General features: G+C 63.4%; 57 protein-coding genes (2 of these 57 running past the window's edge). 24 read left to right on the forward strand and 33 right to left on the reverse strand.

Features of this window, described 5'->3' with window-relative positions; translation table 11 throughout:
* The 4 genes from pip to NKH95_RS04815 all read left to right on the forward strand — a co-directional run.
* Positions 1-284: the final stretch of a prolyl aminopeptidase gene (gene pip / locus NKH95_RS04800; protein WP_023812900.1), read on the forward strand. It extends 676 nt beyond the left edge of the window; 284 of the gene's 960 nt are visible here — the last part of the coding sequence; its start codon lies beyond the left edge, outside the window; its stop codon occupies positions 282-284.
* A 197-nt stretch (positions 285-481) separates the two neighbouring features.
* Positions 482-2,098, forward strand: coding sequence for a citramalate synthase (gene cimA / locus NKH95_RS04805; protein ID WP_352609793.1), 1,617 nt, complete (start codon positions 482-484; stop codon positions 2,096-2,098).
* Between the two features lie 83 nt (positions 2,099-2,181).
* Positions 2,182-3,108, forward strand: coding sequence for an EamA family transporter RarD (gene rarD / locus NKH95_RS04810; protein WP_023812902.1), 927 nt, complete (start codon positions 2,182-2,184; stop codon positions 3,106-3,108).
* A 9-nt stretch (positions 3,109-3,117) separates the two neighbouring features.
* Complete coding sequence (locus NKH95_RS04815) at positions 3,118-3,804, forward strand: glutathione S-transferase family protein (protein ID WP_023812903.1); 687 nt, start codon at positions 3,118-3,120, stop codon at positions 3,802-3,804.
* A 16-nt stretch (positions 3,805-3,820) separates the two neighbouring features.
* On the opposite strand, the gene NKH95_RS04820 is transcribed toward NKH95_RS04815, so the two are convergent.
* Together NKH95_RS04820 and NKH95_RS04825 are read right to left on the reverse strand one after the other, a co-directional pair.
* Entirely contained in the window at positions 3,821-4,819 is a 999-nt protein-coding gene (locus tag NKH95_RS04820; RefSeq protein ID WP_352630852.1) for a transporter, read from the reverse strand.
* A 179-nt stretch (positions 4,820-4,998) separates the two neighbouring features.
* A complete protein-coding gene (locus NKH95_RS04825) occupies positions 4,999-5,289 on the reverse strand; it encodes a muconolactone Delta-isomerase family protein (protein WP_128303053.1) in 291 nt (96 codons plus the stop codon).
* 108 nt (positions 5,290-5,397) lie between these two features.
* Here NKH95_RS04825 and NKH95_RS04830 point away from each other — a divergent pair, with 108 nt between their 5' ends.
* On the forward strand, positions 5,398-6,282 hold the full coding sequence (locus NKH95_RS04830) for a LysR substrate-binding domain-containing protein (RefSeq protein WP_023812906.1): 885 nt from the start codon (positions 5,398-5,400) through the stop codon (positions 6,280-6,282).
* Between the two features lie 137 nt (positions 6,283-6,419).
* Here NKH95_RS04830 and NKH95_RS04835 read toward each other — a convergent pair whose 3' ends face one another.
* The gene (locus tag NKH95_RS04835) at positions 6,420-7,031 is read right to left on the reverse strand and encodes an LOG family protein (protein WP_023812907.1); all 612 of its coding nucleotides are present in this window, start codon (positions 7,029-7,031) and stop codon (positions 6,420-6,422) included.
* A gap of 143 nt (positions 7,032-7,174) precedes the next feature.
* Here NKH95_RS04835 and NKH95_RS04840 point away from each other — a divergent pair, with 143 nt between their 5' ends.
* Positions 7,175-8,659, forward strand: coding sequence for a LysM peptidoglycan-binding domain-containing protein (locus NKH95_RS04840; protein WP_128303054.1), 1,485 nt, complete (start codon positions 7,175-7,177; stop codon positions 8,657-8,659).
* Between the two features lie 24 nt (positions 8,660-8,683).
* Here the strand turns inward: NKH95_RS04840 and NKH95_RS04845 are convergent, their stop codons facing one another.
* Positions 8,684-9,478, reverse strand: a complete 795-nt coding sequence (locus NKH95_RS04845; protein ID WP_023813729.1) for an NAD(P)H-dependent oxidoreductase — start codon at positions 9,476-9,478, stop codon at positions 8,684-8,686.
* 95 nt (positions 9,479-9,573) lie between these two features.
* Here NKH95_RS04845 and NKH95_RS04850 point away from each other — a divergent pair, with 95 nt between their 5' ends.
* The 6 genes from NKH95_RS04850 (at position 9,574) to NKH95_RS04875 (ending at position 15,136) form a co-directional block, all read left to right on the forward strand.
* Complete coding sequence (locus NKH95_RS04850; RefSeq protein ID WP_031213735.1) at positions 9,574-10,506, forward strand: LysR family transcriptional regulator; 933 nt, start codon at positions 9,574-9,576, stop codon at positions 10,504-10,506.
* Between the two features lie 67 nt (positions 10,507-10,573).
* A complete protein-coding gene (locus NKH95_RS04855) occupies positions 10,574-10,906 on the forward strand; it encodes an ArsR/SmtB family transcription factor (RefSeq protein WP_031213736.1) in 333 nt (110 codons plus the stop codon).
* A gap of 76 nt (positions 10,907-10,982) precedes the next feature.
* Positions 10,983-12,863 (forward strand): ABCB family ABC transporter ATP-binding protein/permease, encoded by a 1,881-nt coding sequence (locus NKH95_RS04860; RefSeq protein ID WP_023813732.1) that lies wholly within the window; start codon positions 10,983-10,985, stop codon positions 12,861-12,863.
* A 121-nt stretch (positions 12,864-12,984) separates the two neighbouring features.
* Positions 12,985-13,332 carry an antibiotic biosynthesis monooxygenase family protein gene (locus NKH95_RS04865; RefSeq protein WP_023813733.1) on the forward strand — a complete coding sequence of 116 codons (348 nt, stop codon included), beginning with the start codon at positions 12,985-12,987 and terminating at the stop codon, positions 13,330-13,332.
* 283 nt (positions 13,333-13,615) lie between these two features.
* The gene (locus NKH95_RS04870) at positions 13,616-14,314 is read left to right on the forward strand and encodes a phosphatidylserine decarboxylase (RefSeq protein ID WP_352442157.1); all 699 of its coding nucleotides are present in this window, start codon (positions 13,616-13,618) and stop codon (positions 14,312-14,314) included.
* Positions 14,315-14,317: 3 nt separating this feature from the next.
* Entirely contained in the window at positions 14,318-15,136 is an 819-nt protein-coding gene (locus tag NKH95_RS04875; RefSeq protein ID WP_502895160.1) for a CDP-alcohol phosphatidyltransferase family protein, read from the forward strand.
* A gap of 234 nt (positions 15,137-15,370) precedes the next feature.
* On the opposite strand, the gene NKH95_RS04880 is transcribed toward NKH95_RS04875, so the two are convergent.
* The gene (locus tag NKH95_RS04880; protein ID WP_352609786.1) at positions 15,371-17,593 is read right to left on the reverse strand and encodes an AMP-binding protein; all 2,223 of its coding nucleotides are present in this window, start codon (positions 17,591-17,593) and stop codon (positions 15,371-15,373) included.
* A 123-nt stretch (positions 17,594-17,716) separates the two neighbouring features.
* Complete coding sequence (locus tag NKH95_RS04885) at positions 17,717-18,124, reverse strand: tautomerase family protein (RefSeq protein ID WP_352609784.1); 408 nt, start codon at positions 18,122-18,124, stop codon at positions 17,717-17,719.
* Positions 18,125-18,237: 113 nt separating this feature from the next.
* Here NKH95_RS04885 and NKH95_RS04890 point away from each other — a divergent pair, with 113 nt between their 5' ends.
* Complete coding sequence (locus tag NKH95_RS04890; protein ID WP_352773967.1) at positions 18,238-19,095, forward strand: LysR substrate-binding domain-containing protein; 858 nt, start codon at positions 18,238-18,240, stop codon at positions 19,093-19,095.
* A 133-nt stretch (positions 19,096-19,228) separates the two neighbouring features.
* Here NKH95_RS04890 and NKH95_RS04895 read toward each other — a convergent pair whose 3' ends face one another.
* The 3 genes from NKH95_RS04895 to NKH95_RS04905 form a co-directional block, all read right to left on the reverse strand.
* Positions 19,229-20,155: a DMT family transporter gene (locus tag NKH95_RS04895; RefSeq protein ID WP_352677475.1), complete on the reverse strand. Its 927-nt coding sequence runs from the start codon at positions 20,153-20,155 to the stop codon at positions 19,229-19,231.
* Between the two features lie 60 nt (positions 20,156-20,215).
* Positions 20,216-21,103, reverse strand: a complete 888-nt coding sequence (locus NKH95_RS04900) for a DMT family transporter (RefSeq protein WP_128303058.1) — start codon at positions 21,101-21,103, stop codon at positions 20,216-20,218.
* A 178-nt stretch (positions 21,104-21,281) separates the two neighbouring features.
* Positions 21,282-22,799: a S10 family peptidase gene (locus NKH95_RS04905; RefSeq protein WP_128303059.1), complete on the reverse strand. Its 1,518-nt coding sequence runs from the start codon at positions 22,797-22,799 to the stop codon at positions 21,282-21,284.
* Between the two features lie 153 nt (positions 22,800-22,952).
* On the opposite strand from NKH95_RS04905, the gene NKH95_RS04910 reads away from it, so the two are divergent.
* Positions 22,953-23,654 carry a helix-turn-helix transcriptional regulator gene (locus NKH95_RS04910; protein WP_352753442.1) on the forward strand — a complete coding sequence of 234 codons (702 nt, stop codon included), beginning with the start codon at positions 22,953-22,955 and terminating at the stop codon, positions 23,652-23,654.
* 21 nt (positions 23,655-23,675) lie between these two features.
* Here the strand turns inward: NKH95_RS04910 and NKH95_RS04915 are convergent, their stop codons facing one another.
* Together NKH95_RS04915 and aguA are read right to left on the reverse strand one after the other, a co-directional pair.
* A complete protein-coding gene (locus NKH95_RS04915; protein WP_352550560.1) occupies positions 23,676-24,770 on the reverse strand; it encodes a polyamine ABC transporter substrate-binding protein in 1,095 nt (364 codons plus the stop codon).
* Positions 24,771-24,814: 44 nt separating this feature from the next.
* Positions 24,815-25,921, reverse strand: coding sequence for an agmatine deiminase (aguA, locus tag NKH95_RS04920; RefSeq protein WP_352891138.1), 1,107 nt, complete (start codon positions 25,919-25,921; stop codon positions 24,815-24,817).
* A 202-nt stretch (positions 25,922-26,123) separates the two neighbouring features.
* Between aguA and NKH95_RS04925 the strand changes: the two genes are divergently transcribed.
* Positions 26,124-26,630, forward strand: coding sequence for an OsmC family protein (locus NKH95_RS04925; RefSeq protein WP_352753438.1), 507 nt, complete (start codon positions 26,124-26,126; stop codon positions 26,628-26,630).
* Positions 26,631-26,633: 3 nt separating this feature from the next.
* On the opposite strand, the gene NKH95_RS04930 is transcribed toward NKH95_RS04925, so the two are convergent.
* From NKH95_RS04930 to rpsF, 16 genes are all read right to left on the reverse strand, one after another.
* Positions 26,634-26,855, reverse strand: a complete 222-nt coding sequence (locus NKH95_RS04930; protein WP_013532531.1) for a hypothetical protein — start codon at positions 26,853-26,855, stop codon at positions 26,634-26,636.
* Positions 26,856-27,022: 167 nt separating this feature from the next.
* On the reverse strand, positions 27,023-27,652 hold the full coding sequence (locus tag NKH95_RS04935; protein WP_128303064.1) for a hypothetical protein: 630 nt from the start codon (positions 27,650-27,652) through the stop codon (positions 27,023-27,025).
* A 135-nt stretch (positions 27,653-27,787) separates the two neighbouring features.
* A complete protein-coding gene (locus NKH95_RS04940; RefSeq protein ID WP_352442166.1) occupies positions 27,788-28,528 on the reverse strand; it encodes an SDR family NAD(P)-dependent oxidoreductase in 741 nt (246 codons plus the stop codon).
* Positions 28,529-28,572: 44 nt separating this feature from the next.
* Positions 28,573-30,042, reverse strand: a complete 1,470-nt coding sequence (gene purF, locus NKH95_RS04945) for an amidophosphoribosyltransferase (RefSeq protein ID WP_013532528.1) — start codon at positions 30,040-30,042, stop codon at positions 28,573-28,575.
* Between the two features lie 104 nt (positions 30,043-30,146).
* On the reverse strand, positions 30,147-30,806 hold the full coding sequence (locus NKH95_RS04950; protein ID WP_352442167.1) for a CvpA family protein: 660 nt from the start codon (positions 30,804-30,806) through the stop codon (positions 30,147-30,149).
* A gap of 63 nt (positions 30,807-30,869) precedes the next feature.
* Entirely contained in the window at positions 30,870-32,273 is a 1,404-nt protein-coding gene (gene radA, locus NKH95_RS04955) for a DNA repair protein RadA (RefSeq protein ID WP_023813748.1), read from the reverse strand.
* A 231-nt stretch (positions 32,274-32,504) separates the two neighbouring features.
* Positions 32,505-33,995 carry a replicative DNA helicase gene (locus tag NKH95_RS04960; RefSeq protein ID WP_127261333.1) on the reverse strand — a complete coding sequence of 497 codons (1,491 nt, stop codon included), beginning with the start codon at positions 33,993-33,995 and terminating at the stop codon, positions 32,505-32,507.
* A gap of 226 nt (positions 33,996-34,221) precedes the next feature.
* On the reverse strand, positions 34,222-35,451 hold the full coding sequence (locus NKH95_RS04965; protein WP_352722766.1) for an RNA polymerase sigma factor: 1,230 nt from the start codon (positions 35,449-35,451) through the stop codon (positions 34,222-34,224).
* A complete protein-coding gene (locus tag NKH95_RS04970) occupies positions 35,448-35,813 on the reverse strand; it encodes a YciI family protein (RefSeq protein WP_128303068.1) in 366 nt (121 codons plus the stop codon). Before NKH95_RS04970 ends, NKH95_RS04965 begins: the two co-directional genes overlap by 4 nt.
* 40 nt (positions 35,814-35,853) lie before the next feature.
* Positions 35,854-36,567: a DUF1428 domain-containing protein gene (locus NKH95_RS04975; RefSeq protein WP_352722765.1), complete on the reverse strand. Its 714-nt coding sequence runs from the start codon at positions 36,565-36,567 to the stop codon at positions 35,854-35,856.
* 140 nt (positions 36,568-36,707) lie between these two features.
* Positions 36,708-37,679: a small ribosomal subunit Rsm22 family protein gene (locus tag NKH95_RS04980; RefSeq protein ID WP_023813754.1), complete on the reverse strand. Its 972-nt coding sequence runs from the start codon at positions 37,677-37,679 to the stop codon at positions 36,708-36,710.
* A 1-nt stretch (position 37,680) separates the two neighbouring features.
* Positions 37,681-38,004 carry a YnfA family protein gene (locus NKH95_RS04985; protein ID WP_023813755.1) on the reverse strand — a complete coding sequence of 108 codons (324 nt, stop codon included), beginning with the start codon at positions 38,002-38,004 and terminating at the stop codon, positions 37,681-37,683.
* A gap of 67 nt (positions 38,005-38,071) precedes the next feature.
* A complete protein-coding gene (locus NKH95_RS04990) occupies positions 38,072-39,376 on the reverse strand; it encodes a cyclopropane fatty acid synthase (protein WP_023813756.1) in 1,305 nt (434 codons plus the stop codon).
* 301 nt (positions 39,377-39,677) lie between these two features.
* Entirely contained in the window at positions 39,678-40,262 is a 585-nt protein-coding gene (rplI, locus tag NKH95_RS04995) for a 50S ribosomal protein L9 (protein ID WP_127289263.1), read from the reverse strand.
* Positions 40,263-40,483: 221 nt separating this feature from the next.
* Positions 40,484-40,732 (reverse strand): 30S ribosomal protein S18, encoded by a 249-nt coding sequence (gene rpsR / locus NKH95_RS05000; RefSeq protein ID WP_006203718.1) that lies wholly within the window; start codon positions 40,730-40,732, stop codon positions 40,484-40,486.
* The gene (rpsF, locus tag NKH95_RS05005) at positions 40,732-41,232 is read right to left on the reverse strand and encodes a 30S ribosomal protein S6 (RefSeq protein ID WP_013532520.1); all 501 of its coding nucleotides are present in this window, start codon (positions 41,230-41,232) and stop codon (positions 40,732-40,734) included. Before rpsF ends, rpsR begins: the two co-directional genes overlap by 1 nt.
* Positions 41,233-41,685: 453 nt before the next feature.
* On the opposite strand from rpsF, the gene NKH95_RS05010 reads away from it, so the two are divergent.
* Complete coding sequence (locus tag NKH95_RS05010; RefSeq protein WP_352442173.1) at positions 41,686-43,344, forward strand: pilus assembly protein TadG-related protein; 1,659 nt, start codon at positions 41,686-41,688, stop codon at positions 43,342-43,344.
* 8 nt (positions 43,345-43,352) lie between these two features.
* Here the strand turns inward: NKH95_RS05010 and NKH95_RS05015 are convergent, their stop codons facing one another.
* Entirely contained in the window at positions 43,353-45,284 is a 1,932-nt protein-coding gene (locus NKH95_RS05015) for an LTA synthase family protein (RefSeq protein WP_352442174.1), read from the reverse strand.
* Between the two features lie 276 nt (positions 45,285-45,560).
* Between NKH95_RS05015 and fabD the strand changes: the two genes are divergently transcribed.
* The 5 genes from fabD to fabF all read left to right on the forward strand — a co-directional run bounded on the left by fabD (position 45,561) and on the right by fabF (position 49,309).
* Positions 45,561-46,502, forward strand: coding sequence for an ACP S-malonyltransferase (gene fabD / locus NKH95_RS05020; RefSeq protein ID WP_352631896.1), 942 nt, complete (start codon positions 45,561-45,563; stop codon positions 46,500-46,502).
* A gap of 60 nt (positions 46,503-46,562) precedes the next feature.
* Positions 46,563-46,787, forward strand: coding sequence for a type II toxin-antitoxin system RelB family antitoxin (relB, locus tag NKH95_RS05025; protein WP_352631894.1), 225 nt, complete (start codon positions 46,563-46,565; stop codon positions 46,785-46,787).
* Positions 46,788-46,827: 40 nt separating this feature from the next.
* Positions 46,828-47,565 (forward strand): 3-oxoacyl-[acyl-carrier-protein] reductase, encoded by a 738-nt coding sequence (fabG, locus tag NKH95_RS05030; RefSeq protein WP_023813762.1) that lies wholly within the window; start codon positions 46,828-46,830, stop codon positions 47,563-47,565.
* Between the two features lie 210 nt (positions 47,566-47,775).
* Positions 47,776-48,012: an acyl carrier protein gene (locus NKH95_RS05035; protein ID WP_006203723.1), complete on the forward strand. Its 237-nt coding sequence runs from the start codon at positions 47,776-47,778 to the stop codon at positions 48,010-48,012.
* 34 nt (positions 48,013-48,046) lie between these two features.
* Positions 48,047-49,309, forward strand: a complete 1,263-nt coding sequence (gene fabF, locus NKH95_RS05040; RefSeq protein ID WP_352609745.1) for a beta-ketoacyl-ACP synthase II — start codon at positions 48,047-48,049, stop codon at positions 49,307-49,309.
* On the opposite strand, the gene NKH95_RS05045 is transcribed toward fabF, so the two are convergent.
* Positions 49,297-49,569 carry a hypothetical protein gene (locus NKH95_RS05045; protein ID WP_352442176.1) on the reverse strand — a complete coding sequence of 91 codons (273 nt, stop codon included), beginning with the start codon at positions 49,567-49,569 and terminating at the stop codon, positions 49,297-49,299. The two genes, fabF and NKH95_RS05045, sit on opposite strands and share 13 nt — an antisense overlap.
* On the opposite strand from NKH95_RS05045, the gene mltG reads away from it, so the two are divergent.
* From mltG to gmk, 3 genes are all read left to right on the forward strand, one after another.
* A complete protein-coding gene (gene mltG, locus NKH95_RS05050; protein WP_352442177.1) occupies positions 49,568-50,620 on the forward strand; it encodes an endolytic transglycosylase MltG in 1,053 nt (350 codons plus the stop codon). The two genes, NKH95_RS05045 and mltG, sit on opposite strands and share 2 nt — an antisense overlap.
* 157 nt (positions 50,621-50,777) lie before the next feature.
* Positions 50,778-51,668: a YicC/YloC family endoribonuclease gene (locus NKH95_RS05055; RefSeq protein ID WP_352442178.1), complete on the forward strand. Its 891-nt coding sequence runs from the start codon at positions 50,778-50,780 to the stop codon at positions 51,666-51,668.
* 3 nt (positions 51,669-51,671) lie between these two features.
* On the forward strand, positions 51,672-52,328 hold the full coding sequence (gene gmk / locus NKH95_RS05060; protein WP_013532512.1) for a guanylate kinase: 657 nt from the start codon (positions 51,672-51,674) through the stop codon (positions 52,326-52,328).
* A gap of 50 nt (positions 52,329-52,378) precedes the next feature.
* On the opposite strand, the gene rsmA is transcribed toward gmk, so the two are convergent.
* The 4 genes from rsmA to NKH95_RS05080 all read right to left on the reverse strand — a co-directional run.
* Entirely contained in the window at positions 52,379-53,218 is an 840-nt protein-coding gene (gene rsmA / locus NKH95_RS05065; RefSeq protein ID WP_352609739.1) for a 16S rRNA (adenine(1518)-N(6)/adenine(1519)-N(6))-dimethyltransferase RsmA, read from the reverse strand.
* Positions 53,219-53,228: 10 nt separating this feature from the next.
* A complete protein-coding gene (gene pdxA / locus NKH95_RS05070; RefSeq protein ID WP_502895161.1) occupies positions 53,229-54,245 on the reverse strand; it encodes a 4-hydroxythreonine-4-phosphate dehydrogenase PdxA in 1,017 nt (338 codons plus the stop codon).
* Positions 54,246-54,258: 13 nt separating this feature from the next.
* A complete protein-coding gene (locus NKH95_RS05075) occupies positions 54,259-55,188 on the reverse strand; it encodes a peptidylprolyl isomerase (RefSeq protein WP_023813768.1) in 930 nt (309 codons plus the stop codon).
* A gap of 99 nt (positions 55,189-55,287) precedes the next feature.
* On the reverse strand, positions 55,288-55,554 hold the 3' end of the coding sequence (locus NKH95_RS05080; RefSeq protein ID WP_023813769.1) for an LPS-assembly protein LptD. 2,172 nt of this gene lie beyond the right edge of the window; only the last 267 of its 2,439 coding nucleotides appear in the window; its start codon lies off the right edge, out of view — the gene reads right to left on this strand; the stop codon is at positions 55,288-55,290.

The following is a 55,554-nucleotide window of genomic DNA, read 5'->3' on the forward strand; positions in this document are numbered from 1 at the left end:
ATGCCATTGCCTTCGCCCGCATCGAAAACCACTATTTCGTCCATGCCGGCTGGCTTGAGGAAGGGCAGCTGCTGCGCGACGCGCACAAGCTGAGCGACATTCCCGGCACCATCGTCCATGGCCGCTACGACATGCCGTGCCCGGCGCGCTATGCCTGGGCGCTGCACAAGGCCTGGCCGAAGGCGGATTTCCATCTGATCGAGGGCGCCGGTCATGCTTATTCGGAGCCGGGGATTCTGGATCAACTGATCCGGGCGACGGATCGGTTTGCAGGGAAGATATAGTCGATGCACGGCGATCCTTCACACCCCCCTCTGTCCTACCGGACATCTCCCCCGCAAGGGGGGAGATTGGATGTCGCCTTCGCTTTCGCCAATCGCCGACGATGCAGGACCAGCGCTATCGTCAAAGCTGCCGATCTCCCCCCTTGCGGGGGAGATGGCCGGCAGGCCACAGGGGGGTGCTCAAGCACCTTGCTGTCATGAAAAAGGAAAGACTGTTCCTCTTCGACACCACCTTGCGCGATGGCCAGCAGACGCCGGGCATAGACTTTTCCGTCGAGGACAAGATCGCTATCGCGAAACTGCTCGACGCTTTCGGCCTCGATTATGTCGAAGGTGGCTATCCCGGCGCCAACCCGACCGACACAGCCTTCTTCCAGGAGAAACGTACGTCGCGCGCCAAATTCGTCGCCTTCGGCATGACCAAACGGGCTGGGGTGTCAGCTTCCAACGATCCCGGCCTTGCGTCACTCGTGCAATCCAAGTCGGATGCCATCTGCTTCGTCGCCAAGAGTTGGGACTACCATGTCCGTGTCGCGCTCGGCTGCACCAATGAGGAGAACCTCGACGCCATCAAGGCCTCCGTCGAGGCGGCGATCGCCGCCGGCAAGGAGGCGTTGGTCGATTGCGAGCATTTTTTCGACGGCTTCAAGGCCAATCCCGATTATGCGCTGGCCTGCGCCAGGACCGCCTGTGATGCCGGCGCGCGCTGGGTGGTGCTGTGCGACACCAATGGTGGCACGCAACCCTCGGAAGTCCGCGCCATCGTCGAGAAGGTTATTTCATCAGGTATTTCAGGCGATTATCTCGGCATCCATGCTCATGACGACACCGGCCAGGCAGTGGCGAATTCCCTCGCCGCTGTCGAGGCCGGCGTGCGCCAGATCCAGGGCACGCTCAACGGCATCGGCGAGCGCTGCGGCAACGCCAATTTGATCTCGATCGTACCAACGCTGGCGTTGAAACCGGCCTTCGCCGATCGTTTCGAGACGGGCATTTCGGCTGAGGCGCTGACCGGCATTTCGCGCCTGTCCCGCGCCTTCGACGAACTCCTGAACCGCGCCCCGGAAGCGCAAGCGCCCTATGTCGGGGCCTCTGCTTTCGCCACCAAGGCGGGCATCCATGCCTCCGCGCTGGCCAAGGAGCCGGCGACCTATGAGCATGTGCCCCCGGAAACGGTCGGCAACCGCCGCCGCGTCATGGTTTCGGACCAGGGCGGCAAGGCCAATTTCCTCGCCGAGTTGAAGCGGCGCGGCATCGACGTGCCGAAAGATGATCACCGGCTCGACGCGCTGATATCAGTGGTCAAGGAGCGCGAGGCCGAGGGCTACGCCTATGAGGGCGCCGATGCCAGCTTCGAGCTCCTGGCACGCAAGATGCTGCACGGCCTACCGGAGTTCTTCAACGTCACCTCGTTCCGCTGCATGGTCGAGCGCCGCTTCGACGCCAACGGCCAGCTGAAGACGGTCTCCGAAGCGATCGTCAAGGTGGTGGTCGACGGCGAGGAGAAGATGTCGGTGGCCGAGGGGCATGGCCCGGTCAACGCACTCGACATCGCGCTGCGCAAGGACCTTGGCAAGTTCCAGAGCGAGATCGCCGACATGGAACTGGCCGACTTCAAGGTGCGTATCCTCAATGGCGGCACCGAGGCGATCACCCGCGTTCTGATCGAATCGCATGACGGCACCGGCGCGCGCTGGTGGACGGTCGGCGTTTCCGAAAACATCATCGACGCCTCGTTCCAAGCGCTGATGGATTCCATCGTCTACAAGCTGATGAAGAACCGCGAGATGGCCGGACTGGTGGCCGCCGAATAGGGTTGAACCATCAGCGAAAGTCCATTGATCCATCAGAACTTTGCGATGGTCTTGCCAAGGTGGCTGGGCCATAGCGTTGGCCCATGGCCACTGAAACAATCACCCTGGATGCGGATTCCAAGGCCCGTCGCGGCTTCCTGCTGGCACTGGGGGCCTATCTGCTATGGGGGCTGCTGCCTTTTTACATGAAGGCGGTCGCTCATCTGCCGCTCGCCGAAGTCATTGCCCATCGCATCGTCTGGTCGGTGCCGATCGCCGCCGCCGTCCTGATCTGGGCCGGCCGCACGGCGGATTTCAAGGCGGCACTGCGTTCGCCGCGCACCATCGCCATGGCCGCGCTGACGGCTGCGCTGATTTCGGTCAACTGGGGCATCTATGTCTGGGCGATTGCCGTCGACCGCACTGTCGAGACCGCGCTCGGCTACTACATCAATCCACTGGTCAGCGTCGTTGTCGGCGCGCTGCTGCTTGCCGAGCGCCTCGACCGGCTGCAGATCGCGGCGGTGGTGCTGGCGGCCGTCGCGGTCGCGGTGCTGACCATCGAGGGCGGCAAGCTGCCCTGGGTGTCGCTGGCGTTGGCTTTTTCCTTCGCCGCCTACGGCTTCTTCCGCAAGACGCTGCCGATCGGACCGAGCCAGGGATTTTTGCTCGAAGTGCTTCTGCTGTCGGTGCCGGCACTTGGCTACATCGTTTATCTCATCGCGACCGGGCAGGACCACATCGTATCCAGCAGCGGTGCCGATAGGGCGCTGCTGATCGGCTGCGGTCCAGTCACGTCGATACCGCTGCTGCTGTTCGCCTTCGGCGCCAAGCTGCTGCGCCTGTCAACCATCGGCATCATGCAATATATCGCGCCGACCATGGTGTTCCTGATCGCCGTTCTGATCTTCGACGAGCCTTTCGGCACCACCCAGGCGATTGCGTTCGCGCTGATCTGGGCGGCCTTGGCGGTCTATTCCTGGTCGATGTTGACGACAGCGCGCCGCGCCGCGCCGCAGCCCGCACGGTAAGGAGTTTCGATGTACCTGCTGCATATCGCCAACAAGAACTATTCCTCATGGTCGCTGCGGCCCTGGGTGTTGATGCGCGCGCTGGATATCCCATTCGAGGAGCGGCTGACGCCATTCCCGACCGCATCGAGCTGGGAACTCTACCGGTCGTTTTCGCCCAGCGGCCGGGTGCCGTGCCTGATCGAGGACGGCTGGGCGGTCTGGGATTCGCTGGCCATCGTCGAATATCTGGCCGAACGCCACCATGGCGTGTGGCCCGTCGAAGCCAAGGCGCGCGCCTGGGCACGCTCGGCCGCCGCCGAGATGCATTCGAGCTTCACCGCATTGCGCGGGGCATGCCCGATGAGTTGCGGCGTGCGGGTAAAGCCGTTCCCGATGTCCGATGGGCTGAAGCAGGACCTTTTCCGCCTCGGTGACCTCTGGAATGATGGTCTTGCCCGTTTCGGCGGGCCGTTTCTGGCCGGCGCTCATTTCACCGCCGTCGACGCTTTCTTTGCTCCGGTGGCGTTCCGCGCCCAGTCCTATGGGCTCCCCTTCGAGGGTGCGGCTGCGGCTTATCCGGCGCAATTGCTTGCTCTACCGGCGATGCGCGAATGGTATGCGGCTGGCCTTGCCGAAATCTGGCGCGAGTCCGATCACGAAGCGGAAGTGGCCGCCGCCGGCACAGTCATCGAGGATCTTCGCGCCACGGCGTGATAGCCGCCGGCGGGTGCTACATCTGTCCGAGCCGCCTGACAAAGAGATAGGTCGCTCCCGCGATTACCATCGCTACCGCCGTCACCACCCAGAAGCCCATTGGCGTGTCGACCAGCGGCAGGCCGCCGACATTCATGCCGAACAGGCCGGAGATGATGGTCATCGGCAACAGCACCGCCGTCATCACCGACAGTACGTACAGCAGCCGGTTCGACTGCGTTGTCAGCTTGGCCATCAGCTCGTCTTGCAAAAGCCGGGCGCGGGCCTGCAACTGCTCGCCGTCATAGTGCAGCGTCTGCGCACGATGCGACAGCCGCGCCGCCATGTCGTTGATGGAATCCGGCAGGTCGTTGCGGTGCGAATGGTCGAGATGGCGAAACAGATTGGTCAGCGTCGCCATCTGCCGGTGGATCACCACCAGGTGCCGGCGCGCGTCGACCAGCGCCTGCCGCTCATTGTGCCATGCGTCGCAGACGATGCGATCCTCGATGCCGTCGAGACTGTCGCCAAGTGCCGCAAGTTCGGCCACCATGCCGTCGAACGACTGGCCGACGACCGCCTCGATCAGCGCGGCCGGCGAGCGGAATTTGCGCGATCCGTTCTCGATCGCCTTGCGGATGTTATCGACAGACTGCAGCGGCTGCTTGCGGGCGCCGACCAGCATGGTGTCGTTGAGGGCGAAGCGGAAATGGCCAAGTCCGCCCGCTTCCGCCGAATAGTCATGGCGCAGATCCGGCAGGTCGCCATAGAGCCAGTCGTCCTCGAGGTCGATGTGGCAGCCATGGCTGGCGGACAGGAAAGCTTCACGCACCGGTGCCGGCAAAGCCTGATCGGTGCCGATCTCATGGCGAGCGCGCATGTCGGAAAGCTGGTAGCTGCGCCATGTCCAGTGCGCGGCGGCGGCGTCCCTGGTTCGCACGCCCTCAGCGGTGAAGTGATAGATGAAGAACAATCCGTGCTCGTCGGGCAGGTAGGGCGACAGGTCGGTGCCTTCCGGGGCGACAGTGATATCCATGGGGGCGGTGCCAGATGCATGTTCCGAAGATGGCACCGCACGGCGGCTGCCTGGCCTTGATTTCTAGCACGAGCGAACCCGGTTCCGTGTGACGGTTTCTTGACAGCCGATCACGGTCTGTCGATCACCTACGTCAATCCGGTGGTGACGGCCTTCGCCACCCCCGGATTGTGTCCCTGTCAGTGCTTCGGGCCGAAGCCGGGGTAGGGCTTTAGGGATACGATTGCGGCAATGTCCATCATGCCGGCCTTGACCAACGGCAAGGTGGCGAGGTGGGCGCGAACCTCTGCATCATCGGCTGCCTCGAACATCATGCCGCTGCCCGGGATGTCGCCTCGGTTCCACATCTGGCGTACCGCGCCTTCGGCATAGAGCGTGCGCCGCTGTTCGGCTTCGCCGGGTAGAAGCGGAGCGAAATCGGCATCGGCAAATTTTTCGGTGTTGCGGGTGAGAAGGGCAAAGAACTGCATGGCGGTCTCCTTTGGTTGGAATGGCCGAATTATCGCTCCCGCCGGTCAGACTGTCCAAGACTGGTTAGGCTAAAGTTGAGACCTGGGGGGACTGGAGCCCGGAGAAAAATGTTCGATCTGCGTCAGCTCCGCTATTTCGTCACCGTCGCCGAAACCGGCAATGTCGGGCGCGCCGCCGAAATGCTGCATATTTCTCAGTCGCCACTCAGCCGGCAGATCATCCAGCTCGAGGAGCAACTCGGCGTCGCTTTGTTCGAACGGGCAAAGCAGCGGGTCCACCTCAACGCCGAGGGCCGCGCCTTCCTCGTCGAAGCCCGCGCGCTGCTGTCCAATGCGCGACGTTTGGAGCAGTTCGGCCGCAACCTGGCCAGCGGCGCCGTCGGCCGGCTCGCCATCGGCTATGTCGAAGGCGCCGTTCATGCCGGGCTTGTCGCTGGGATGCTGCGCCAGTTCCGTCGCGACCGGCCGGATTTCCACCTGCAGCTGAGAAGCCTGCGTTCGGCGGCGCAGTTGGAAGGGCTACGGCAGCGGTCGCTGGATCTGGGCTTTGTCTACTCGCCGCCAGCCGATGATGACCCGGATGTCGCCGCGATAGCGCTGCGGCATGAGCCGCTGGTGCTGGCGATCCCCGAAGATGATCCGCTTGCTGAAGTGCCAGAGATTGGGCCCGACCACCTTGACGGTCGCACCTGGATCACCGTCGTGCGCCAGCCGGACGACACCAATCGCGGCCAGTTCCTTGCCGCCTGCGCCAAGGCCGGCTTTCTGCCCGACATCGCCTATGAGACGGCGGACCCGCTGACCTCGCTCGGCCTTGTCAGCGCCGGTCTCGGCCTTGCGACGGTGCAAGCCAGCCTGCGTGTCGCTGCGCCGCCGCGGATCGTATTTCGCGACCTGCCGTGGTTCGACCGCACGGTCTCCATCTATCTCGCCTGGCGGCGTCATGACCGACGGGCGGTGATTGCCGATTTGCGGCAGGCAGCTGAGGAATAGGGGAATAGGGGAATAGGGGAATAGGGGAATAGGGGAATAGGGGAATAGGGGAATAGGGGAATAGGGGAATAGGGGAATAGGGGGCGCCGTTCCCAGGCACTTCACATATTCCCCTACTGCCTTACTCCCGTATTCCCCTACATCTTGTCTATCACCGACTGCACGCCCTCGGTCGGGGCGTCTACGGAGGATCCAGCCACCATGATGGCGGCGACGATCGCTTCGGGGTCGTCGACAACCAGCGGCTTGACCCGTTGCGCGGTGTGGATGAAGCCCTCAGCGGCCATGTGATCGAGCAGCGTCAGCATCGGATCCCAGAATCCTCCGACATTGCCGAAGACGATCGGTTTGCGATGATGGCCAAGCTGCGCCCAGGTCATCACCTCGACGATCTCCTCGACCGTGCCGATGCCCCCCGGCAGCGCCACAAAGGCGTCGGATTTCTCGAACATCTTGTGTTTGCGCTCGTGCATGTTGTCGGTGATCAGCAACTCGTCGAGCCGGTCAAGCGCGGTTTCGGTTGCCTCCCTGTTGATCAGGAAGCGCGGAATGATGCCCGTCACCTTGCCGCCGGCGCGCAAAGCGCCTTCGGCGACAGCGCCCATGATGCCTTTGGTGCCGCCGCCATAGACCAGCCGCATTCCTGCTTTGGCAATCGAGCGTCCGAGCAGGTTTCCGGCCTTGATATAGATTTCATCACGGCCCGGAGACGAGCCGCAATAGACGCAGACGGATCGAATCGTGTTCATGCCGATGATTGGTGATTGGGTCTGAAAGCGTGGTCAAGCCCCAAGGGTCAACAAGCCCGGGCTTTTTCTTGTCGGCCCGTTTTTCTTGTCGGCATTGGCAAAACAAGCTAGACCGGCGTTAGGTGGCTAAGGGGTAGGGAAATATGGCAATTAATCCACTGAAGGCGTTCCTGTTCGCGGCGGGTGGGACCGTTGCTGCCGCGGGAACCGCCTATGTATCGGGCGCACTCGACCCGTATCTCAATCCCACGCCGCCGGCGCAAGTGGCGGCGCAGACGTCGCCCGCAGCGCCAAAATCGGCCGATCCCGGCACCGAAGCGCGGCTGCCCGCCGCGGAGGTCCCCGCGGCTCCCGCCGCGGTGCCCCAGGCAACGGCACCGGCCGCGGCGGCGCCGGCTGCGGCCGGTCCCGTCGCACCGTCCTTTGACGTCGTGCGCGTCGAGGGCAATGGCTCGATCGTCGTTGCCGGCAATGCAGCGCCCAACGCAAAGGTCGAGATCCTCAACGGCACGACCGTGCTTGGCTCGACGGTTGCCGGTCCCGATGGCGCATTTGTCATCGTGCTGGACGATCCGCTGAAGCCCGGCGACTATACAATCGCACTGCGCGCGACCACGGGCGATGTCGTCACCCCTTCGGTGCAGACCGCTGTCGTTTCGGTTCCCAAGGATGCCGCCGGCCAGGTGCTGGCAATGGTCGAGGAGCCGGGCAAACCGGCCGAACTGCTCACCGTTCCGGCGCCCGAAACAAAGCCGGCTGCTCCGGCCGCCGCGCCGGCTGCTCCCGCAGCCGAAGCGCCCGCAACTGCTCCGGCACCAGCCGCCCCGGCACCTGCCGTCGTAGAAGCAGCACCGGCTCCTGCCGTGGTAGAAGCAGCACCGGCTCCTGCAGCGCCGGCGACGCCGCCCGCTGCAGGCGTGACCGAGCCCAAGATCGTCGTCGAGGCGGTCGAGATCGACGGCAGCAAGATCTTTGTCGCCGGTCTCGCCGATGCCGGCCGCAAGGTGCGCGCCTATGCCAACGATATCCTGCTCGGTGATGCGCAAACTTCGACGGACGGTCATTTCCTGGTCGAGGCGACGCGCGACATTCCGGTCGGCAGCTACACAATTCGTGTCGACGGCCTCGATACCGACGGTGTGACAGTTGTGGCCCGCGCAGCCGTGCCGTTCGAGCGCGAGCCCGGCGAAGCGGTCGCCGCCGTGGCACCCTCGGCGCCGAAGCCCGTTCAGCCCAAGCCGGCCGCACCTGCCGCCGCCGAGGCGCCGGCCGCGGCCGGGACGGCCCCGGCCACGACGCCTGCTCCCGCCACCGAGGCTCCGGCCGTTGTGGCGGAGGCGACGCCGCCAAGCGATGTGCCCGAGACCGTGGCGCCCAAGCTCGAACACGCCGACGGCGCCGTCATCATCCGCCGCAACGATACGCTGTGGCGGATCTCGCGGCGCGTCTACGGCCATGGCGTACGCTTCTCGACCATCTACCTCGCCAACCAGGACCAGATCAGTGATCCCGACCGCATCTGGCCGGGGCAGGTGTTCAAGGTCCCGGAAAAGTCGAAGGAAGGCGAGGCAGCCGACCTCAAGACGATGGGCGAGCAGGCAACGACAGCGCCGGCCAAGACCAACTAGATCCAAGGCCGTCCAGGTCGAAATCTACTGGTGTGCTGAGCCGCTCAGGTGCAGTTTGAATCCGATCATGTTCGGATCCCCCAGGTCGGGGCGTAGTTTCATGCTCGGAATCAAATAGTCGCCGCCATTCTGCCGGCGATAGGGGATGGGTTGCGTGGTCGCGAGCGTTCTCATCCTCTCGCGCAGGCGCTCGGCGGTGGGTTCGAAGTCGGCTTCACCGAAGCGGTCGACGCTGTAGACGACGAATGGCGGAAGGACGTCGTAGCCCGGGTAGTAGAGGATCCCGTGGTTGATCGGGAACAGCAGATCATCAATTGGTCCGTTGACGCCGCGAGGGGCATAGTGCTCCTCCCAGCCGCCGGCGGTCACGATCAACATTGCGCGCTTGCCCATCAAGGTTCCCTCGCCGTAGCGGTCGCCCCATCGTTTGTCGCTATGTTCGCCCACGCCGTAAGCGAAGCCGTAGGCAAAGACCCTGTCGACCCAGCCCTTGAGGATCGCCGGCATGGCAAACCACCAGAGCGGAAATTGGAGAATCAGGGCATCCGCCCATAGCAGCTTTGCGATCTCGGCCTTGACGTCCTCTGTCAGCGCGTCGGCCTCGAAAGACTTTTTTGACGCTGCGGCAGGCATCAGCCGCGCGCCCGGCGCCAAAACCGGAAAGTCGGCCCGATCAACCGCTGATTTCCAACCCTGGGCGTAGAGGTCCGTCACCCGCACTTCGTGGCCTTGTGCCTCGAGTTCTCTGATGGCGACGTCGCGGAGCGCGCCGTTGAGCGAGCGGGATTCGGGATGTGCGAAGACAAGTAGGATTTTCATGCGGGGGACTCCGGGGATTGAAAAACTGGTCCCTTAGCTAGGCAATATCGACGCAATCCGCTATATATTCGTAATGCATAAGATTGTGCCGAATAGTGGATAAATCGGACATCACCCTCGAACGCATGCGCACCTTCGTTCGCGTCGCGGAACGGGGCAATCTGTCCTTGGTTGCCGGTGAACTGGGTATCGGACAATCGACGGTCACGCGGCATCTGCAGGAACTCGAAGAGGCAGTGGGTGCGCCTTTGCTCAGCAGGACCACCCGGCGGGTCACGCTGACCGACGAGGGCAGCCGCTACTATGCCAACAGCGTCCAGATCCTGCGCCTTGTCGAGCAGGCCGGCGACGAAGCGCGGGGCGCACGTGGCGCGCCGGCCGGCACCGTCCGGATATCCTGTACTGCCGCTTTCGGGGTCTTGCACACCAGCCGACTCATCTTCGACTTTCAGGACCGATATCCCGACATCGGCGTTGACCTCAGCCTCAGCGATGAGCGTGTCGACCTCGTCAGGGAAGGTGTCGACATCGCGCTTCGGTTGGGGCCGCTCACCGACAGCTCATTGAGGCTGCGGGCCCTCGGCCTGTCACGGCGCCTGCTCGTGGCATCGCCGGATTATCTGGCGCAGCGAGGCAGACCGGCTATCCCGTCGGATCTGTCTGGACATGAGGGTATCCGGATGTCGAACGTGGCGGGGAGTGAAACTCTTGCCTTGCAGGGCGCCGGAGGCGAGCGCCATATGGTGCCTTTCGCGGGGCGCCTGCGTGTCGACCATGGGCTTGCCGCGCGCGAGGCTTTGCTCGCGGGTCGAGGGGTCGCACCGGCTCACCGATGGCTTGTCGACGATCTTTTGGCGGCGGGCCTGCTCGAGACGATACTGGATGATTATTCACTGCCGTCCGCCCCTTTGAACATGCTGATCGTCCCGGAGCGCGCGGGCGTTGCAAGGGTCCGCCTGATGGTCGACTTCCTGGCTGAGCGGATTGCCGGCATCCCGGGGATCGAGAAGTCCAGTCCAAAGCGTTAGCCGCTATCTGCTCTGCCCAGAAGAGTAGCTTGCAGCAGCGTCGACCATCGTTTATCGCCGATGGACGATGAGCGAATCCCTAGCTGAAATAGGTATGCCTGGCTGCGCCCCGGACAGCCGAGCCGTTGCCACCCGGCTGGCAGCACTTTCGCACCCGGCTCGGATCGAAATCCTGAAATACCTGTCCGCAAGCAACTCCTGCTGCTGCCGCGAGGTTGTCGACCGTTTCGATCTGGCGCAGTCCACTGTGTCACAACATTTGAAGATACTGGTCGAAGCCGGGCTGGTCCGGTTCGAACCCGACCGTCAGCGCTCGCGCTACGAGGTCGATCGTGCCGCACTTGCCGATGTTTCCGCGTCGGTGGCCGCGCTCGTCAATTCCTGCTGCTCCGGCCGCTAGACCATGATCCCGAAAAGTGGAGCCCGGTTCTCGGACGAGATCATGGTCAAAAAGACATAAGAAGAAGGCACAAGAAATGGCCGAAAAAACCGTCTCCGACTCCTCGACCTTCAAGACGCTGCTCAATTTGTGGCCCTATATGTGGCCGGCGGATCGCGCCGATCTGAGAGCCCGGGTCACATGGGCGACGCTTCTGTTGGTCGTCGCCAAGCTGACGCTGGTCGCCGGTCCCTATTTTTTCAAATGGGCGACCGACGCGCTGGCCGGCGACGCCAAATCGGTGCCGCCGCTGCCGAGTTTTCTGCTGGCGCCGGTCATGCTGGTCGTTGCCTACAATGTCGTGCGCCTGGTGCAACTTGGCTTCAATCAATTGCGCGACGCCTTGTTTGCCCGTGTCGGCCAATACGCGGTGCGCCAGCTCGCCTTCCGCACCTTCGTCCACATGCACCAACTGTCGCTGCGCTTCCATCTCGAGCGCCGCACCGGCGGCCTGTCGCGCATCATCGAGCGCGGCACCAAGGGTATCGAGACGATCGTGCGCTTCATCATGCTCAACACGGCGCCGACCATCCTCGAATTCGCGCTGACCACCGGCATCTTCGCCTACACCTATGGCTGGAAATACGTAGTCGTCGTCGCGGTCACCGTCTGGGTCTATGTCTGGTTCACGGTCCGCGCCAGCGACTGGCGCATCTCGATCCGCCGCGACATGAACGACAGCGACACCGATGCCAACACCAAGGCAATCGACTCGTTGCTCAATTACGAGACGGTGAAATATTTCAACAATGAGGGCATGGAAGCCGAGCGCTTCGACCGCTCGATGGCACGCTACGAGGTCGCAGCGACCCGGATCTGGACCTCGCTCGGCTGGCTGAACTTCGGCCAAGGCATCATCTTTGGCCTCGGCACCGTCATCGTCATGTGCATGTCGGCGCTGGAAGTGCAGGCCGGCACGCAGACGGTCGGCGACTTCGTCTTCATCAATGCCATGCTGATGCAGCTGTCGGTGCCGCTCAATTTCATCGGCTTCATCTACCGCGAAATCCGCCAGGGGCTGACCGACATCGAGCAGATGTTCGACCTTCTGGATGTGCCGCAGGAGATCGTCGACAAGCCGGACGCGAAGCCACTTACTGTCAGCGCCGGCAAGGTCGAGTTCCGCGACGTGCATTTTTCCTATGACCCCAACCGCAAGATCCTGAAGGGCATCAGCTTCGAGGTGCCGGCCGGCAAGACCGTGGCCATTGTCGGGCCCTCGGGCGCCGGCAAGTCGACCATCTCGCGGCTTCTGTTCCGCTTCTACGACGTCCAGTCCGGCCAGGTGCTGATCGACGGCCAGGATATCAGGGACGTGACGCAGGAGAGCCTGCGCGGAGCGATCGGCATGGTGCCGCAGGACACCGTACTGTTCAACGACACCATCGCCTACAACATCCGCTATGGCCGCATCGGCGCCAGCGAGGAGGATATGCAGAAGGCCGCCGAACTCGCCCAGATCGGCCCGTTCATCGAGCGATTGCCTGACGGTTACAAGTCGATGGTCGGCGAACGCGGGCTAAAACTTTCGGGCGGCGAGAAGCAGCGCGTGGCGATCGCCCGCACCATCCTGAAGGCGCCGCCGATCCTGATGCTCGACGAAGCGACCTCGGCGCTCGACAGCCACACCGAACAGGAAATCCAGGCCGCGCTCGATCTGGTCAGCCGTGGCCGCACCACCATCGTCATCGCCCACCGCCTGTCGACGGTGATTACCGCTGATGAGATCATCGTGCTGCAGGACGGCCAGATCGCCGAGCGCGGCACCCATGCCGAGCTGATGCGCAAGCATGGCCTCTACGCCTCGATGTGGGACCGCCAGCGCGAGGCGACCGAGGCCGAGGAGCGCCTACGCATCGCCCGCGAGGGCGACGAGCTTGGCGTTGTCGTTCGTCGACGAACGTCGGAGGTGAATTGACACCGTTTCCTTCTCCAACGAGGGGAAAAGAGAAAATTTCCGCTTGACCTCAACTTAAGTTGAGATCGTAGGCCGTTCTTGGAGCCCGCCAACTAGCGTGTTTAAAAAACGGAGCAATCGAATGAGCGAGACAAATCAGACTGTTGACGGGGGCAGCGTGTTCAGGGTGGACAAATTCGTCGTCCCGGCCGCCGCTCGCAAGGAGATACTCGCCAAGGTCCGGACGACGCATGAATTGCTGCGCCTGCAACAAGGCTTTGTGCAGGATTTCCTGCTCGAGCAATTCTCAGGCCCAGGCGAATTCAACCTCGTCACCATCGTCGAATGGGAGAGCCAGGCGGCCGTCGACAACGTCGTGCCGATCGTCAAAGCCGCGCACGAGCGCATCGCCTTCAACCCGCAGGAGACGATCGCCCGGCTCGGCGTTCGCGCCGACATCGCCAACTATCAGAGGGTTCCCGGGCTGTAGCAAGGCTGCTACCGCCAGCCGATGCCAGGTGCCGGCGCTTCGACGCTGAGCACCTGGCCGGTGCGGGCTTCAGAAGCCTTCGGATTTGGGATCATGGACGGGCAACCTTTTCCGGCGCCTTGAACCGTCGGTGTCCCGAATTCTGCCGACAACGACACCGACCTAGCAAGCGGATCGCGACCCCTGCCGGCGCACCCAATACGGCCTTCCCTATTGTTGCGTTGCGGCGAGGGGGGCTTTCGGCTATTGAGGCCGGACTTGAAACGGAGCCTGTTTATTACCGATGAGCCTTGTCGATACGGTCAAGAACGCGTTCGTACCGATCCATCGCGAGGGCTATCCCTTCATCGCAGCCTTTGGCGCGGCGACGCTTTTCCTCGGTTATTTCTCCTCGATCCTGTTCTGGATCGGTCTGATACTGACGGCCTGGTGCGTCTATTTCTTTCGCGATCCCGAGCGCGTCACGCCGGTAGATGACCGCCTGGTGGTCAGCCCCGCCGACGGCATCATCTCGGCGGTCGGACCCGCCGTGCCGCCGCGCGAACTCGGCCTCGGCAATGTCGAGATGACCCGCATCTCGGTGTTCATGAACGTCTTCTCCTGCCACGTGAACCGCGCCCCGGTGCGCGGCCGTATTGCGAAAATCGAACATCGGCCGGGCAAATTCCTCAATGCCGAACTGGACAAGGCCAGCACCGAGAACGAGCGCAACGGCCTGGTCATCGAGAGCCCCAATGGCACGGTCGCGGCCGTCCAGATCGCCGGCCTGGTGGCGCGCCGCATCGTCTGCTGGGCCGAGGCCGGCGGCTCGATCGGCACTGGCGAGCGTTTTGGCCTGATCCGCTTCGGCTCGCGTGTCGATGTGTTCCTGCCCCTGACCGCGACGCCGCGCGTTGCAGTCGGCCAGACGGCGGTTGGCGGCGAAACCGTGCTGGCCGAATTCGGCGGTGTTGCCGGCACGCCTCTTGTTCGGGTTTCCTGACCGGTGGGCACGCAATACAAAAAGTTCGAGGCCCATGCCAGCGGCGGTCCGCGCATCCGCGAAATCCCGATGCGCATGGTGCTGCCCAATCTGGTCACCGTGCTCGCCATTTGCGCCGGCCTGTCCGGCATCCGCTTCGGCTTCGAAGGCCGCTTCGAGCCGGCGGTGGTGATGGTGCTGCTTGCAGCCTTCCTCGACGGCATTGACGGCCGCTTGGCGCGGATGCTGAAGGCGACATCCAAATTCGGCGCTCAGATGGATTCGCTGGCCGACATCGTCAATTTCGGCGTGGCGCCGGCTCTGGTGCTCTATGCCTTCCTGCTCGACCGCGCCGGTTCGCCGGGCTGGATCGCGGCACTGCTGTTCGCCATCGCCTGCGGGCTGCGCCTCGCCCGTTTCAACGTGCTCGATGACGAGAAGGCCGATCGCCCCATATGGCAGTCCGAATATTTCGTCGGCGTGCCGGCGCCGGCTGGCGCCGTGCTGGTGATGCTGCCGCTTTATCTCTATTTCCTGCGCACAGGTCTGGAGCCCAGTCGTCCAGCAGCCTTCGTCGCCACCGGCTTCACCATCCTGGTCGCTTTCCTGCTGGTCAGCCGGCTGCCTGTCTATTCCGGCAAGAGCCTGAGAATCCCGGGCGACAAGGTGTTGCCGATCATCCTGGGTGTCGTCCTCTACGTGCTCCTGTTGATGACCTATCCCTGGTACACGCTGACCGCTTCGGTCGCCGGCTACCTGATCTTCCTGCCGTTCAGCGTGCGCGCCTATTCGAAGCGCGCCAAGCTGGAGGGCGAGAAGGTGCCGCCTTCGGATATAGGTTAGAACCTACGCTTTCGTCATCCTAGGGCGAAGCAGGAGCGAAGCGACGTTGCGAAGACCCTGGGATCCATGCCGTGACCTCAGCCAAAAAGCGCAACGGACGAGAACTGGCAATCGCTTGGCGCCGGTCGCCTTCTGAATGGCCGCGCGTGACGTGAATGTCACGGAATGGATCCTAGGGTCTGCGCCGCGTCGCTTCGCTCCTTGCTTCGCCCTAGGATGACGACCGCGAGGTATTTACGCCGCGACGCCGAGCCCCAGCCTGTCGATCGCCAGCTTTCTCGTCGACACATAGTCGGTCTTGCCGGATCCCAGCACCGGGATTTCCTCGACCTTAACGATGTCGTTCGGCACCATCAGTTCGGCAGCACCCGCCTGTTTGCCGAATTTGCGCAATTCGTCGGGATTGGCGTCGTCGGCGGTGGTGACCAGCACGATGCGCTCGCCGCGCCTCTTGTCGGGCACGGCCACAGCCGCGTGGTGCTCTTCCGGCCACAGCGACTGCACCAGCATCTCCACCGCACCCAGCGACACCATCTCGCCGGCGATCTTGGCGAAGCGCTTGGCGCGTCCGCGAATGGTGATGAAGCCTTCGCGGTCGACGGCAACGATGTCGCCGGTGTCGTGCCAGCCGGTCAGCGGCTGCAATTCACCGGGGCGGTCCGCGGTCATGTAGCCCATCATCAGGTTCGGTCCGTCGAGCCACAATTGGCCGGCGTCGGAGATGCCGTCGACCGGCTCGAGCTTCATGCGCATGGCCGGCAGCAGCCGACCCACCGTGCCGTCGCGGCCATGGATTGCGGTGTTGACGGCAACCACGGGTGCCGCCTCCGTCAGCCCGAACCCTTCGATGATTTCGGCTTGGAAGCGTTCGCGGTAGACGCGGCGGGTTTCCGGCTTCACCGCCTCGGCGCCGGCGACGACGAAGCGCAGGCTGGAAAAATCACCGTCCTTGGCGGTGCGCGCATAGTTGGCGAGGAATGTGTCGGTGCCGAACATGATGGTCGGTTTTACCTTGCGCGCAACCTCGGGAATGATCTTGTAGTGCAGCGGCGAGGGGTAGAGGAACAGCTTTACCCCGGTGACCAGCGGCAGGATGGTGCCGCCCGTCAGGCCGAACGAATGGAACACCGGCAGCACGTTGAGCAGGATGTCGGCGGGCGAGATGGTGATCCGCGCCTCGGCCTGCATGGCGTTGGCGTAAAGGTTCTTGTGCGACAGCACGACCGCTTTCGGCGTGCCTTCCGAACCGGAGGTGAACAGGATCACCGCCGGCTTGGCCGCATCCTGCCGCTGCAGCGGCCAGCGCCACAGCAAGGCGGCGGCAAGGTTGTCCAATGTGGTTACGCTTTCCCGCACATCCTCCAGCCAAAGCAGCCTGGCGCCGCCCTTTTCGACCGCCGCGACGATATCGGCAAGGTCGGCCTTCTCGACGAACGCGCGGGACGAAATCACGGTCCTTATCACCGCCGTGCGCACGGCCGCGGTGACGCTCGCCGGCCCGGCCGTATAGTTGATCATCGCCGCCACCCGGCCGGCCGACAGAAGGCCGGTGAGCGACAGCACGACGCCATTGGCGTTGGGCAGCATCACACCGACCGCTTCGCCCGGCGCCGTGACGGCCTCGAAGCGCCTGCCCAGGACGCGGGCGCCGATGAACATCTTGCGGTAGCTCAACGCACCCAAGATGACGTCTTCTATGATCGTGTGCGAAGCGCCGACGCGGTCGGCGGCATCGCGCATGGCCAGGAACAGGCCACGATCGAGGTTGGTGCCGAAGAGCCGCGCCTCGGCGACACGGTCGAACAGCGCGTTGGTGTTCGAGGCCTGCTCGGGATTGCGCGCCACCAGTTCGGCGATGGTCATCGGCTCCAGCACGCTGATCGACAGCTGCGGAAACCAGTGTCGTGGTGCCTTGTCCGCGGGCGTCAGCGACACCGGCAGGCTGCGCGCGCCGCCGACGAAGATCGGCACGATCTTGGCATCGGCCTGCATGGCGATGCGGGTGACGGCACGAAACAGCCGAAACGTCTTGACGTCGGGCTCGACCGCATCCGGCAAATAGACAGCGAGCCGGCCCTTGCCCTTCAGCACCCGCACCAACCGGCGGCTGACGAAGACATGTTCGGCGTTGAAGGCGATGGTGCGGCCAAGCTCGCGCCAAGGTTCGAGCCACGGCGAGCGCGCCGAGACCTCATCGAGAATATGCAGCGTGTCTTCCGGCAGCAGCGACAGCATCAGCGCCGGCTCGAAGCGCGATTGATGCGAGATGACGTAGATGACTGGGGCCTGCGCCTTGCGGGCGATCCTGATGCGGCTATCTCCGATCCGGTAGGCGAGCTTGAACGGCACATAGAGCAGCGCCTGGGTGAAGCGCAGGCCGAGGCGGAATTTTTCCGCCACGCCGATCAGCAGCCAGGCCAGAACAAGACCCGCAAGCAGCGCCAGTGTCAGGATCATGCCGCGTCTCTCCCAACGTTTTTAGCATCTCGGCTCTTTGCGGCCGTGTCGGCCAGAACCTAGACGATGTGGGAGCAAGGTCAATGCGGAGCTTTTGCTTCCCTTGGTGCGGGAAGCTGCTTCTCACGCCGCCTGCAGCCGTCCACTGATGAAACGAAATTCCTGCGTCTTGCCGCCATAGCCGTAAGCGGCTGCCGGCACTTCATGCACGAAGGCGTAGCTCTCCTCGTGCACTGCGCCCAGCAGACGGCCGAAGGCTGCGAAGATCGCCTTCAGATAGGCTTCCAGCTCGAGCTTGGTGTTGGTGCCGTCGACCACCTTGATATCAAGCCAGAACGTGTTGGTGCCGTGCTCGGCCAGCGACTTGCCGCCGGCGAACCAGTGCTGCGGATCGACATAGGACACGGCAACTGCCGTGATCGTCGGGTCCTTGCGCAGCTGCGTCGCGGTGATTTCCGTGGCCTCCTTTGCGATGCGAGCGGAAAGCGCCGCGTCAGGCTTGCCGGTGACGCTGACGTTGATGATGGGCATTTTTCTTCTCCTTGGCTTGAGCGGCGTCCGATCGCCGTTGAAACAACCATGCCATCATCTTTAGGTCAAAAAAATCGAATTGTTTTTAACTGAAGATTCGATAAGATCGAAGTATGGAAACACTGGATCCCGATCTGCTCCGAACCTTCCTTGCTTTCGTCGACAGCGGCTCGCTGGCCCAGGCGGCTGCAAGCGTTGGCCGCTCGCCCTCGGCGGTGACCGCCCAGATGCAGCGGCTGGAGGAAATCGTCGGTGAGCCGCTGCTGGCGCCGCAAGGGCGAGGACGCGGCTTGACCCCTGCAGGCGAAGACCTCGTCGGCCATGCCAGGCGGATCCTTGCCGCCCATCGCGAGGCTTGGCTGGCACTGAAGGGCGTGCGCGCTGCCGGGCGCGTCGCCATCGGCACGACGCAGGATTTTGCCGACAGCGGCCTGCCGGATCTGCTGCGAGCCTTCGCCGTCAGTCATCCACGCGTCAGGATCGAACTGCGGGTCGGCCGCTCGGCAGAGCTGGCGCAGGCGCTGCAGTCTGGCGGCCTCGATCTGGCGATCGTCATGCGCCAGGCGGCAGCGCCGGACGAAGTCGGCGTGCTGCGGGAGCCGATGATATGGCTATGCTCACAAAAAGGGCTGGCTTCGCGGCAGGAGGAATTGCCGCTGGCGCTGCTCGATCCGTATTGCGGTTTTCGCGAGGCAGCACTTGCCGCACTCGATGCTGCCGGCCGCCGCTACCGCATCGCTGCCGGCAGCGCCAGTCTGGCCGGCCTGCGCACGGCGGTGAACGCCGGTGTCGCGCTGACGCTGCGAACGGCTCGCTTTGCCCATTCCGGCATTGTCGAGGCGCCGCGCGAACTTGGCCTGCCGCATGTTCCAATGGCTGAGTTCGCCATCCGGTTGCTCGCTGGCTCCGATGGTCCGGCGGGCGATCTGGCGGCCCTTCTCAGTGGCAACCTTGCCCTGCCGGGCGGTTGAATGCCCAAAGAAAAAGCCGACCTTACGGTCGGCTTGGAGTAGGACGGGCCGAGGGGTTTGGGGGGACTTGGGGATGGCCCGTCGCAGCAATAATGCCTGACCCGGATGATGGTTCCGTGACCGCGTCACTTTTTTAAGAAATATTTGACGCCACGCGTTGCGGGCCGGCCAAGCGTTGCGAGCGGGCCATCAGCCAATCCCGCCCCGCATGGGCGAACACCGCGCACAACACGATGACGCCGCCGATCATGCTGGCGGCTGGTGCAATCTCGCCCAGGAACAGGAAGGCAAACAGGATCGCGAACGGCACTTCGGCCGAGCCGAGCAGCCCGGATTCGGCCGGCGGGATGAGCCGCGCGCCTTCCGTCCACAGGATCGAGGACAGCGCGAAGGACGCGCCGAAAGTGACGAGCAGAACCGCATCCCTTGGCGAAACCGCCAGCGGATCGGTGACGAACCAGCCGAGCACGAACAACAGGAAGGCCGACACCGCACCGGCCCACACCACGGGCGTGTCGCGGAAGGCGCGTACCATGATCATGTAGAGGCCGCTGCCGATGGTCATCAGCAGTGCCAGTCCGTCGCCGAACAGATTGCCGCTGCCGAAGCCGGACCAGACCATGATCGCCACGCCGCACAGCGACACGGCGGCGGCGACCATCGTCTGCAACCGGAACGGTTCGCGCGTCAGAACCCAGGCCAGCAGTGCGGTGACGAAAGGTGCTGTGGCATAGATGACGGCGACATTGGCGACGAAGGTGAACTTGAACGCCGATATGAAGGCGATGCTGGCCAGCGCACCTTCCACCGCCAGCAGCCAGCCGCGCCAGCCAAGCCGCAGCGTTTCGCGGTTGCCGGAACGGTGACGCCGCCACAGCACATAGAAGCTGATCAGGATCGCGCCGACAAAGCCGCGCCAGCAGATGATGGTCAACGGGTCGGCATGGATCGACTTTGTCAGGACACCGGTCAGGCCGAAAACGGCAGCTGAGGACGACACCAGGATGATGCCGAGTGTGCGCTCCGCGGCGGTGTCGGTGGCGGCTGCAAAGTCAGTCATGCAACCAGCCTACGCCGCTTGGTCCTGACATCGTAGTGTCAGCAATCATGGCCATGCACATCATAGCCGTTTGCGGAAATGCTCGGTGCCGACGATCAACAGGCCGGCGGCGACGATCAGGGCGGCACCCAGGAAGACTTCGCGGCGCGGCACGTCGCCCCAGATCGCAAAGCCGAGCGCGAACGCCCACAACAGCGAGGTGTATTCCAGCGGTGCCAGCACCGAGGCCGGTGTGCGCTTCATGCCCTCGAAGAGAAGATACTGCGCCAGGCCGCCGAGTGCGCCGACGCTGGCAAGGAGCAGCAACTGAGCCCCGTCCGGTGTCCGCCACCACAACAACGCCGGTACCGCCGAAAACAGCAGGAAATAGAAATTGTTGAGCAGGAGTTGGATCATCGAGCGCTCGGCAAGGGCGGTTTTGCGCAAGAGTACGATGGCGATGCCCCACAAGAAGGCGGCCGCCAGCACCAGCAGCACCGGCACGGACAGGCCGAGATGAGTCGGATCGCAAGCGATGAACACGCCGGCAAAGCCGATCAGCACCGCCAGCCAGCGCAGCATCGGCACTTTTTCGCCGAGCAGGAACACCGAAAGCACGGTGACAATGATTGGGGCCGCGTAATAGACGGTGGTCAGTTCGGCGAGCTGCAGGCTGCGCGCCGCGTTGTAGTAGCAGAGCCACGCAGCAAGCGTGAAGGCACTGCGCACCAGCATCGGCCGCACGATCGGCGAGCGCATCGTGTCAGCAAACAACTGTCGTCCGCCGATCGCCGCGCACGCACCCAGAATGGTGATGCTGCGGAAGAACATGATCTGCCAGACGCTCATGCCGACGACCAACAGCTTGATCGAAGCATCCTGTGTCGAAAACAGCAGATAGGCCGCACCGGTCAGCAGGATGCCTGCAAGAACCCGCTCGCGTGTTTCGAGAATGGCGATATCGGCCATAAGGCGCGTGGGACCAAAATTGCCGGAGCGGCAGAAATGCTGTGAGGAGCGACACAAGGGAACTGTGAATTCAGCTCCCTTGGCACCAAGCTATACGGGCGAAAACCGCTGCGGCGCTACGCCAGCCCGGTGCTTATGTTGGGGCAGGGGTCCATGGCGAGTTGCACTGTCGCCAAGCCTATTGCGTCGCCTGGTAAAGCTCCGAAGCGGCCTCTTTCAGGGCGCGCCGACCATCGGATCGGAAATACATCATGTGCCCGCCCTCGACGACATCGAGACGGATAGGCTTGGCATTGGCGAGCGACGGGATCTGGTTCACCAGGTAGCGCGAGGCGAGGTAAGGCGTGACCAGGTCGGTGTAGCCGTTGACGATCACGACGCCGAGCGAGGGGTTCAGCGAGCGTGCTCGCTGCAGATCGTCCATTACCCCGGCATAGCCTTGCCGTGACGCGCTGGTCCCGTAGTCCCAATTATGGCTGATTTCGCCATTGAGCAGCCGATAGCTGACATCGGTGCGGAAATGCAGTTCGTCGCTGATATAGCCGACGAACGCCGACGTCAGCGCCGGCACGCTGCGGTCGAGCACCGGATCCGGGCCGGCGATGCGAGCGCTCTCGGGCGCGATGTCGGCCGTGCCGATCGTGGCGTCATAGGGGCTGAGCACCTTGCCGCTGGCGCGGGCGAACTCCCTTGCGAACAGGCCGGTGGGAATGCGGGCGGAGTTCCGCTGCACCAGGTCGAGCGGCAGGCCGGTGATGTCAGCCACGCGTTGACTGGCCAGCCGCCTGCCTTGCTCCAGTCCGCTGGTGAGCGCCGTAAGGTAATCGCCCATCGCATAATGTTCGACGTCTGCCAGCTTCTCCCGCAATGCATCGCCGCTGACGCCTTCGGCGCGCAGGCGCACCGCCGCCAGTGAAGGCAGTTCGAGCGCCCAATGCAGCGGCTCGAATTCGTCGGGCTGCACCAGCGTGAACTCCAGCGCCGGGGAGATCAGCACGATGCCGTTCGGACTGATGCCGATATCTTCCTGCAATGTCCTGGCGAGCAGCGCCGCGCGGAACCCGCCATAGCTTTCACCGGCAAGGAACAGCGGCGAGCCGGTGCGGCCGTTCTGCGAGAGATAGAGCCGGATGAAGGCGCCAATCGAGCTGGCATCCTGGTTGACACCCCAGAAATCGCGCGTGTCCTGCCCCGGTGCCTCGCGGCTATAGCCGGTTCCGACCGGATCGACGAAGACGAGATCGGTCATGTCGAGCCAGCTGTCCGGATTGTCGATCAGTCTTTGCGGTGACGGCAGGAATTCGCCGTCGGCTCCCGTCGCGATTATCCGTGGACCGAGAGCGCCGATATGCAGATAGGCGGACGCTGCTCCAGGGCCGCCGTTGAACACGAAGGTGATCGGCCGCTGCGGGTCTTTGGCCCCGCTTGCCGGCGGCTCCAGCGTGTAGGCGACATAGAAGATCTCCGCCGTGACGTCGCCCTTGCCGGAAAGCAGCGACAGGGTGGCGGCTTTTGCCTGGTAATCCAGCTTTCTTCCGGCCAGCGTGATCGAATGGTTGGTTGTCTGCGGCGGCGGCAGCAGGGACAGAACGCCGCCCGAGGGCGCCGGCCGCTCCGCTGTTTCAGCCAGGACGGGCTGCGCCAGGACGGCAAGCATCGGCAGGATAAGGCAGATCAGTTTCAGCTTGACCGGCATGATGGCTCCGCGACAACGACTCCCGCATAGGTATGGCCGAGAGGTTCGAAGTCAAAGGAAATGGCTGTTTTGAACTTGTAACGGCTTGCGCTACTGTGAGCCGGAATGCAGTCGAACGTTTCCCTCGATCAGTTTGGACGCTGGAGCGGCGGTGTGGCCGCTGCGGCCGTTGCCGCGACTCCCGAAGAATTGTCGGCTCGCTTCACGGCAGCGGCGAGCGAGTTGCTTGGCTCCGACCGCGCCTATGTCGGCTTTTACCGTCGCGATATCACGTCCCTGACCATCGACGATGCCGGCCCCGATCGCTGGAACCGCGACTACGATGCACGACTGTATCGCCAGGATCCCTTCTTCCAGAGGTTCGCCAGCACAAGGCAGGATTTCCTGTTGCCGCTGTCGGCACTCCGCAATGGCGACTTCCAGCGCACCCCCTACTATCGCGAATTCTTCGGCCCTTCCGACAGTTTCGACGAGATCACCGGCGTGTTCAATCTCGACGGGCTGACCGCTGGCTATGTCACTTTTCTCAGGCGAAACGGGGCAGAACCGTTTGGCGAGCAGGATCTGGCAACGGCTTGCGCGGCAAGCAGCGCGACAAGGCTCATTTTGGGAAGATTGCTTCATCTGTGCCGCTTCCGGCACAAGGGCGCCGCAATCGGTGACGCTCGCTCGCGGCTGAGCAGGCGCGAGGCCGAGATTGCGCGGCACCTGGTCGATGGTGGCAACGCCAAGACCATCTCGCGAAGTCTCGCCGTCTCGCCCGGCACCGTCCGCAACCACATCAAGCAGATCTACCGCAAGCTCGGCGTGCACTCCCAGGTCGAGCTGCTGGCGACCCTCCGCGACGTCGCTTGAGCCTGACGGCTCCCGCCGGCTCTATTGCCCCGTCACGATGCGCGTCCACATGCGGTTTTGCGATCGCAGCCACTTTGGGTCGTTGTTGTCGACCACGAACAGCTTGGCCTTTACGGCATCAGCCGGAAAGACGCCGGGATCGCTGGCTATGGCCTTGTCCATCAGCGGCAGGGACTCCGGTATCGCATTGGCGTAGGAGACATAGCTGGAATTGGCCGCGGCGATATCGGGCCGCAGATTGAAGTCGATCCAGGCCTGGGCGTTGTCGGGATGCGGCGCATCTTTCGGCACCGCCATCGTATCGAAGTTGATGAGCGTGCCTTCCCTGGGAATGGAATAGGCGATCTCCAGCTTCTTCACGGATTCCGCCGCACGAGTCCTTGCCTGGAGGATGTCCCCCGACCAGCCCAACACCACGCAGATGTCGCCGTTGGCGAGGTCGTTGATGTATTTGGACGAATGGAAATAGCGGATGTAGGGCCGCACCTTGCCCATCAGGTCCTCGACCCTGGCGAGGTCGTCGGGACTGGTCGATTTGGGGTCGATGTGAAGATAGTTCATCGCCATCGGGATGACTTCCGCCGGCGCATCGATCATGGCCACGCCGCAATCGGACAGCTTCTTGACCATTTCGAGGTCGAAGACCATGGCGAAGGAATCCGTCGGCGCGTCCGGCAGCCGCTGCTTCACCGCGGCGACGTTGTAGCCAATGCCGTCGGTGACCGCCATATAGGGCACGGCATGCAGGTTCCGCGGGTCGGCGCCAGCGATCAGCGCCAGGGCCTGCGGATCGATCTTCGAATGGTTGGCAAGCTTCGATTTGTCGAGTTCCAGGAACGCCCCCGCCTTCACCTGGTTCTTCAGGAACGGATAGGCTGAGGGGTAGACCACGTCATATCCCGAGCCGCCGGTGAGCAGCTTGGTTTCAAGCACCTCGTTGCCGTCATAGACATCGTAGCGAACCTTGATGCCCGTCTCCTTCTCGAATTTCTCGGCCGTGTCCTGCGCGATGTAGTCGGACCAGTTGTAGACGTTGACGATCTTTTCCTCGTCAGCCGAAGCCGCATTTGCGCAGATGCCGCAGGCAAGCAGGGTTGAGAAGATCAGAGCGCGCATAAATGTCCTCCGTTTTCGCTATCTGTTTTGGGCATGCCCTTCCCTCAACGCCGTTGCGGGGCATAGACTGGCAAGGTGATGCAGGCGACATTGCCGCCACCCAGCAGGATCTCGCGTGAGTTTTCGATGCCGACTATCTTGTGGTCGGGAAACAGCTCGGCCAGCGTCTGCTTGGCCCTCACATCGAGATCGCAGCCGAACTGCGGTACCACCACGACGCTGTTGCCCGGATAGTAGTTGATGTAGCTCGCCGCGATCCGGTTTCCGGCCGGTCGCGCCCAGGTCGAATCCAGCCGGTCCACGCTGTCGCTTTCTTCCGGCGTCATCTCGATCGGCAAGGGGTGGGGCAGCCGATGAACTTTCAGCGCGCGGCCACGCGTATCGCGGGCCGAACGCAGCACCTCTTCGGCTTCTCGCACAATCTCGTATTGTGGGTCCTCCCGGTTGTCGGTCCAGCTCAGCACGACCACGCCGGGGCGCACGAAGCAGCAGACGTCGTCGACATGGCCGTCGGTCTCGTCGAAAGCGAGGCCGCGTGGCAGCCAGATGACGGTATCGACACCGAGATAGTCGCCGAGCTGGCGTTCCACTTCGGCCTTGCCGAGATGGGCGTTGCGATTTCGGTTGAGGAGGCATTGCTCCGTCGTGATGAGGGTGCCCTGGCCGTCGCACTGCAATCCGCCGCCCTCGGCGATCAGCGGCGCCCGGTAGCGATCCATGTTCTCGATTTCGAGCACTTTCTGCGCCGCCAGGTCGTCCAGGTCCCATGGCGAATAGAGGCCGCCGTCGAAACCGCCATAGGCGTTGAAGATCCAATCGACGCCACGCACGTCGCCTTGATCGTTGACGACGAAATTGGGGCCGCTGTCGCGCAGCCAGGAATCGTTGGTGGACATCTCCACGATGCGCACATGGCCTGGCAATCGCGCTCGGGCATTCTGCCACTGGCGAGCAGAGGCCGCCACCGTCACCGGCTCGCTTTGCGCGATCGCCGCGGCGACATCCGCGAACAGCTTTTGCGCGGGCTTGGCGCCGAGGCGCCAGGTGTCCGGTCGCTCCGGCCAGATCATCCAGCAGCCTGATTTGGGTTCGAATTCGCCGGGCGCGCGAAACCCATCCTGTTTCGGCCTTGTCGAGAGGGTACGGGGCATCTTGGGACCGCCGGGAAATGGAGTGATGACTTGCCCGGATCAGACGTTTTGGGACCTTGTCCGTCAATGTCCCATTTGGGATATCGGTGTCGGCGGCTGTCTCCTGTTGCGGAACGGCATTGCCTTCCCACGGTGATCGGCGCAAATCTCGACCGGACGGCGTATGCCGGTGACGCAAGCAGTCGACGAAAGGGGAAAGCGGATGGATGCGATCGAACTGAAGGCCATGCAGGCGCCGCTGAAGCAGGCCTATCGTGACGATGCTTCGCAGGCCCTGATCACGCTTCGCGCCAAGGGCTCGATCGACGACCAGTCGGTTGCCTGCAAGGTGGAGACGGGCAGGGCGCTCGCCATCGCCGGACTGCATCCGGCAACAGGCGGCTCAGGGCTTGAGCTCTGCTCGGGCGACATGCTGCTGGAGGCCTTGGTGGCTTGCGCCGGGGTGACGCTGAAGGCGGTGGCGACGGCGCTCGAGTTCAAGCTCGGCGCCGCCACGGTGGAAGCCGAAGGCGATCTCGATTTTCGCGGCACGCTCGGTGTCGCCAAGGATGCGCCGGTCGGCTTTCGCGCCATCCGGCTCAATTTCAACCTCGACACCGATGAGCCGCAGGAGCGGATAGACTCGCTGCTGAAGCTGACCGAGCGTTATTGCGTGGTATTCCAGACCATCAGCCAGAAGCCGGAGCTGACGGTGAGCGCGCGCCGCTGACGCTTACTGCGCTGACGGTTCTTCGGCGTCGCCCTCGTCAGTGAAGGGCGAGGCGCTCGGCACGCATTGCACCGACCAGCCGGCCGGTGTCGGCTGCTTCTGATATTCGGTGATGGCGGCGGTGCACTGTTCGCGTTTGTCGAAGGTGCTGGGCAGCACGACCATGCCGCCTTGCGGGCCGGCGATTACCAGATACCAGACCAACGCTGCTGCGGTCGTAGCCATGGGGATTTCCTCATTCTGCCAGTGGGCGCTTGTTGTGGGAGTCGCTGTGATCCTTACCAACTCCACGGAAATGACGAAAGCATGACGGCGGCGCAGCCTTCCATCGTCACATCACAGCCGCGTGATGTGACGGGGGTTTCGCAGCCCGATTTCGAAGCGAAATCGGCTCAGTTGGTGGCAAAACAATAGAACAAGCCGTCGCCCCCGGTGCCCTTGAGCGCCTCCTGGCTGCAGCCGCCGCGCGAAGCGTGCGAGGAATTCCAGGATTTGGCCGCTGCCGAATCGTCGAGGCCGGCGCGGTCATGATGGCCCATCATAGCGGCGCCTTCCGCCCCGCTCATCGTCCAGTCGCCGCAGGTCTGGTCGGCGATCTTGGTGCCGTCGGGCTTGGAGCCGGTCAGCACGTCGTGGCGGTTGGGCGTGTCGCCGCGGCCGTTGACCGCTTCGCCTTTCTCGTTGAGCGCTGTCTGCTTGGTGATGCCGTTGGCATCGCTGTGCAACGAGGCGACATCGTCGGCGATCTTGATGCCCTTTGCGTTTACCCATGGCCCCTTGCCGATGCGGTCGCGGGCGTCGGTGTCGCTGGTCGACAGATAGGCGGCCCAACTTTTGCCGGTGACGCCAGCGGCTTCCGCCAGCGACGCGCAATGCGCGTCGGCGCCTTTGAGGCCGCCGAGGTCGGCACCCTTGCCGGAACCGACACTGGTAACGAAGAAGCTCATCTTGGCATCTTGCGAGTAAGCGGCGCCCGCGGCTGCGATCAGGGTGGCGGCGGTGGCGAGAAGCAGTCTACGCATGTCGGTCCTCCGGTTGGTCTTCGACGGGTTACATCAGAAGAAACGTTGCCGGAGGCCTGTTTAATCCCTACGCATGTCGCCTAAAAGTGTGCAGCGGTTTTTGGGAAACCGACATGCGTCAAAAAGGCTCTAGTTTTATTCCGGCTGGCGATAGGCGACGAAGCGATTGTGCTTGGCTTGGAAGATCAATCCGGTCTCTTTCAGCTCCGGGCTGGCCAGCGGCACGATGCGTTTGGCGATCTCGGCGGGGTGCGGCAACGTCTCGGGATCCTCGCCCGGCACTGCCTGGGCACGCATGGCGGTGCGGGTGGCGCCGGGGTCGGCGGCGTTGACCCGGAGCGGCAGGCTCTGCGTCTCATGCGCCCAGGAGCGCATCATCGTCTCCACCGCGGCCTTGGACGCCGCGTAGGGCGCCCAGAAGGCACGCGCCGAGTGCGCTGCGTTGGAAGATAGGATGATCGCTCGTCCAGCATCGGAGAGCCGCAGCAGAGGGTCGACCGAGCGGATCAGCCGCCAGGTCGAGGTGACGTTGATGGTCATCACCTTCTCGAAGGTTTTTGCTTCGACATGACCGATCGGCGAAATGACGCCGAGAACGCCGGCATTGGCGACGAGAATGTCGAGCTTGCCCCAGCGTTCGTGGATGGCGCCGCCCAGGCGGTCGATGCCGGCCATGTCGGCGAGGTCGAGCGGCACCAGTGTCGCCTGGCCGCCGGCCGTCTTGATCTGGTCGTCGAGCTCTTCCAGTCCGCCGACAGTGCGCGCCACCGCAATGACATGCGCGCCGGCGGCAGCCAATTCCTTGGCCATGAAATAGCCGATACCGCGCGAGGCGCCGGTGACGACCGCAACGCGGCCGGTAAGGTCGAGGGTCATGCGATGGATTCCGGGAATTTGACTAACGCTGATGACGGTCCGGCCTACGTCCCGCTCGTCGCCAGCAGCGACAGCGTGCGCACATTGTCGTGGCCTTCGAAGTCGAGCAGGCGGGTTGGATACTGGCCGGTGAAGCAGGCATCGCAGAATTGCGGCTGGTCGTTGTCGCGGCTGGCTTCGCCGACGGCGCGGTAGAGCCCGTCAATGGTGAGGAAGCCGAGCGAATCGACGCGAATGAACTCGGCCATCTCCTCGATTGACATGCGCGATGCCAGGAGCTTCGATTTCTCCGGCGTGTCGACACCGTAGAAGCAGGAGGCGCGTGTCGGCGGTGAGGCGATGCGCATATGCACCTCCTTGGCGCCGGCGTCGCGCACCATCTGCACGATCTTCTGGCTGGTGGTGCCGCGCACGATACTGTCGTCGACCAGCACCACGCGCTTGCCCTCGATCATGCGGCGGTTGGCATTGTGCTTCAGCTTGACGCCCATGTGGCGGATCGAATCGCCCGGCTGGATAAAGGTGCGGCCGACATAATGATTGCGGATGATGCCGAGCTCGAAGGGAATGCCTGCGGCCTGGCTGAAGCCGATCGCCGCCGGCGTGCCCGAATCCGGCACCGGCACGACGATGTCCGCCTCGACCGGGCTTTCAACCGCCAGCTCGGCGCCGATGCGCTTGCGCACCTCATAGACGTTACGGCCTTCGACCGAGGAATCCGGCCGCGCGAAATAGACATATTCGAAGATGCAGAAGCGGGTCTTCTGCGGTTCGAAGGGGAACAGGCTTTCAATACCCTTGGACGTGACGACGACCATCTCGCCGGGCTTCAGGTCGCGAACGAAACGAGCGCCGATGATGTCGAGCGCGCAGGTTTCGGAGGCCAGGATCCAGGCGCCGTCGAGATCGCCGAGCACCAGCGGCCGGATGCCGAGCGGATCGCGGCAGCCGATCATCTTCTTGGCCGTCATCGCCACCAGCGAGAAGGCGCCCTCGACCTGCCGCACCGCATCGATGAAACGCGAGTTCAAATCGCGCTCCTTGCTGGTGGCGACAAGGTGCAAAAGCGTCTCGGTATCGGAGGTGGAGGAGAAGATCGCGCCTTGCTTCTGCAGCGCGCGCTGCACGGTCATGGCGTTGGTCAGATTGCCGTTGTGGGCGACGGCGAAGCCGCCATCGGCCAATTCTGCGAAAAAGGGCTGGATGTTGCGCATGCCGGCGCCGCCAGTCGTGGCGTAGCGGGTATGGCCAATGGCGCGGTTGCCTTGCAGGCTGTCGATGACGCGCTGCTTGGTGAAGGTGTCGCCGATCAGGCCGACATGGCGTTCGACATGGAACTGGCTGCCGTCATAAGAAACGATGCCTGCCGCTTCCTGGCCACGATGCTGCAGCGCATGCAGGCCCAGTGTGACGATGGCTGCCGCGTCCTGCCGGCCGAAAATGCCGAACACACCGCATTCGTCGTGGAAATGGTCGTCGGCCTCGGCGGAAAGCACGTCGTCTGCGTCTGCCATCTTAAGCTCCGCTAAAATCGCCATATAATGCGGGTTCGCGCCGAAAGCAACGCGGGCCGTGCGGTCGTTCACACCATCGTCAGATCCTGACGTCGTTTTCGGCGTCAGTTTGCCGGTGCCGTCGGTGCCGGAGCGTTGTTGGCCGGTGGTGTTGCGTCATTGTCGTCAGGCGCCGGCGTGTTGGCATCGTCGCCGCCCGCCGGAGCATCCGCCGCCGGTGCGTCCGGAGCAGCTGGTGTCTCGGCGGCCGGCTGATTCGGATTGAGCTTCTTGAGGATCGCGTTTTCCGGATCCTCGGGCAGCAGGCTTTCGAGCTTGGCGCCGATCTGTTCGAGCAGCGGCCGCGACTTGGCCTCCGTGACCCAGGCTGGTGCCTTGGCACCGGCCAGCCAGTTGAAGAACAGCAGGGCGACGGCAACGACCAGGATGCCGCGCGCGGCGCCGTAAAGGAAACCGAGCGTACGATCGAGTGCGCCGATCCTGGAATCGATGATCCAGTCGGCTAGCTTCATGGTGATGACCGAGACGACGATCAACGCGATGATGAAAACCACGCCGGCGGCCGCCGCCATGGCGACCTTTTCATTCTCGATGTAGGGCGCGAGGTAAGGCACAACCGGCTTGTAGAAGAAGAACGCCGCCGCTGCCGCCGCTGCCCAGGAGACGACGGACAGGACTTCGCGCGAGAAGCCGCGAACCATGGCGAGCATCGCCGAGACCAGAGTGAAGCCGACGAGAATTCCGTCAAGCAGCGTAATCGGCATGTCTTTCGCCCCACTCCATGAGCCGCATTATAGCGCGGAGCATCGGGTTCTGGGTCCGATGCTCTAATCTTCTTCGTCCACGCGGCTTCGGCGTGAGCCGGCTATGCGTGCCACGAGGTCGGCAAGCTCGGTCGGCTGGAAAGAACCGGCCCCGATCCCCCCGGCCAGTTCCCCGCTGCCCGAGGGCAGAACCGCGCTTCCAAAACCCAGCTTTTCGGCTTCCTTGAGGCGCTGTTGCGCATGCGCAACCGGCCTCACGGCGCCCGAAAGGCTGATTTCGCCGAAATAGACGCAATCGGCGGGAAGGGCAAGACCGGTGAGCGAGGAAACCAGGGCGGCCGCCACTGCCAGATCGGCCGCGGGCTCCGAAATCCGGTAGCCTCCGGCGACATTGAGATAGACATCGTGAGTGCCGAAGCGCACGCCGCAATGGGCTTCGAGAACCGCCAGGATCATCGACAGCCGGGCGCCGTCCCAGCCGACGACGGCGCGGCGCGGCGTGCCGAGCGAGGAGGGTGCGACCAGTGCCTGGATCTCGACCAGCACCGGCCTTGTCCCCTCCATGCCGGCGAAAACCGCCGCCCCCGGCGATTTGGCATGGCGTTCGCCAAGGAAAAGCTCGGACGGATTGGCGACCTCGCGCAGGCCCTTGTCCGACATTTCGAAGACGCCGATCTCGTCGGTCGGTCCAAAACGGTTCTTCACCGTGCGCAGGATGCGATAGTGATGGCCGCCTTCGCCTTCGAAGTAGAGCACGGCGTCGACCATGTGCTCGACGACGCGCGGCCCGGCGATCTGGCCTTCCTTGGTGACATGGCCGACCAGCACGATCGCCGCCCCTGTGGATTTCGCATAACGGATCATCGCCTGGGCGGCGGCGCGCACCTGTGTGACGGTCCCAGGCGCCGAATCGGCAAGGTCGGTCCACAGCGTCTGGATCGAATCCAGGATGACGAGATCAGGCCGCTTGCCGTCGGCGATCGTCGCCAGGATGTCCTCGACATTGGTCTCGGCGGCAAGTTCCACCGGAGAAGAGGCGACGCCAAGCCGCTGCGCCCGCAGCCTGATCTGCGCGACCGCCTCTTCGCCGGAAACATAGACGATGCGATGGCCTTTTGATGCCAGCGCCGCGGCCGCCTGGGTGAGCAGCGTCGACTTGCCGATGCCGGGGTCGCCGCCGACCAGCAACGCCGAGCCGCGCACGAAACCGCCGCCGGTGGCGCGGTCGAGTTCGCCAATGCCCGAGATGATGCGCGGCGCGTCCTCGATATCGCCGGACAGCGTGGTCAGCACCACCGCGCGGCCCTTGCGGGCATTGCGCGTGTTGGCTGGTCCCGAGCCGATGCCGCCGGACGTGCCTTCCTCGACCAGCGTGTTCCACTCGCCACAGGCATCGCATTTGCCGGCCCAGCGCTGATGCACCGATCCGCAACTCTGGCAGATGAATTGGACGCGTGACTTTGCCATTACGTCGCCGCAGGCTGAAAATTGGGAAAGCGGGGCGTTCCTTCACACCCCCCTCTGTCCTGCCGGACATCTCCCCCGCAAGGGGGGAGATTGGCAGTTTTGACTACAGCACCATCTCTGCCACGTCGGCGATTGGCGAAATCGGTAACGACATCCAATCTCCCCCCTTGCGGGGGAGATGTCCGGCAGGACAGAGGGGGGTGTGACAGAGCGCGACGGTAGGTCAAAAAGCTACTCGAACCTTTCCGGCAGATGATGCTCCTCGGCGAGGTCGGAGAAGCGGGTGAACTCGCCCTGGAAGGCAAGGCTGACGGTGCCGGTCGGGCCATGGCGCTGCTTGGCGATGATCACTTCGGCCTTGCCCTGGACCTCGATCATCTTCGTTTCCCAGGCGAGGTGCTCGGGCGTGCCTTTCTCCGGTTCCTTGTTCTTGATGTAATATTCCTCGCGGTACACGAACAGCACGACGTCGGCGTCCTGCTCGATCGAGCCCGATTCGCGCAGATCGGACAGCTGCGGATGCTTGTCGTCGCGGCTTTCGACCTGACGCGAGAGCTGTGAGAGGGCGATGATCGGCACGCCCAACTCTTTGCCGAGTGCCTTCAGTCCGGTGGTGATCTCGGTGATTTCCTGGACGCGGTTCTGCGATGCCTTGGCGGACGAACCCTGCATCAGCTGGATATAGTCGATGACCATCAGGTCCAGCCCGCGCTGCCGCTTGAGGCGGCGGGCGCGCGCCGCGAGCTGGGCGATCGAGATACCACCCGTCTGGTCGATGTAGAGCGGGCGCTTGTGGTTCTCCTGCGTGTAGGCGACAAGCTTGCCGAAATCGGCTTCCGTCAAATCGCCGCGCCGGATTTTCGAAGATGGTATCTCGGTCTGCTCGGAGATGATGCGGGTGGCCAGCTGCTCCGACGACATTTCGAGCGAGAAGAAGCCGACGACGCCGCCATTGGCCGCCTTGACCGAACCGTCGGCCTGCTGGGCAGGCTCATAGGCGGCCGCGATGTTGTAGGCGATGTTGGTGGCCAGCGACGTCTTGCCCATGCCTGGGCGGCCGGCGATGATGATCAAATCGGATGGCTGCAGGCCGCCCATGCGGTGGTCGAGATCGCGCAGGCCGGTGGCAATGCCGGATAGGTGACCGTCGCGCATGTAAGCCGCACTGGCCATGTCGACGGCGTTCTTCAACGCATCGGAAAAACTCTCGAAGCCGCCATCGTAGCGGCCGTTTTCGGCCAGCTCGAACAGGCGGCGTTCGGCGTCCTCGATCTGTTCGCCGGGCGCCATGTCGACCGGCGCGTCATAGGCGATGTTGACCATGTCCTCGCCGACGGTGATCAGCGCGCGGCGCGTCGCAAGGTCATAGATGGCGCGGCCATAGTCGGTGGCGTTGACGACGGTAACGGCCTCCACCGCCAGCCGCACGACATATTGCGCCATCGTCATGTCGCCGACTTTCTCGTCGGCCGGCAGGAAGGTTTTTAGCGTTATCGGCGTCGCGACCTTGCCCATGCGGATGAACTCGGACGCCACCTCAAAGATCTTGCGGTGCAGCGGCTCGTAGAAATGGCTGGCCTTGAGGAAGTCCGAGACGCGGTAGAAGGCATCGTTGTTGACCAGGATCGCGCCGAGCAGCGCCTGCTCGGCCTCGATGTTGTTTGGCGCTTCACGATAAAGCGGTGTTTCCGCGACGCCGAATTTTCGCGCTGCTTCTGCCATGATGTCCCCGATTTCGATCCCGGCTTCTCGATATCAGAACGTGACAAGTCCATGCTGACTTATCTGCACCAGTGCCTGTCCAATCAGCTTTGATACCCGCGATTCACAGCCGAGTTTTTTCGGTGGAAAGAATCACAATTGACTCGAATCGAAAGAACGATTGTAGCGCATCTACAGGGAGAACAAAACGGGAAAACAAGAATGGTGCCCTGTGCAGCCATCCCGCTCAAAGCTGACCGAGTCGCCCCTCGATGAACCGGCGTTCCGCCGGTTGCCGGGTCAACTCGATCGCCCGCCGGTAGGAGGTCCTTGCCGCTTCGGTCAAGCCAAGCCTGCGCTGCATTTCTGCTCGCGCCGCGTGCGCCAGATGGTAGCCGTCCAGCCCGCCTTGTCCCATGGCCGCCTCGATTGCCGCCAGTCCGGCCTGCGGGCCGTCGCGCATGCCTATGGCCGCGGCGCGGTTGAGTGCCACGACCGGCGAGGGGTCGACGCGGCCGAGCACATCGTAAAGCGCGACGATTTGTACCCAGTCGGTCTCCGCCGTGCCTGCCGCCTCGGCGTGGACGGAAGCAATGGCCGCCTGCAGGATGTAAGGTCCGATGCGGCGCGAGGCGATCGCCCGACCGATCAGGCCGTCGGCCTCGGCGATCAGCGAACGGTCCCACAGCGTGCGGTCCTGATCCTCTAGCAGGACAAGGTCGCCGCTGGCGTCGACCCGCGTCGCGCGCCGCGCCTCGTGCAGCAGCATCAGGGCCAGCAGCCCTTGCGCCTCCGGCTGGTCGAGCAGTTCGACCATCAGCCGGCCGAGCCGGATCGCCTCGGCGCACAGATCGGCCCGCGTCAGGTTCGGCCCCTCGGTTGCCGCGTAACCCTCATTGAAGATCAGGTAGATCACCTGCAGCGCACTCTCGAGACGCGCCGGCAGGTCGTCGCGGTCCGGCACTTCGTAAGGGATGGCCTCGTCGCGGATCTTCGCCTTGGCCCGCACGATGCGTTGCGCAATGGTCGGTGCCGGCGTCAGATAGGCGCGGGCGGTCTCTTCGGTGGTCAAACCACCCACTTCGCGCAGGGTCAGGGCGATGCGTGCATCCGGCGCCAGCGCCGGATGGCAGCAGACGAAGATGAGCCGCAATTCATCGTCCTGGATGTCTTCCGGCATGGCCGGCTCCGGTGTCGGCTCGGCCAGAGCCGTGAGCTCGGGCAGAGCCCCGGCCAGCCGCGCTTCCCGGCGCCAGCGGTCGATGGTCCTGAAGCGGCCGGCCGAGACCAGCCAGGAATAGGGATTGGCCGGCACACCCTGGCGCGGCCATTGTTCGGCGGCAGCAGTGAAGGCCTCATGCAAGGCCTCCTCCGCCGCGTCGAAACCGCCGAGCAGGCGGATCAAGGTCGCCAGCACGCGCCGCGCCTCGGTGCGGTAGGCCGCCTCCAGGGCGTCGCGCGGGCCGGCGGTGCTCACAGGACCGGCGGCGGCTGGCTGAAGTCGACGACCGGACGGACTTCGATAAAGCCGATCGTTGCCAGCGGATGGCCGCTCGCCACCCGCACCGCTTCATTGAGATCACGGGCTTCGATGACGATGATGCCGCCCAGGATTTCCTTGGTCTCCATGAACGGGCCGTCGACCGAAGACATCTTGCCGTCGCGGACCTGCACGGTCATCGCCTCTTCCGGCAACACCAGGGCCTCGGCGGTTACGAAGTGGCCGCTGGCCCTGAGCACCTCGTCATATCCGGCGCATTCGGCCAGCACGGCGTTGGCTTGCGGGCTGCCGCCGAACAGCGTCTTGGGGTGGTAGTAGATGAGACAGGCATAACGCATGGTGGGTTTCCTTTTCCAGGATTGTCTAGGGTTCTTGGGATCAGGCGTCGAGGATCGGTGCGAAGCCGCCGTGGACCCGGCGCTGGTTGTCGTAGGGCATGGTGTCGGCATACATGCGCGGATCGGCAATCACCTTCTTCCAGGCGTCGTCACGCACCTGCTTCGACGGCCATTCGACCCAGGCATAGACGACAACCTCATCGCCCGTCGCTTTCACGGCGCTGCGGTAATCGGTGATCTCGCCGTCGGGAACATCGTCGCCCCACGCCTCGACGACGCGGGTTGCGCCATGTTCCTTGATCACCGCGGCCTGCTTCGCCGCCACGGCAAGGTAGGCTTGCTTGTTGGCGGCCGGCACCGGCACCAGCGAGCCATCGATATAGCCGGTCTTGCCGGTCGTGTTCAGGTCGATGAACGGCGTGAAACCGCCGATGATCATGCGCTTGCCGTCAAAGGGCATGGACGCGCCGATCTCCGCCATGCGCGGGTCGCTCATCATCGTCTGATAGGCAGCGTCCGCCGCCGCCTTGTCCGCGTATTCGTGCCACGAAAAGGTGATGACCTCATCCGGCTTTGCCTTCACGGCTCCCTTGAAGTCGGTGATCTTGCCGCCGGGCACGTCGTCGCCCCATCCCTCGACCATCCGGGTGGTGCCGAACTCCTTCAGCACCGATGCCGCCTTGGCGACATGCTTGCGATAGGCTTCCTTGTTGGCGGCGGGCACCGCGGCGACAAATCCTGCGATATAGCTCATTGCGTCTCTCCTGTTGGCTGATGCCGTTTGACACTCTTGGCGTCTCGAAAGATCCGAGAACGCCAATGGTCGAACGGCACGGCCTGGATTCGACATCGCTCCGAATTTTTCTTCGGAGCGGTTCGAAACGCCACTGCCGCCTATTCGGAACCCAGCCTGTCGCCCCAGTCCAGCCGCCGGGCGAGCTTGAAGTCGGCGCCGTCGCGCTTGGTGAACAAGCGCTCGGCGGCGGTACCGTCGTCCTGGCAAAGCTTGAGCAGAACCTTGCCGGAGCCGGATTTCGGCGGCGCAAGAACCCGCGCCTGGTGCGAAGTGGGCCGTTCTCGGGAAGCCGCGACATAGATGAACTTCTCGTCTTCCCACGGCACGTCGGCATCCTTGGCCAGCCGATGCAGGCGCGAGCGGGCGACGCGGCGGGAAAAATGGCACCAGTCGGGCTGGATCAGCGGGCAGGGCGCCTGATGCGCGCAAGGCGCTAGCACATGCGCGCCCGCCTCGATCAACTGCCGGCGCACGGCAAGGATGCGCTGCCAGCCGGCAGGGGTGCCCGGCTCGACCACAAGCAGCGTGTCGGCGGTGAGTTGCCAGAGGCGGTCGATGAGCTTCGGCAGTGATGCGGGAGCGATTTCATCGAGCACATAGGCGCAAGTGACCAGATCGGCCGACTTGAGGTCGGCAAGGTCGATGGTGGCATCACCCGCCAGCCACCTCGTCTGGGCGGCAATCGCACCGGCGGCAAGTGTCTCGCCGACCTTGCGTACCGCCGCACTGGCTTCGAACAACACAGCCTGTTCGAGATCGGGCCACAGCTCAGTCGTGGCCCAAAGCGCAGTACCAGGACCTGCGCCGACATCGAGCAGGCTCTTGGGTTGGAAGGCGGGCTTGGCATCGCTCAGCGCATCGAGACTGGTGCGGATCGCGGCATAGGTCGCCGGCAGCCGCGTCGCCAGATAGGCTTTCACCGCCAGATCCTCGGCCATGTGCAGACGGCCGTCGCGCAATTCGGCACGATAACGGTCGGACAGCGTTTTTGCCGCTTGTTTGAGTACAGCCAGCGGAACGTTTTCGAGCAAGCGCTCGACACCTTGGCGAAGGGATGCCGGCAACTCCATCTCACGCGCCCCGCGGGACGAGAAGGATCACGGAAGCGCCGGCAATGCAGAGCGCCGCGCCGGCAAAATCCCAGCGGTCGGGGCGCACGTCCTCCACCAGCCACAGCCAGCCAAGCGATGCCGCAATGTAGATGCCGCCATAGGCGGCGTAGGCGCGACCGGCGGCTGACGTGTCGACCAGCGCCAGCAGGAGGCCGAACAGGGCAAGCGAGCCGAGGCCGGGAAGAAGCCAAAGCGGCGACTTATCCAGCCGCCACCAGGCCCAGAACGAAAAGCAGCCGGCGATCTCGGCCAGAGCGGCGGCGGCATAGAGGACGTAGGTCATGAAAAAGGTCCCGCGACGGTCACGGGACCTTTTTCAGTGCAGGCGCCGGCAATGGCAAGCGGCAATGCTATTCCTGGTCCGCAACCTTGCGGCGACGAGCCGGCTTGGCGGTCGGACTCTTTTTGACGGGAGCCGTTTCACGATGCCCCATATCGCGCATCTCGAGCGCCTTTTCGCATTTGGCCATGTAGTCGCGCGACATCGGCAGCGTATCGTTCTTCTTGGTGATCTGGATCTGGAAGATGACCAGGTCCTGCCAGCGGAAGGCGGCTTCCGAGGCCGCCAGATAGAATTCCCACATGCGGCAGAAGCGCTCGTCATAGATCGCCTTGGCCTTGTCGCGGTTGGCAGCGAAGCGCTCGCCCCAGTGCTTCAGCGTATCGGCATAGTGGAGCCGCAGGATCTCGACGTCGGTGACGACCAGGCCCGACTTTTCGATCGCCGGCATGACTTCCGAGAGCGAAGGGATATAGCCGCCCGGGAAGATGTATTTGCGGATGAATGCGCTGGTCGCCCACGGCACGCCGGAACGACCGATCGTGTGCAACAGCATCACGCCATCGGGCTTGAGCAGCGTCGCGCTCTTGTCGAAGAACGTACGGTAGTGGTTGACGCCGACATGCTCGAACATGCCGACCGAGACGATGCGATCGAAACGCTCGTTGAGTTCGCGGTAGTCCTTGAGCTCGAAATGCACGCGGCTTTCCAGCCCTTGCGCGTGCGCCCGGTCGGTGGCGACGCCATGCTGCTCGGTCGACAGCGTCACGCCCTGCACGTCGACGTCGAACGCTTTGGCGAGGTAGAGGCCAAGCCCGCCCCAGCCGGAGCCGATGTCGAGCACCGTCTGGCCGGCTTTCAGCCGGAGCTTGGCGGCGATGTGGCGCTTCTTGGCGGCCTGCGCTTCGTCCAGCGTCATGTCCGGCTGCTCGAAATAGGCGCAGGAATACTGCATGTCCTGGTCAAGGAAGAGCCGGTAGAGGTCGCCCGACAAATCGTAGTGGCGCTGCACGTTGCGGCGCGAGCGCGAGGCGGTGTTGATCTGCTGCAGGCGGCGGAAGGCGTGGCGCAGCCCTTCGATGGCCTTCGACCAGGTGGCGTCGATGCCGCCGCTGCCCATATTCTGGAAGGCGATGCGCATCACGCCCAGCACGCCGCCTTCGAGGATGTCGAGTTCGCCGTCCATGTAGGACTCTGGCACTGCCAGCATCGGATCGAAGGTGATGGCGCGCTCGGCATGCGCCGTCTTGATATGCATGTGCACCGGTTCGCCGCTGCCGTCGCCGAAAATCACAGCCGAGCCCTTGGGGCCGGTCACCTTGAGATTGCCGGTGCGCACCAGGCGGTCGAGAACGCGCTTCAACAGAATATTCATGACCAAATGTCCCCTCTCGGCCAGACAGGCTGCCTTGGCGCGTGACCGCGAAAATCGGTATCGATTTCGCCGGGGGTCTTGCGCCGAACCAAAGTTGCACAGCGTGCTTTGCGCGGCCAAAGGACGCGCTACGCCATAGTCTGCAACAATATATAGGGGTTCGAAAAGTTCCATTTGGCACAAAAATGCCCGGGCGAGAGACCCGGGCATTGGTCCAGCATGGCTGGATGACGGCAAAGTGATCGGAGCTTGGCTTTAAGTCGTGATCAGCCCATGGCTCCAATCGTCTTGCGAAGTGTGATCAGGCGTTGTCTTCGCCGCCCTCGAACTCGGTGTTCGGATCGAAGAAGTTCTCCGGCCGGGCGTTGTCGTTGATGTCGTCGCCATAGATGGCTTCGGCAGTGGTCAGTGTCTCGCCCTTGGCCTGGCGCTCGGCTTCGTCGGCCGTGCGGGCGATGTTGAGCGTGACGGTGACCTCGACTTCCGGATGCAGCGCGATCGCCACATTGGTGACACCGATGGTCTTGATCGGCTGGTTGAGCAGGATCTGGTTGCGGTTGATCGAGAAACCTTCCGCCGTCAGCAGATCGGCGATGTCGCGGGTCGAAACGGAACCGTAAAGCTGCCCGGTTTCGCCGGCGGAGCGGACGGCGATGAAGCTCTTGCCGTCGAGCTTTTCGGCGATCTGGGCCGCTTCCGACTTGCGCTCGAGGTTACGGGCTTCGAGTTGGGCGCGCTGGCCTTCGAACTTCTTCTTGTTGGCTTCGTTGGCGCGCAGCGCCTTGCCCTGCGGCAGCAGGAAGTTACGGGCAAAGCCGTCCTTGACCTTGACGGTGTCGCCCATCTGGCCGAGGCGGGAAACGCGTTCGAGAAGAATGACGTCCATGGTTTTGTTCCTTCGGTTGGGCGCCAATCAATCGATGAGATCGACGCCGAATGTCTCTGGAACAGGTCAGGAAGCTTGAGCGCCCGGGGGCGCTGGTGTCGCTGTCCTGCCTGTCGCGGCAGTTAGAGGTTTTTGACCTCAACCCGGGATTTGATGTCCAACCCTGCGGCGCCCGTCGCCGTGGGAGAGGAGCGGGCGGCGAGCCGCCCGCATTGACGCTATTAGCGAACCACGTAGGGCAGCAGGCCGAGGAAGCGGGCGCGCTTGATTGCCTTGGCGAGTTCGCGCTGCTTCTTCTGGCTGACGGCGGTGATGCGCGACGGCACGATCTTGCCGCGCTCGGAAATGTAGCGCTGCAGGAGACGCACGTCCTTGTAGTCGATCTTGGGCGCGTTGGCGCCTGAGAACGGGCAGGTCTTGCGGCGGCGATGGAACGGGCGCCGGGTCGGGATCTGATTGATGTCGACCATTATTCTGCACCCCCTTCAAAGCCTTCGCGCGGACGGCGCGGACCACGATCGGCACCGGCGTCGCCGAACGAGCGCGGCGGACGATCGCCACGGTCGCCGCGATCACGGTCGCCGAACGAGCGCGGGCCACGATCGCCACGGTCGCGGTCGCCGAAGCCGCCGCGTTCCGAGCGCTCTTCGCGCTTCTGCATCATGGCCGACGGGCCTTCCTCATGCGCCTCGACCTTGATGGTCAGGAAGCGCAGCACGTCTTCGGACAGGCCCATCTGGCGCTCCATCTCGTTGAGCGCGGCCGCTGGGCAATTCAGGTCCATCAGCGTGTAGTAAGCCTTCCGGTTCTTGTTGACCCGGTAGGTGAGGGACTTCAGTCCCCAATTCTCGACCCGGCCGACGGACCCGCCATTCGCGGAGATGACACCCTTGTACTGTTCGACAAGAGCATCGACCTGCTGCTGCGAGAGGTCCTGCCGGGCAAGAAACACATGTTCGTAAAGAGCCATTATGTCTTATGCCTTTCTTCGTTTCTCTCCCGGTTCCCGGCGGCAAAAGCCTCTGCAACTTCTCTGACCCGCAAACCCTCGAAGGGGCAGGGGGAAGAAAGGAGCATAACGAGACGGTCGAGAGCGGAGACACGGGAGGCGGAAGCACTTCCGGCTTCACACGAAGGTTCTAAAAAACCTCCGGCCCTCCGTTCAGCCCCCAGCAAGGACCGGCAGATTGCGGGCGTCTATATAGCAATCCGACCGTAAAGCAAGGGCAAGCGGCATTCCCGTGTGTCCCACGTGACGATCGGGGAGCAGCAACGGCGGAAGTTGTGGTTTCCGGGAACCACGTCTTAACCACACTAGAAGGTTGTGTGGAGTTGAAGCCCAGCCGTCAACGGTCGATTCATCATGGAAGGCGCAAAAGCCCGGACGACCGCACAAAAGCGGCAAGCATTTCCGGGGGTAAGGATGCTTCTCGACAAATTCTGGCGCTCGAAGAGCGGCAATTTCACGCTTGTGCTGGCACTGGGTTTGCCGGTCATCCTGACAGCAGTCGCTTTCGCAACCGATGTCTCGACCCTTATGCGGGCCAAGAGCAATTTGCAGAACGCTCTCGATTCGGCAAACCTTGCTTCCTCGCACCTTGGCGATCTCGACATCACCCGCAATGACGCTTTCAACCGCTATTTCCAAGCCAACATCGTCGGTCATGGCGAGCTCGGCAATGCGCAGGCGACGTTGACTGTCGACAAGGGCGTCAACTTCGTCAAGACAAAGGCGGTTGCCTCGGCGGACGTCAATCTCAACTTCGCCTTCCTGTTCGGCGACAGCAAGCGCATCGTCGTCGATGCCTCGGCGGTCGAATCGAACAACCAGCTCGAAGTCGTGCTGGTGCTGGACAACACCGGCTCGATGGCCGGCGCGCGCATGACGGCGTTGAGGACGGCGACAAAATCGTTGCTCGACACGCTCGAAGCGGCGAAATCGCCGACGCGCAAGATCCGCGCCTCGCTGGTTCCTTTCGTAACCGCTGTCAACGTCAATGGCGACGGCTTCGATCCGTCCTGGATCGACATGGACGGCAAGTCCTCGACCAACGGCGTCAATTTTCCCGTCATCGACGGCAAGCGACCGAACCACATGGCGCTTTTCAAACAGCTCAAGAAGACCGGATGGACCGATGCCGGATGGAATGGCACCGGATGGAAGGGTTGTGTCGAGGCGCGGCCAGGCGCTTACAATATCTCCGACACGCCACCCGACACGGCCAAGCCCGACACGCTGTTCGTGCCGTACTTTGCGCCGGACGATCCCGAAGACGCCCAAAAGCCGTCTGGCGCCTATGGCAATTCGGACAAATACTACAACAACTCCTACCTCAACGATGTCAGCGACAAAACCAGGCTTGCCCAGTCGGGCATCAACATTCTGGGCATCGATCTCAGCAACCTGCTCGGCAACCTCATCGACCTTTTGTCACCCGATGACAGGGCTGCCAGGGAAAAGATCGCCAAATATGTTGCGCCCGCCAAGGAACTCATCACCGAGACCGGCTCTCCCATCACTATCGGCCCGAACCGTGCGTGTCCGACCCCGGTGGTCGCCCTGACCGACGATTTCGACAAGCTGCGCAAGGCAGCCAGTCAGATGACCGAGTGGAACGGTTCGGGCACCAATGTCTCCGAGGGCCTGTCATGGGGTATGCGGGTGCTGTCGCCCGCCGCGCCCTACACCGATGGAGCGCCGTGGAAGACGCCCGGCATCAGCAAGATCGTGCTGTTGCTCACCGACGGTGAGAACGTCGTCTATGGCGCCAGCCAACAGCCGACGAAGTCTGACTACACATCATATGGCTATCTGGCCGGCGGTCGTTTCGGATCGGATAACCAGACGACGGCGGCACGCAACGTCGATGGCTGGACCAAAAGCGTCTGCACCCAATTGAAGGACCAGGGCGTGCAGATCTACACCATGGTGCTGCAGTCCGACACCGCAGCCAACCGTGCGCTTTACAGCGCCTGCGCCTCTGATCCGAGCGGCTATTATGCAGTCAACGATCCGACCAAATTGCCGGACGTCTTCCAGCAGATTGCCAACAAGTTCTCAAAGCTGCAATTGACGAACTAAAGGCGGTCTCAACTCGTATGGGCGGCGACAATCTTGTCGACCGTTTCGGGGAAGAAGTCGGGTGCCGCGTGGCGTTTGCCGAACATCATATCGTACTGCAGCAGGCGGAAATCGCGGATCGCCGGATCGATCTCCTTTTGTCGCGCCCAATCGGGCGTGGCTTCGCCAGCCGGCGTCAGCAGAAGATTGCGGTCGACGACACGGTAGCGTTCGCTCATCTCGCCCAGGAAGCCGGTGTAGTAGGGATGGCTGATCCCGGCCGTTTTCAGGATATGATAGGGCAGGAAGGCTGGGCTGACGGCACCCATGTGCTCAGCCGGTCCGGTGCGGTTCGACCAGATGACCAGCGGCGTCTCGTGGTGTTCGAGGGCGGCCTCGGGCGACGCTTCCTTGCGCGGCGCGACATTGTCCTTGAGGAAGCCGGTTTCGACGTAGACCGGCCCCAGCGGCGGCAGATGATCGCCGAAGAAGGCGATCACGGTGGGACGGGAGCGTTTCTTCGCCCATTCGACCAGGCGTTCAAGGCCGCGATCCGCATCGGCTGAACCCTCGGCATAGCTAAGCAGCGATTCGCGCGCCCATTGGCTGATCGGCGCCTTCACCGTATGCGTCGGATTGTAATAGCGGTTCGGCTCGTAAGGACCGTGGTTTTGCAGGCTGACGGCAAAGAAGAACACTGGCTCGTCGCTGGCGTCGGCCTCGCTGATGATCTCGTCGGTCATCGCCGCGTCCGATGCCAGCGGCCCGCGCTTTTGCATGGGCGGCAGCGTCTCTTCCGACTTGAAGTCGTTGAAGCCGAAATCGGCGTAGACCGCGCCACGGTTCCAGAACCAGTTGGTGCCGGGATGGATGGCGCGCGCCCGGTAACCCTGGCTCTTGAGGAAGGTTGCCAGCGAAGGCGTCGGCGTGCGCACATATTGCTGATAGGGGATGCTGCCGGCCGGCAGGAAGGCGTTGGAAAAGCCGGTCAGGGCCTCGAACTCGATGTTGGCGGTCATGCCGCCGAATTCCGGCGAGAACATCGAGCCCGAGCGCAGCGCCCGCACGTTGGGGATCGGATCGGGCGTGATGGTGACGCCGGGCAGCTTGGTCGGATCCCAGAAGGATTCGCTCATGACGATGATGATGTCGGGCTTCTCGGCCGGCACCGAGGCGGTTACATCAGGTCTGCCGATCGCCGCGATCGCTTTGTCGGTATAGCCTGGCGGCGCCGAGACATGCGCCATCGGCACATTGAGGGCGAAGGCCAGCGCAAAACCGTTGGAGGCATAGTTTTCCTTCTGGTCCCACATGATCGGGATGATCTGCAGCCGGTCCCTGGTCCAGGAGAAGGTGGCGTAGTCCATGATCGAAACGAAGAAGGCGAGCAGCGGCACGGCCAGCGTCAGCCGGGCAAGGCGGCCCTTGCGGCTGAGCGCGGGAACCTTGCGGCGCCACAGCCGCCAGCCGTAGACGAGCAGTGACAGGCCGGCGACGATGCCGACGACCATGGCGAGCGCGGTCATCGGCCGGTCGCGCACCAAAAGCGGCAGCAGCGCGAAGATCTGGCGGGCATAGAGGAAATCGGTGGGATAGAGCGGATCGCCGAGATAATGCGACTTCTGGTGGCCGACGAAGGCAAGGGATAGCGTCAGCGGCGCGACGATCATCAGGCTCTGATGGCTGCGGCCGAGCACCGCATCGAGGCCGATCAGGATCAGCGCGAAGACGACGATGGTGGTCCAGCCGGGCTTCAGCGGCTGCAGGAAGAAGGAGACGGTGCCAGCAAAATCGCCGCGCACGATCAGTTCGATCGCAAACACCAGGACGGCCGCGATCGCCAGGCTGACAAGCCCATAGCGCACGACCGGCCATCTCCTGCCCGGCAGATAGCCGGTGGAGGGGTCGTCTTCCAGGAACTGTGGCGCGGGCTTGCCGGCGCGTTTGTAACTCTTTGCCACTTAAACTTCCCCACCCAGCGACAAACACGTCACTCGATTGTCATGGAATTGTCACGCAAAGCTAGCGCCTGTGGCCAAAATAAGAAGAGCCAGCAAACGAATCGTGAGCGGTTTTCATCAGGAGTGATCGCCAAAAAGCCTTTCGGAACAGGCACTCGGCGGATGAGGCGGCCGTCGGGCAGGGTCGAACCGGGCTTGACTTGGCGCCCCGCCATGCCTCACAGGCAAGAAAAACCCGTCTTCAGGCAAGCAAAACCAGCCCTTGGGAGCCCTCGCATGGCCGTCGCATTCACCTTTCCCGGACAAGGCAGCCAGGCGGTCGGCATGGGCAAGGATCTCGCCGACGCCTTCCCCGAAGCGCGCAGGGTCTTCCAGGAAGTCGACGACGCACTTGGTGAGAACTTGTCGAAGCTGATCTGGGAAGGGCCGGAAGAGGCGTTGACGCTGACCGCAAACGCGCAGCCGGCACTGATGGCGGTGTCCCTGGCCGTGGTCCGGGCGCTGGAATCGCGCGGCTTCTCGCTGAAAGGCAAGGTCACCTATGTCGCCGGTCATTCGCTGGGCGAATATTCGGCGTTGGCCGCTGCTGGCTTCGTTTCGGTTGCCGATGCCGCCCGGTTGCTGCGCATACGCGGCAATGCCATGCAGGCGGCGGTGCCGGCCGGCGAGGGCGCCATGGCGGCGATCATCGGATTGGAACAGGCCGATGTCGAAGCAGCCTGCACCGAGGCATCCAAAGGGTCGGTCTGTCAGATCGCCAACGACAATGGCGGCGGTCAGCTGGTTATTTCCGGAACCAAGGCTGCGGTCGAACTGGCGGCGAAACTGTGCACGGAAAAGGGCGCCAAGCGAGCGCTGATGCTGCAGGTTTCCGCGCCTTTCCACTCCGCGCTGATGGCGCCCGCGGCCGACGTCATGCGGGAAGCCCTGGCCGGCGTGACAAAGAATTCGCCGGTGGTTCCCGTCCTATCCAATGTCACGGTTAGCCCGACCAGCGATCCGGACGAGATCGCCCGCCGCCTGGTCGAACAGATAACCGGCCGCGTGCGTTGGCGCGAGACGGTGGAGTGGTTCGGCGCGAACGGCATCACCACGCTTTACGAAATCGGCGCCGGCAAGGTGCTTTCAGGATTGGCGCGGCGCATCAACCGCGACATTGCCACCGCGTCGGTCGGCTCCGCGGCTGAGGTCGAGGCAGTGCTGGTGGCGCTTCGTTGAGCTGCGCAACTTGAATTCACCGGCGCATGACCACATACATGCATCGCAACGAGGTGCGGCATGCCCACATCGATCCGTCTTTCTTCTGAAGTCGAGCGACGGTTGGATTCGCTTTCGGCCGAAACCGGTCGCAGCAAGGCTTACTATCTGCGCGAATTCATTGAGCGGGGCCTTGAGGATGTAGAGGATTACTACCTTGCCGCCGAGGTGCTCGGGCGGATCAGGAGCGGCGAAGAAGGCATTCTGAGAGCCGAAGACTTCTGGAACGGCGACGTCTACAGATAGCCAATTCGCGGGCTGTCCGATTTGAAAGAGGATTAAACACATGTTCGAATTGACTGGCCGCAAGGCGCTCGTCACCGGCGCATCGGGAGGCATCGGTGAGGCGATCGCCAGGATGCTGCATGCGCAGGGCGCGATCGTCGGCCTGCATGGCACCCGCGTCGAGAAACTGGAAGCGCTGGCTAGCGAGCTTGGCGACCGGGTCAAGCTGTTCCCGGCCAACCTGTCGAACCGTGACGAGGTCAAGGCGCTCGGCCAGAAAGCCGAGGCCGATCTCGAAGGCGTCGACATCCTGGTCAACAATGCCGGCATCACCAAGGACGGGCTGTTCGTGCGCATGTCGGATGCCGACTGGGACACCGTGCTCGAAGTCAACCTGACCGCCGTGTTCAGGCTGACCCGCGAACTCACCCATCCGATGATGCGCCGCCGCCATGGCCGCATCATCAACATCACCTCGGTGGTCGGCGTCACCGGCAATCCCGGCCAGACCAATTATTGCGCCTCAAAGGCCGGCATGATCGGCTTTTCCAAATCGCTGGCACAGGAGATCGCCACCCGCAACATCACCGTCAACTGCGTCGCCCCGGGCTTCATCGAATCGGCGATGACCGACAAGCTCAACGACAAGCAGAAAGAGGCGATCATGGCGGCGATCCCCACGCGGCGCATGGGCACCAGCGTTGAAGTCGCGTCCGCCGTCGCTTATCTCGCCTCCAACGAAGCCGCCTACGTCACCGGCCAGACCATCCACGTGAATGGCGGCATGGCGATGATCTAACGAGGTTCGGCAGCAACGCCGGCGGGTTGTGAAAAGAGACCATTTCGGCTTGGACCTCAGCTATTTTTCGTGTAATGCGGCCCGCAACCCGGCGGTTCGGGCAAAAACCGGTCCGTAGTCGTTGCGTTTCCGGCAGGACCATCTTTCAGCTTGATTAGCGGCATTCTGCCCGCTAACGAAGACAGACAAACAAAAGACGAGGATGCCCAAATGAGTGACACCGCAGAGCGCGTCAAGAAGATCGTCATCGAGCACCTTGGCGTCGATGCCGACAAAGTGACGGAGCAGGCGAGCTTCATCGATGATCTGGGCGCCGACAGCCTCGACACGGTCGAACTCGTCATGGCGTTCGAAGAAGAATTCGGCGTCGAGATTCCCGACGATGCGGCTGAGACCATCCTGACCGTTGGCGATGCCGTGAAGTACATCGACAAGGCTTCGGCCTGACGCTTTCCGCAGTCATCACCGGGGAGGACCTGCGATGAGGCGTGTCGTCGTCACGGGCCTTGGGTTGCTGTCGCCGTTCGGCATGGGCTTCGAGCACAGCTGGAAGGAACTTCTGACCGGCCGCAGCGCTGCCAAGCGCATCACTGAGTTCGAGGTGGAGGATCTTGCCTGCAAGATCGCCCACGTCATTCCGCGTGGTGACGGCAGCAATGCCACCTTCAATCCGGAGGCCGTGCTCGAGCCGAAGGAACTGCGCAAGATCGGCGACTTCATCCTGTATGGGATTGCCGCCGCCGACGAGGCGCTGAAGGATTCCGGCTGGGAACCCAAGACGCATGAAGAGCGGTGTGCCACCGGCGTCCTGATCGGCTCCGGCATCGGCGGCATCGAGGGCATCGCCGAGAACGCGACGATCCTCAAGGAGCGCGGCCCGCGCCGCATCAGCCCTTTCTTCATCCCGGGCCAGATCATCAATCTCGTCTCCGGGCAGGTTTCGATCCGGCACGGGCTGAAAGGCCCGAACCATGCCGTCGTCACGGCCTGTTCGACCGGCGCGCACGCTATTGGCGATGCTGCCCGGTTGATCATGTGGGGCGATGCCGACGTGATGGTCGCCGGTGGCGCCGAAGCGCCGGTGACGCGGCTGTCGATCGCCGGCTTTGCCGCATGCCGGGCACTGTCGACGGAACGCAATGATTCGCCGCAAATGGCGTCGCGACCCTATGATCGGGACCGCGACGGCTTCGTCATGGGCGAGGGCGCCGGCGTTGTCGTGCTCGAGGAGCTCGAACATGCCAGGGCGCGCGGCGCCAAGATCTATGCCGAGGTGACGGGTTATGGTCTCACCGGCGATGCGCATCACATCACCGCGCCCGCCGAGGATGGCGATGGCGCCTTCCGTTGCATGACGGCGGCACTGAACCGGGCCAAGTTGACGCCGGCCGATGTCGACTACATCAACGCGCACGGCACCTCGACCATGGCCGACACGATTGAGCTCGGTGCCGTCGAGCGGCTTGTCGGCAATGCCGCATCGAAGATTTCGATGTCGTCAACCAAGTCGTCGATCGGCCATCTGCTTGGAGCGGCGGGTGCCGCCGAAGCGATCTTCTCTATCCTTGCCATCAGAGACAATGTCGCGCCGCCGACCATCAATCTCGATAACCCGGAACGCGAAACCGCGATCGATCTGGTGCCGAACAAGCCGCGTGCCCGCCAGATCGACGTGGCGCTGTCCAATTCCTTCGGCTTTGGCGGGACCAACGCGTCGCTGGTCTTCCAGCGCTACAATGGCTGATCGTCCGGCTGCCGGGCGGCGCTTTGGCGTGCCGTCAATTTTGCCATATTCGCCCCTACTCTGCCGCTGGGGATTCGTTGGGCGATCAAACGGTAGGGCGAAATGAACACAAATCCGGCAGGCAACGGAGAATTCGGGCAACGGCCGCCGACATCCGGCCCGATCGTGCCGAAAACGGCCAGCGAGGCGTTGCGGCCAGAGGCTGGCACGCCACCGCCGAAGCGCTCGCGTGCGTCACGCAGCCAGGTCGTCGTGTTCATGAACTTCGTCATCTCCTCGGTGATGCTGGTGGTTCTGGCGGCCGGCGTCGCGGTCTATTTCGGCAAGCAGGAATTCACCGAACCCGGACCTTCGGCTAATGGCGACACCTTCCTGGTCAAGCCGAACACCGGCGTCCAGGATATCGCCGACCAGCTCGAACGCCGCGGACTGATCAGCGACGCCCGGGTATTCCGTCTTGGCGTGCGGGCCTTCGGCAATGATTCCGCGCTGAAAGCCGGCGAGTACGAGATCAAGCCCAGGGCTTCCATGCGCGATATCATGGAGCTTTTGAAGAGCGGCAAGTCGGTGATGTATTCGCTGACCATTCCTGAGGGACTGACGGTCGACCAGGCATTGCAGCGCATCGCCGAGGAGACTGCGTTGAGCGGCGACATGCCGGCAACCACGCCGCCGGAGGGCAGCCTCGCCACCGACACGCTGCGCTTCACGCGCGGCGCGACACGCCAGCAGATGGTCGACAAGCTGCTGGCGGATCAGAAGAAGCTGGTCGACGATGTCTGGGAGCGGCGCGCGCCTGACCTGCCGCTGGCCAACGTCGAGGAGTTCGTCACGCTGGCCTCGATCGTCGAGAAGGAGACGGGCAAGGGTGACGAGCGTTCGCGAGTTGCCGCCGTCTTCCTGAACCGGCTTGCCAAGGGCATGCGCCTGCAATCCGATCCAACCATCATCTATGGGCTGTTCGGCGGCAAGGGAAAGCCGGCGGACCGGCCGATCTACCAGTCGGACATCCAGAAACAGACTCCCTACAACACCTATGTGATCAATGGCTTGCCGCCGACGCCGATTGCCAATCCGGGTCGTGCAGCGCTGGAGGCGGTGGCCAATCCGTCGAAAACCGCCGACCTCTATTTCGTTGCCGACGGCACCGGCGGGCACGTCTTTGCCGCGACGCTGGACGAGCACAACGAGAATGTCGCCCGCTATCGCGCGTTGCTGAAGAAGCAGGCCGATGATGCCGCCAAAGCCGCCAAGACGACTGGCACCGGCGACAGCGATGCCAGCGGCGGTGACGCGGGCGCTGCCCAGTAAATGAAGAAAGGCGTTGCCCGACAGGCAACGCCCTGACATTTGGAAGAGCGCCGCGCGTCCGATTTCGACGCGCCTGCGGCGCAGTCTTTTTTCAAGCCGCACTCGCTCCTGTCCGGAAAGCCGGTTCAGGGCGATGTGCCAGGGACGTGTGGGCGATATGAATTTGCAGAGCATGACCGGTTTTGCACGTGCCGTCGCCGAGCACGAAGGCACTTCGATCGCCTGGGAGGTCAAGTCCGTCAACGGCAAGAGCGTCGAGGTACGGCTGCGGCTGCCGCAAGGCTTCGAACGGTTGGAACCTGCTGTCCGGCAGATACTTCAGAAACGTTTTGCACGCGGCAATTTCCAGGCGACGCTGACCATCGGCCGTGCCGTTGGCGCGCAGGCGCAGCCGGTCGTCAACGAAGCCTTCCTGAAGGACCTTGCTGGGCTCGCCAAACGGCTGCAGGAGCAATTCGGCGTTGCTGCGGCGACGTCAGATGGATTGCTTTCGCTGCGCGGCGTGCTCGACATTCCTGAAACCGTCGAAACCGAGGAGGCGAGGGCCGCGCTCGATGCCGCGATCATGGTCGCGCTCGAAGTGGCCTTGAACGGGCTCGAACAGGCACGTCAGGGCGAAGGAGCCGCGCTGGCTTTGCTGTTGTCGGGTCATATCGACACGATCGAGGTGCTGACGCTGCGAGCCGAGGCGGATCCATCCCGCGAGACGACGGTGATTCGCGAACGCATCGCCGAGCAGGTCAGGCTGCTGATGGACGCTTCCGCCAATCTGGATGCCACCCGACTGCACATGGAGGCGGCGTTCCTGGCCACCAAAGCCGATATTCGCGAAGAGATCGACCGGCTGAAAACGCATGTCGCGTCCGGCCGGGCTCTGCTGCTGGGCGGCGGTGCGGTCGGTCGCAAGCTCGATTTTCTGGCACAGGAATTTAACCGCGAATCGAATACGCTGTGTTCCAAATCGAATGCCGCAGCCGTCACCGCGATCGGCCTGGACCTGAAGGCGGTGGTCGACCAATTTCGTGAACAGATCCAGAATCTGGAGTAGCCGATGGTTGCCAAGGATTTGGGGTCCCGCATTCGCCGCCGGGGCCTGATGCTCGTCCTGTCGTCGCCATCCGGCGCCGGCAAGTCGACGATCGCGCGCAATCTTCTGGAAAGCGATTCCAGCCTCGAACTGTCGGTCTCGGTCACCACCAGGCCGCGCCGCGGAAGCGAGATCGAAGGCGTCCACTATCATTTTCGGACGATGCGCGAATTCGAGCGGCTTCGTGATTCCGACGCACTGCTGGAGTGGGCCGAGGTGCATGGCAATTGCTATGCGACGCCGCGCGAACCGGCCGAACTGGCGCTGTCCGAGGGGCGCGACATGCTGTTCGACATCGACTGGCAAGGTGCCCAGCAGCTCAAGGAGAAGATGCGCGCCGACATTGTCTCGATCTTCATCCTGCCGCCATCGATGAAGGAGTTGAAGGCGCGGCTGAAACGTCGCGCTGAAGACCAGGAGGCGGTGATCGAGACGCGGCTGAAAAACGCCCGCAACGAGATCGAGCACTGGAAGGAATATGATTTCGTCATCGTCAATGACGACCTTGACCGCGCCTTCGCCGAAGTGCGCGGTATCGTCGTCGCCGAGCGGCTAAGACGCGACCGCCGGCCAGGCCTGTTCGATTTCGTCTCTGGACTGTTGGACGAGAAGACGGGCTGAGGCGGTGAAGCGCCAATCTCCCCCACGAGGGGTGGGAGATCGGCAGCTTCTTACACCGCATTGGTCAGCCGCACGAACTCCTCGACGCTCAGCGTTTCGGCGCGGCGTGTCGGATCGATGCCGGCGCGTTCGAGCAGGGCCTCGCCGCCGAGGTTCTTCACGCTTTGCCGCAGCATTTTGCGACGTTGGCCGAACGCGGCTTCGGTGACGCGGCCGAGTTTTTTTACCTCGGCGGACAGAGGGGTCGGGCGCGGCACCAGATGCACCACCGAGGAGGTGACCTTTGGCGGCGGCGTGAATGCCTGTGGCGGTACGTCGAAGGCGATCCTCGCCTCCGTCCGCCAGCCGGCAAGAACCCCTAGCCGGCCATAGCTGTCGCTGCCGGCGGGCGCGACGATGCGCTCGGCCACTTCGCGCTGGAACATCAAAGTCATCGAGGTGTAGAAAGGCGGCCAGTCGCTGACCGTCAGCCAGCGCACCAGCAGCTCCGTGCCGATGTTGTAGGGCAGGTTGGCCACGATCTTGACCGGACCGCCGTTCCCGGTCGCTCGGCTGGCAAGGCCTGCGAAATCCGTCTTCAGCGCATCGCCGGAAACAACCTCCAGCCGGCCGGGATAGTGGTCGGACACTTCGGCAAGAGCAGCCAGGCAACGTTCGTCGCGCTCTATGGCGACCACATGGCGCGCTCCGTTGTTGAGCAAGGCGCGGGTCAGCCCGCCGGGACCAGGACCGACCTCGATTACTGTTGCATCGGACAAGTCGCCGGCGGTGCGCGCGATCTTGCCGGTGAGGTTGAGGTCGAGCAGAAAATTCTGGCCGAGCGCCTTCTTCGCCTGCAACCCATGACGCTCGATCACCTCGCGTAGCGGCGGCAGCCCGTCGATGCTCATGCCCGAGGTCTCATACGGCGATTGCCTTCGTGTTCGTGTCGGCCAGCCGCCGGGCAAGCTTCAGCGCGGCTATCAAGCTGTCGGGCCGCGCCACACCCTTGCCGGCGATGTCGAAGGCCGTGCCGTGGTCGGGCGAGGTGCGGATGAAGGGCAGGCCGAGCGTGACATTGACCGCCTCGTCGAAAGCCAGCGCCTTGGCCGGGATCAGCGCCTGGTCGTGATACATGCAAAGGGCCGCGTCGTAGCCCGCCCGCGCCCGGACATGGAACAACGTGTCGGCCGGCAAAGGGCCGAAAGCGTCGATTCCTTCGGCACGCAGGATGTCGACCGCCGGGCGCACGATCAGCTCGTCCTCGAGGCCCATGGCGCCGCCTTCGCCGGCATGTGGGTTGAGCCCGGCAATCGCCAGCCTCGGCTTGGCGATGCCGAAGCGGCCGGTAAGGTCGGCGGCGGTGATGCGCGCGGTGGCGACGATCAGTTCGGTGGTCAGTGCCTTCGGCACCTCGGCCAGCGCGATGTGGATGGTGACGGGAACGGTGCGCAGGTCGGGTCCTGCCAGCATCATCACAGGCATCGCCTCGACGCCGCTGTGCCGGGCTGCCAGATGCGCCAGATATTCGGTGTGGCCGGGAAAGCGAAAGCCCGCATCGTAGAGCGGCTTCTTGGCGATGGGGCAGGTGACCACGGCCGAGGCTTCGCCGGCAAGGCAATCGGCGACGGCGCGGTCGATGGCCTCGATGGTGGCGGCCGCATTGGCCGGATCCGGCCGGCCGGGGCTGTCGATGCAGCCGGCGGCTAGCGGAACGATCGGCAAGGCGCGGGCAAAGACCTGCGCCGCTTGCGCTGATGTCGTTTCGACGACCGGCAGCGAAATGCCGAGCAGGCGCGCCCGGGAGGCGATCAGCGCCGGATCGGCGAGCAGGTAGAAGGGGGGCAGGGCGGCAGCTTCGCGCGCCATAAAGGCGGCGATGGCGATCTCCGGCCCAATGCCGGACGGATCGCCGGCGCTCAACGCGAGCGCACTCACTGTGTTGCCCACGTCAGCGCTTGACGATGCGGGCTTTTGCCTTCAGCTCGTCGACATATTTCTTGCTGAGCGCGTCGGCATCCTTGTCGCCGCCGGAGCCTTCGGCCTGAAACGCCATCTGGGCGACCTTGTCGTCGGACACTTCGCGCGACGAGCAGATGCCGATGAATTCGACGCCGCGCTCGGTTTCGCGCGTGGCGGTGGCACCGCCGACTTTGGTAGCCTTGATCTGCTCGGCCCAGTCCGGCGGCAGCTGCGGCGCGAGCACCCGGCCCAGATCGCGAACGGTGACGTCGATCAAGCCCTTGGCGAATTCGCGCGTCGTGTTGCAGCCGTTGAAGCGGGCGCGCATGGCGTCGGCCTCGCGCTTGCGTTTGCCCAGCGTCGCGCTGCGTTCAGCCGCCGGCACCACGAAGATGACCTGCTGCAGCATGTATTCGGTGGCGCTCGGTTTGGCGCCGCCTTTTTCGAGCATCTTCCTCACGAGATCCTGCTCGCTGACGGCACCTGTGCCGTCGCCGGAACGGTAGCGTGCGCTCAAAGCCTGGTTCCAGGCCATCTGGGCGCGGATGAATTCCTTGAAGTGGCTCTTGGTGACACCTGACTTCTCCATGACGCCGTCAAGCTGGCTGAGCTGCATCTTGTTGCTCGAGGCAAAGCGCTGATACGCCGCCTCGACCTGTGCGTCGCTGATGCGGATGCCAAGCCGCTTGGCCTCGGCCATACGCAGCGTCTGGTCGATCATTTCCTGGCCGGCATCGCCCTTCTTGCGCTGCAGCTTCAGGAAGGCGGCGCGATGGGCGATGTCGCCGCTGGTGACCGGAATGTCGTTGACGACGTATTTGATCTCGCTGGCGAAAGCCGGCGGCGTCATTGCAGTGATCGACACGGACGTCGCCGCCACGAGCAACGCGAAACCTGCTGAAAAGAGGTATTTCCTCATCGTTGGTATCCCAATTCTATCCCGGTCCCGCCCAATTTCATCTTTCCAGGTGCGCGAAATCCGTGCCAGCCCTATGCGGCGAAACGATGTCGCCGATTGTTACTGGATCGTGTCGACGCCACTGGTCGACGAGCCGAAATCGCCGAGGGTGCGGAACGACAGATTGAAGCCGATGGTCTGCGACACCTCCCTGGTGTTCAGATCGCGCGACTGCGAGTAGGTCATCAGATAAGTGAAGCAGGAATCGTTGTAGGCGAAGCCGACACCGTCCTTGACCAGCAGGCTTTGCTGCAGGTCGTAGGTTCCTGTGCCGAAGACGCGCCAGTTTTCGGCCAGATGCGTGGATGCACCAAGTGTGACTTCGTG

The sequence above is a fragment of the Mesorhizobium sp. M0848 genome (assembly GCF_040319805.1).
In the GTDB taxonomy this organism is placed as follows: Bacteria; Pseudomonadota; Alphaproteobacteria; order Rhizobiales; family Rhizobiaceae; genus Mesorhizobium.

What these genes read in the sequence shown, in the direction of transcription:
- NKH95_RS04940 (WP_352442166.1), bottom strand. Translation starts at nt 28,528, where the DNA reads ATGACCCTCGACCTTACCGGCCGCGTTGCGGTCGTCACCGGCGCCTCG.
- mltG (WP_352442177.1), top strand. Translation starts at nt 49,568, where the DNA reads ATGAACTTCGTCATCTCCTCGGTGATGCTGGTGGTTCTGGCGGCCGGC.
- radA (WP_023813748.1), bottom strand. Translation starts at nt 32,273, where the DNA reads ATGGCAAAGTCACGCGTCCAATTCATCTGCCAGAGTTGCGGATCGGTG.
- NKH95_RS05035 (WP_006203723.1), top strand. Translation starts at nt 47,776, where the DNA reads ATGAGTGACACCGCAGAGCGCGTCAAGAAGATCGTCATCGAGCACCTT.
- NKH95_RS04830 (WP_023812906.1), top strand. Translation starts at nt 5,398, where the DNA reads ATGTTCGATCTGCGTCAGCTCCGCTATTTCGTCACCGTCGCCGAAACC.
- NKH95_RS04885 (WP_352609784.1), bottom strand. Translation starts at nt 18,124, where the DNA reads ATGCCCATCATCAACGTCAGCGTCACCGGCAAGCCTGACGCGGCGCTT.
- NKH95_RS04870 (WP_352442157.1), top strand. Translation starts at nt 13,616, where the DNA reads ATGAGCCTTGTCGATACGGTCAAGAACGCGTTCGTACCGATCCATCGC.
- cimA (WP_352609793.1), top strand. Translation starts at nt 482, where the DNA reads ATGAAAAAGGAAAGACTGTTCCTCTTCGACACCACCTTGCGCGATGGC.
- NKH95_RS04960 (WP_127261333.1), bottom strand. Translation starts at nt 33,995, where the DNA reads ATGGCAGAAGCAGCGCGAAAATTCGGCGTCGCGGAAACACCGCTTTAT.
- NKH95_RS04925 (WP_352753438.1), top strand. Translation starts at nt 26,124, where the DNA reads ATGGATGCGATCGAACTGAAGGCCATGCAGGCGCCGCTGAAGCAGGCC.
- aguA (WP_352891138.1), bottom strand. Translation starts at nt 25,921, where the DNA reads ATGCCCCGTACCCTCTCGACAAGGCCGAAACAGGATGGGTTTCGCGCG.
- NKH95_RS04905 (WP_128303059.1), bottom strand. Translation starts at nt 22,799, where the DNA reads ATGCCGGTCAAGCTGAAACTGATCTGCCTTATCCTGCCGATGCTTGCC.
- NKH95_RS05075 (WP_023813768.1), bottom strand. Translation starts at nt 55,188, where the DNA reads ATGAGGAAATACCTCTTTTCAGCAGGTTTCGCGTTGCTCGTGGCGGCG.
- NKH95_RS04900 (WP_128303058.1), bottom strand. Translation starts at nt 21,103, where the DNA reads ATGGCCGATATCGCCATTCTCGAAACACGCGAGCGGGTTCTTGCAGGC.
- NKH95_RS04915 (WP_352550560.1), bottom strand. Translation starts at nt 24,770, where the DNA reads ATGCGCGCTCTGATCTTCTCAACCCTGCTTGCCTGCGGCATCTGCGCA.
- NKH95_RS04880 (WP_352609786.1), bottom strand. Translation starts at nt 17,593, where the DNA reads ATGATCCTGACACTGGCGCTGCTTGCGGGTCTTGTTCTGGCCTGGCTG.
- NKH95_RS04865 (WP_023813733.1), top strand. Translation starts at nt 12,985, where the DNA reads ATGAGCGAGACAAATCAGACTGTTGACGGGGGCAGCGTGTTCAGGGTG.
- NKH95_RS04990 (WP_023813756.1), bottom strand. Translation starts at nt 39,376, where the DNA reads ATGAATATTCTGTTGAAGCGCGTTCTCGACCGCCTGGTGCGCACCGGC.
- rplI (WP_127289263.1), bottom strand. Translation starts at nt 40,262, where the DNA reads ATGGACGTCATTCTTCTCGAACGCGTTTCCCGCCTCGGCCAGATGGGC.
- NKH95_RS04825 (WP_128303053.1), bottom strand. Translation starts at nt 5,289, where the DNA reads ATGCAGTTCTTTGCCCTTCTCACCCGCAACACCGAAAAATTTGCCGAT.
- NKH95_RS04890 (WP_352773967.1), top strand. Translation starts at nt 18,238, where the DNA reads ATGGAAACACTGGATCCCGATCTGCTCCGAACCTTCCTTGCTTTCGTC.
- NKH95_RS04930 (WP_013532531.1), bottom strand. Translation starts at nt 26,855, where the DNA reads ATGGCTACGACCGCAGCAGCGTTGGTCTGGTATCTGGTAATCGCCGGC.
- fabG (WP_023813762.1), top strand. Translation starts at nt 46,828, where the DNA reads ATGTTCGAATTGACTGGCCGCAAGGCGCTCGTCACCGGCGCATCGGGA.
- NKH95_RS04980 (WP_023813754.1), bottom strand. Translation starts at nt 37,679, where the DNA reads ATGGAGTTGCCGGCATCCCTTCGCCAAGGTGTCGAGCGCTTGCTCGAA.
- rpsF (WP_013532520.1), bottom strand. Translation starts at nt 41,232, where the DNA reads ATGGCTCTTTACGAACATGTGTTTCTTGCCCGGCAGGACCTCTCGCAG.
- relB (WP_352631894.1), top strand. Translation starts at nt 46,563, where the DNA reads ATGCCCACATCGATCCGTCTTTCTTCTGAAGTCGAGCGACGGTTGGAT.
- NKH95_RS04950 (WP_352442167.1), bottom strand. Translation starts at nt 30,806, where the DNA reads ATGCCGATTACGCTGCTTGACGGAATTCTCGTCGGCTTCACTCTGGTC.
- NKH95_RS04815 (WP_023812903.1), top strand. Translation starts at nt 3,118, where the DNA reads ATGTACCTGCTGCATATCGCCAACAAGAACTATTCCTCATGGTCGCTG.
- NKH95_RS04845 (WP_023813729.1), bottom strand. Translation starts at nt 9,478, where the DNA reads ATGAAAATCCTACTTGTCTTCGCACATCCCGAATCCCGCTCGCTCAAC.
- rsmA (WP_352609739.1), bottom strand. Translation starts at nt 53,218, where the DNA reads ATGAGCATCGACGGGCTGCCGCCGCTACGCGAGGTGATCGAGCGTCAT.
- NKH95_RS04970 (WP_128303068.1), bottom strand. Translation starts at nt 35,813, where the DNA reads ATGCGTTATGCCTGTCTCATCTACTACCACCCCAAGACGCTGTTCGGC.
- NKH95_RS04835 (WP_023812907.1), bottom strand. Translation starts at nt 7,031, where the DNA reads ATGAACACGATTCGATCCGTCTGCGTCTATTGCGGCTCGTCTCCGGGC.
- NKH95_RS04820 (WP_352630852.1), bottom strand. Translation starts at nt 4,819, where the DNA reads ATGGATATCACTGTCGCCCCGGAAGGCACCGACCTGTCGCCCTACCTG.
- NKH95_RS05045 (WP_352442176.1), bottom strand. Translation starts at nt 49,569, where the DNA reads ATGAACACGACGACCTGGCTGCGTGACGCACGCGAGCGCTTCGGCGGT.
- NKH95_RS05010 (WP_352442173.1), top strand. Translation starts at nt 41,686, where the DNA reads ATGCTTCTCGACAAATTCTGGCGCTCGAAGAGCGGCAATTTCACGCTT.
- fabF (WP_352609745.1), top strand. Translation starts at nt 48,047, where the DNA reads ATGAGGCGTGTCGTCGTCACGGGCCTTGGGTTGCTGTCGCCGTTCGGC.
- NKH95_RS04860 (WP_023813732.1), top strand. Translation starts at nt 10,983, where the DNA reads ATGGCCGAAAAAACCGTCTCCGACTCCTCGACCTTCAAGACGCTGCTC.
- gmk (WP_013532512.1), top strand. Translation starts at nt 51,672, where the DNA reads ATGGTTGCCAAGGATTTGGGGTCCCGCATTCGCCGCCGGGGCCTGATG.
- NKH95_RS04895 (WP_352677475.1), bottom strand. Translation starts at nt 20,155, where the DNA reads ATGACTGACTTTGCAGCCGCCACCGACACCGCCGCGGAGCGCACACTC.
- NKH95_RS04975 (WP_352722765.1), bottom strand. Translation starts at nt 36,567, where the DNA reads ATGAGCTATATCGCAGGATTTGTCGCCGCGGTGCCCGCCGCCAACAAG.
- NKH95_RS05055 (WP_352442178.1), top strand. Translation starts at nt 50,778, where the DNA reads ATGAATTTGCAGAGCATGACCGGTTTTGCACGTGCCGTCGCCGAGCAC.
- purF (WP_013532528.1), bottom strand. Translation starts at nt 30,042, where the DNA reads ATGGCAGACGCAGACGACGTGCTTTCCGCCGAGGCCGACGACCATTTC.
- rpsR (WP_006203718.1), bottom strand. Translation starts at nt 40,732, where the DNA reads ATGGTCGACATCAATCAGATCCCGACCCGGCGCCCGTTCCATCGCCGC.
- NKH95_RS04855 (WP_031213736.1), top strand. Translation starts at nt 10,574, where the DNA reads ATGAGCGAATCCCTAGCTGAAATAGGTATGCCTGGCTGCGCCCCGGAC.
- NKH95_RS04985 (WP_023813755.1), bottom strand. Translation starts at nt 38,004, where the DNA reads ATGACCTACGTCCTCTATGCCGCCGCCGCTCTGGCCGAGATCGCCGGC.
- NKH95_RS04840 (WP_128303054.1), top strand. Translation starts at nt 7,175, where the DNA reads ATGGCAATTAATCCACTGAAGGCGTTCCTGTTCGCGGCGGGTGGGACC.
- fabD (WP_352631896.1), top strand. Translation starts at nt 45,561, where the DNA reads ATGGCCGTCGCATTCACCTTTCCCGGACAAGGCAGCCAGGCGGTCGGC.
- NKH95_RS04935 (WP_128303064.1), bottom strand. Translation starts at nt 27,652, where the DNA reads ATGCGTAGACTGCTTCTCGCCACCGCCGCCACCCTGATCGCAGCCGCG.
- rarD (WP_023812902.1), top strand. Translation starts at nt 2,182, where the DNA reads ATGGCCACTGAAACAATCACCCTGGATGCGGATTCCAAGGCCCGTCGC.